Consider the following 57,671-nt stretch of genomic DNA (forward strand, 5'->3'; position numbering starts at 1 on the left):
AGCCGGCTTGACCGCGGAGGGAGTCCAGGTGCTGGCGGGTCTTCTCGCGGAACTGGGCATCGCCGGTGTTCAGCGCCTCGTCGATGATGAGGATATCCGGATCGATCGAGGTCGCGATGGCGAACTGGAGGCGGGCCGACATGCCGGATGAGTACGACTTCAGTGGCAGATGGATCGAGTCCTGCAGGCCCGCGAGAGCGATGATGCTCTCCCGCTTGGGCTCGAGCTGCCTTCGGGTCATCCCCATGGCGAGGCAGCCGAGAGTGATGTTGTCGTCGCCGGAGATCTGGGGCTGGAGCGCTGCGTTGACTCCGAGCATCACCGGCGTGCTCGTAGCGTGCACGTTGCCGCTCGTGGGATTGATCTGCCCGGTGAGGATCTTCATCAGCGTCGATTTGCCGGAGCCGTTGGTGCCGATCACGCCGACGCTCTCGCCTCGGTGCGCCACGAATGTGAGCTCCTTCAGGGCATGTACATCGACCGTAGTGGTCCCGATGAAGTCCCGGACGCGGCGGCGGAGGGTCCGTTTTCCCTCGTCGTCCTTGGCCCGGACCTTGTAGGTCATCGACACGTGGTCGACGACGACTGCGACATCCTTTTCGAGGTTCTCCCCGGTCATGCCACTAGGCCCTTTCCTGGTTGTAGGACTCTTCGGCCTTCCAGAAGGCGATAGAGCCGACGATCAGTAGCACAAGCGTCCAGGTACCGAGCACGGCCCATCGCTCGAAGCTCGGGACGTTGCCGTAGAGGAGGGCGTCGCGTGTGATGTCGAGGACGCAGAAAAGCGGATTCAGCTGCATCGCCTGGTAGATCCCGGGGTTGTTCTCAAACCGGTCCAGCGAGAAGAAGACACAGGAGAGGTAGAGCCAGATCCGGGTGCCGAAGGAAATCAGGTTCACGACGTCGGGGAACCGCGTCACGATTCTGCACAGCAGCAGACTGAGTCCCAAGTTGAAGAGGAACTGGACGATCACCACGGGGAAGATGAGCAACCACAGCCAGGAAATCTCCTCCAGCGGGGGGATCGCCAGGATGAGCACCAGCATGGTGGTGATGACGATGACTTGAGACATCAGCTCGCGGACGTTCACCGCCAGCGGCAAGGTCGCGCGCGGGAAGTTGAAGGCGCGCATCATCGACTGGTTGTTGTTGAGCGCGCGGGCTCCCTGCGTGATCGCACCTGTCGTGAAGCGGAACATGAACGTGCCGATGATCAGGTAGCCCAAGAAGTTCGGGATGTTCTTGGCGGTGTCCAGCAGGATCCCGAAGACGAAGAAGTACGTCGCGCCGTTGAGGATCGGGTTCAGAACGAGCCAAATGCGGCCCAGAGCGTCGTCGCTGTTGCCGGTGGCGATACGGGATCGGGAATCGAAGTGGATGAACGACCGGAACTGCCAGATCTGCCGTATGTACTCGAAGAATCCGGGGCGGGCGCCAATACTGACCAGATCGTGTGGGGAGACGTGAATTCGTTGAGTGCGATTGCTCGCTGGAACCTGTTCCGTCATGGTCTTCGCTGACGCCTTTCGCTCGTGTGCCTGACCTACTCTAAGGCGTAAACGCTGGCGTCGACGTCGAAGACGCGCTGGTGCGGGCCGCACCTAGGCGCGATGGGTCCGGAATGACGGGCGAATTATCGGCTTCGTATCGTGAACGTCACCTCGCGGCGACAGTTTCGGGCACGCCGGGTCGGTGGCCGAGTGCTTGGAAAGTCCAACCGCGGTCGGTCCATTTCTCGCCGTCGAGGACGTTGCGGCCATCGATGATGCGCCGTTCGCGGACATAGGGCTCCAGGTCCTGCGGGCCCATCCGCTTGAATTCGTCCCACTCCGTCAACAGCAGCACCAGATCGGCTTCGGCTGCAGCAGCATGCGCCGAATCAACGTAGTTCAGCCGCGGGAAACGCGCTGCGGCGTTCCGGTTGCCCTGGGGATCGTAGACGCTGACCTCGGCACCCGAGCTGTAGAGGCGGGCGGCGATGTCGAGCGCGGGGGAGTCCCGGACGTCGTCGGACTCCGGTTTGAAGGACACGCCGAGGACGGCGATGCGGGCGCCATCGAGAATCCCCAGGTGTTCTTCGGCGAGGTGCACGACACGGTCGCGGCGGCGCAGGTTGATCTCGTCGACCTCGGTCAGGAAGCGCATGGCAGCGGAAGCACCTACTTCGTTCGCCCGCGCCTGCAGGGCGCGGATGTCTTTCGGGAGGCAGCCTCCGCCGAATCCGACTCCGGCGTTGAGGAATTTCCGCCCGATGCGGGTGTCGTGTCCGAGCGCGTCGGCGAGAGTGCGGATGTCTCCGCCGACGATCTCCGTCACCTCGCTGAACGCGTTGATGAACGAGATCTTGGTGGCGAGGAAGGCGTTTGCTGCTACTTTGACCAGTTCCGCGGTCTCGTAGTCGGTCTCGATGAGCGGTGTGCCCGCCGACAGCGGTTTTGCGTACACCCGGCGCAGCAATCCGTGCGCCCATTCACGCTCGGTATCCTCCGGGCGGTTCGTTCCGGTACCGACGACGAGGCGGTCGGGGGTCAGCGTGTCCTCGACGGCGCGTCCCTCGCGGAGGAACTCCGGATTCCAGGCCAGCGCCACCTTCAGGCCGTCCATGCCGCGTTCGGCGAGGACCGAGTCGACGACGGCGCGCAGACGCCGTGCTGTGCCGACGGGAACCGTGGATTTGCCCACGATCAGGGCGTCCTTGCGGAGGTGGCGTGCGAGCTGCAGGACGGCATCATCGACATAGGTGAGGTCGGCTGCGTGCTCGCCCGGCTTCTGCGGCGTGCCGACGCCGATGAAGTGGACGTCCCCGAATTCCGCCGCCTCCGTGTAGTCGGTGGTGAACCGGAGCCTTCCGGAAGCGAGGTGCTTGCGCAGCAGCTCGGGGAGGTGTGGCTCGTGGAAGGGGAGCACTCCGCGCGAGAGGGAATCGATTTTGTCCTGGTCCACGTCGACGCCGAGGACGTTGAACCCCAGCTCGGCCATGCAGGTGGCGTGGGTCGCACCCAGGTAGCCGGTGCCGATGACGGTGATGTTCAAATCCATGTCTGACATCGTATCGAAGCGTCGGGCGGAGGCCCGTCTCTGCGGGCCAACACGACATGTTGATTGGGTGTCCGAGGTGTGAAGAGCCGGGCACCTGTGCGTGACCAGTTCGCCGTGTCCGCGGCGGTTCAGAAGGCCCACGGGCGGCGTCCGCGGTAGATTGAGGCTGCACCGGAACTGCGCGGGCCGCCGACTCGGCCAGCCCCAGCGCCGACAAGGAAGGGCCCATGCACCTGAAGTCCCTGACCGTCCGAGGGTTCAAGTCCTTCGCGTCGGCGACGTCGTTCGAGTTCGAGCCGGGGGTCACCGCGGTTGTCGGGCCGAACGGCTCCGGCAAGTCGAACGTCGTCGACGCGCTGGCCTGGGTCATGGGCGAGCAGGGGGCCAAGACCCTCCGCGGCGGCAAGATGGAGGACGTGATCTTCGCCGGCACGTCCGGGCGCCCGCCCCTCGGACGCGCCCAGGTCTCGCTCACGATCGACAACTCCGACGGCGCCCTGCCGATCGAATACTCCGAGGTCACCATCTCGCGCACGCTGTTCCGCGCCGGCGGCAGCGAATACGCCATCAACGGCGAGCAGTGCCGCCTGCTCGACATCCAGGAGCTCCTCTCCGACTCCGGCCTCGGCCGCGAGATGCACGTCATCATCGGCCAGGGCCAGCTCGACCGGGTCCTGCACGCGACACCGGAGGACCGGCGCGGGTTCATCGAGGAGGCCTCCGGCATCCTCAAGCACCGCCGCCGCAAGGAGAAGACCCTCCGGAAGCTCGACGCCATGCAGGCCAACCTGCAGCGGCTCCAGGATCTGACGTCGGAGATCCGGCGGCAGCTGACGCCGCTGGGCAAGCAGGCCGCCGTCGCCCGGCGGGCGCAGACCGTCCAATTCGATCTCCGCGATGCCAGATCCCGCCTCCTCGCGGACGACCTCGTCAACCTCCGCGACGGGATGGAGCGTGACCAGGAGGATCAGGAGGCGGTCAAACTACGGCAGCAGGCCGTGACCGCGGACCTCGAGCGCGCCCGGCACGACCTCGCGCGTCTGGAAGTCGACGCCGCACAGGCGACGCCGGCGCAGAACGCCGCCCGGGACATGGTCTACTCGCTCGGTTCGGCGCTGGAGCGATTCCGTTCCCTGGCCGCTCTGGCCGACGAACGCTCCCGGCTCCTCGGCCAGACCGACGCGTCCGGCTCCGACGAGGGGCGCGACCCTGAACGACTGGCCGAGCAGGCCGACCAGCTGACAGAGGAGCTCGAGGAACTCCAGGAGCAGAACGAGGAGTTCGCCGAGAACCTCGAGGGCGCCGTCGCGGACCGCGGATCAGCGGAGGAGGCCGCGGCGGCCGAGGAGCAGCGGCTGACGACCCTGCTGCGGGCCGCGGCAGACCGGCGGGAGGGGCTGGCCCGACTGGCCGGGCAGGTCGCCGCGGCGCGCAGCCGCGTCGAGGCCGCGGAAGGCGAACGGGACCGACTGCGCTCTGCGGCCGGCGAGGCCTCCGAACGGAGGGACCGCGCGCAGGAGGAGTACACGGTCCTCGAACAGCAGGCCGCGCACGCCGACGGGGAACCCGTCGCCGAGCACGCGCGAGCCCACGAAGCAGCGTCGCAGGCCGTCGCGGCGGCCCGCTCGGCCGCCGAGGAACTCCAGACGGCCTCCCGGGACGTGCACGGGATCCGGGCCGGGCTGCAGGCGCGCGTAGATACGTTAACGGCGGCCCTCGAACGCCGGGACGCCAGCGCCGACGCCCTCGAACGCTGGCCCGAGGTCCTGGGCGGGCGGCTCTCGAGCCTCATGCGGATCGAGGCGGGGTACGAGCAGGCCGTCGCCGCGGTGCTCGGTCCGTACGCCGAGGCGCTCACAGTGGACGCGGGGCGGGCCCCGGAGCTTCTCGGGGACGTTCGGCGGGACGATCTGGGCCGCCTCCACCTCGTGCATCTCGCGCCCCACGACGACACCCGGGCGGAGACTCCCGTCCCGGCCGCGGCGGGCGCGGACGCGGTTCGCGCGGCGCTGTCCGTCGTCGAAGCCGACAGCGCCATCGCGCCGGCGCTGGCCGAGCTGCTGGCCGGCACCGTCGTCGTCGAGGACGTCGAGACCGCATATCGGCTGCTGGGCGATCCTTCCGGCGGCGTCCGGCGCGCCGTCACCAGGGACGGGCACGTCGTGACCGGTGCGACGGTCGAGGGCGGCACCGCCAAGGCGCCGTCGCTCATCGAGCAGCAGGCGGATCTGGAGGCCGCGCGCGTGGAGCTGGACGCCACGGCGGACCGGGAAGCGGGCATCGCGGACGAGCTGGCGGCCGCCCGGGAGGCTCTGGAGCGCGCACAGGGCGACGAGGCCGAGGCCCGCCGGGCCCAGCGGACCGCCGAGGCCAGGAACGCTGAGGTCGGCCAGCAGCTGGCCGGCCTCAGCGCGACCCTGCGTCAGGCGGACGCCGAAGTCGTCCGCCTGAACGACCAGGCCGCGGCGGCGCAGGAACAGATCGCCCGAGAGCTCGCCTCCCTCGAAGACCTGGCCGTGCGCTTGGACGCAGCCCAGCAGGAGCCCGACGACGAACGGGAACCGTCCAGCGACGAGCGGGACCGGCTCAACGCGGCGGCCGCCGCGGCGCGGCAGCGCGAGGTCGACTCCCGCCTGGCCCTGCGCAGCGGTGAAGAGCGCGCAGGAAACCTGAACGGGCGCATCCAGTCGCTGCGGCGCGCAGCGGAGACCGAGCGCCGCGCCCGCGCCGAGGCCCGGCGCCGAGCCCGCGTCCGGGCCCGGCAGGCGGGCATCGCCCGCGCCGTCGCCGCCGCAGCCCGCCACGCTGCGGCCGCCGTCGAGGTGTCGCTGGCGGCCGCGCGGGACGAGCTCACCCGGACGGAAGCCGAGCGCACGCGCCTCGAATCGGAGTTGGCCGACGCACGGAAGATCGCCGACTCCCTCAACCACGAACTCGGACAGCTGACGGACCGGGCCCACCGCGAGGAACTGGCGCGGGCCGAGCAGCGGCTGAAGATCGAGGTCCTAGAGGACCGGGCCGTCGACGAGCTGGGGCTGACGCCGGAACACCTGGTGGAGAACTACGGACCGGACCAGCCGGTCCCCGTGCCCGCGGACGACAAGTGGGCGGAGCTGCGCCGCAGCGTCGACGAGAACGGCGAGCCCGTTCCCGAGGGCGTCCCCTACGACCGCGCGGAGCAGACGAAACGGCTCAAGCGCGCGGAGAAGGACCTGCAGTCGCTCGGCAAGGTGAACCCGCTCGCGCTCGAGGAGTTCGCAGCCCTCGAGGAACGCCACAAGTTCCTGGTCAGCCAGCTGGAGGACCTGACCACGTCCCGCCAAGACCTGCTGGACATCATCAAGGGCGTCGACGAACACGTGGAGCAGGTCTTCACGGAGGCCTACGCGGATACGAAGGCCCAGTTCGAGCGCGTCTTCGGCCGGCTCTTCCCGGGCGGCGAGGGGCGCCTGGTCCTGACCGACCCCGACGACATGCTCAACACCGGGATCGAGGTCGAGGCTCGGCCCGCGGGCAAGAAGGTCAAGCGGCTGTCGCTGCTCTCCGGCGGCGAGCGGTCGCTGACGGCGGTCGCGCTCCTGGTCGCGATCTTCAAGGCACGGCCGTCGCCCTTCTACGTGATGGACGAGGTCGAAGCAGCGCTCGACGACACGAATCTGGGCCGCCTCATCATGATCTTCGAGGAGCTGCGGGAGTCGAGCCAGCTGATCATCATCACGCACCAGAAGCGCACGATGGAGGTCGCGGACGCCCTCTACGGCGTGAGCATGCGCGGGGACGGCGTCTCGCAGGTGATCAGCCAGAAGCTCGAGCGGGTCGAGGCCTGATCGCTCAGTCTTCGTAGGTCGGGAACCGAGGCTGGCGGTCGACTTGCCACCGATCGCAGAGTGGTCACGATGCCGAGTGAGAAGACGAAGTTCATCATTGAAACGGGAGCCGGTTCTGTTTCGAAGCTGCAGGGCTTTCCCGGGTTCGTGTCGGGGCGTCTCCTCCGCCGCGGCCGCGGACGGCTCCCGCGAAACCCCTCATCAATAACGCCACGCTTCGGCACGGGCTCCCGGGTCGTCATGAAGCCGGGTGTCGCCGGGGCACGTCTCCGTTCTCCCAGGAACTGAGAGTCTGCTCTGAACTTCGTTCCCGCGGGACGCGCGGGAGGTATACCCCCATCTGGCGATCAACTCGGTGGAGCTGAAACGACCCCTTCGAGAGTTTCGCCAGAAGAGTGGCTGCGCCGCGCCAGCGGTGGTTGTCGAGGCTAGTAGGATGATTTTTATGGCCCTCACTCTTGCCGTTGTTCCCCGCAGTTCGGAAGCCTCTCCAGCGCGCCCGCTCGACGCGATGCTCGGCGCGGTCGCTGACGCGGCCCGGCCGCTGCTGGGACCGCGCTACCGGTCCGAGCCGACTGTCCGCCCGGACCTGAGCCTCAATGGCGGTGCCGTCGCGCAGTGGGCGGCTGACGGGGAGACCGACGTCTTCTACACGCTCAAGGGACGCTGGGCCGCCAGCACCTCGCCTCGGACGGCCACCCCGCTATGGCGGGCGATGGCCTCGGCGAGCGGACAGCTCCGCTACTCAGAGCCCGTGTGGGGCACCTACATGGCCGTGATGGGCGACAAGAGCACCGAGCGTCTATTCGCTTGGAACACGGTCCCAACCGTTGAAGCCGTGCACTACGCCCAGGATGCAGATTACACGTACGTCTCCAACCGGCCGCTGTTGATCGCCCTTGCGATGAACGACGGCGACTTGGGGCGCGTCGAGCTCGACGTCGAGCAGTACCTGCCCGAGTACCTCAACTTTGGCTTCTCGATTGGTGGCGCGACGCCCTACAAAGGCGTCTCGACGCTCAAACCGCGCAGCACTCTCGCAGTTGTGGACGGCGAGATCGGATTTGGTCCTGCGCCCATCGCGGACCGTATCGAACTGGCGGAGAAGGAGAACGAGCGGCACACCGGGGCCGCCGAGCTGGCCGAGGCGTTCCAGGCCGCCACCCGCCGCTGCGTGGACCGCCGATATTCGGACCAGGTTCAGCTTCGGCTCAGCGGCGGGCTGGACAGCCGCATCATTCTCGGACTCCTGAAGGGGCATTCCGCTCTTGAGATCACGGCGGTGACGCAGGGCGGCAAAGACTCGCCGGACGCGGCGGTGGCCACGATCCTCGCCGAACGCGCAGGTGTCCCGCACCGGGTGGTCTACCCGGAACTAACTGACGACGACGGGTTCATCGAGTCGATGCGCCGCTCGATCTTCGAGTCGCAGGGCTTCATGCCATCCGAAGCCCTGACTGCGCCTTACGCGGCTGCCGCGCCGGTCAATGGCCGCGAAATGCTGGCTGCCGGGCAGTGGCCGCTCTTCAAGGGAGTACTCGACAAGTCGGGCAAGAACACGCTGGACGAGGTTCGTGCCAAACTCTTCGGCGTCGATGCGCGAATGCTCAATTCGGAGCTGAACCAGAAGACCCGCAACGCGGTGGCCGGGTGGATGAGCAGTGTCCACGGCCTGAGCAACCTCGAGTACCTGTACGCGTATGCACGTGATATCCGTTCCAGCCGATACCTCCAGCCACACAATATTCAGGTCGACAGGGTCAGCCAGTTGATGTACCCGTTTCTGGACTCACAGGTGGCTGCCGTCGCGGACGTGCTGCCCGCGATCAACCGCATGCGCAATATCGCCGCCTTCCTGGCCGTGGAGAAGATCTGGCCAGAGGCCGTTCGAGTGCCCACGCCGGCCAATGGCCGCTTCCGGTTCGAGATCACCCAGCCGATGGAGGGCGTTTCCGGGCCCTACTACGCCGAACGTATGGCTGTGGCGCCGCCCTTCGAGGGCCCGTTGATCCGTCCCGAGAGCGTAGACCGCCCTGCGTTCCGCGACTATGTCGGCGATCCGTTTCGTTCCGTGGCCCGCTACCTGGTCGACAGCCCGCGCTACGAGATCCTGCGTCCGATGCTCGGCGACGCGATGCAGGACATCGTCCAACGACTCACCGAGATGCCTGTCAACGAGGCTCTGGCTCCATACCCGGACCTGCCGCCCGCCCGCATCGTCCGTCTGCGGCTCTGGCGGCTACTACTCGCGGACCTGTGGCTCGAGCGCAGCTGGATGTCCTTGAGCGACTGATCGTTCCATCAGGAGTGTCCCGTGGTGGTTTGCGACCAGATGAGTGCAAATCGACCCCACCGCCAATGACGCGCGCGGCTCTGCCGGACATCCGCATGCGACGGGAACCGCACCTTACGAAGGCTCCCGATCCGACGCGACCACCGGGTCCTCGTCGGGGCGCGGCACGCGACCCCAGGCGGCGACGCCGACCAGGCCGATCAGGCCGCCGACCGCGAACGCCCAGCCGTAGCCCACGTGGTCGACCAGGAGCCCGGCGACGACCGGGCCGAGGATGGCACCCAGGTCGGTGAACATCTGGAACGTGGCCAGCACGCGGCCACCGCTGCGGCCCTGGCCGACGACGTCGGCGACGGCCGCCTGCTGGGCCGGATTCATGACGCCGATGCCCGCACCTGCCACGACGGAGAGGGCGATGAAGACGGGAACGGACTCGGCGAGGCCGAGGAAGCCCATCGAGACGGAGCCGATCGCGAGGCCGATGATCACCGGCAGGCGCCGTCCGTAGCGGTCCGTCAGGCGGCCGGAGAACGTGAGCGTCACGGCGTTGCCCGCGGCGAAGAGTGCGAGTGAGATGCCCGCGATGGCTGTACCGTGCTGGCCGAAGGCGAAGACCGCGAAGAGGGGCACGATGGCCACGCGGACGCCGAAGTTCGTCCAGCCGTTCGCGAACCCCGAGACGAGCGCCGCCCGGTAGGTCGGCGAGGCGAGCGCAGCGCGCACGCTGAGGCCCGGCGGGCGTGCGGCGCCGGCGTCGTCCTGTCCCGAAGCCAGTGCACGACGGCGGACGCGCGCCAGGGAGAAGTGGACCAGCGCGGCCGCGACGACCAGGGCGCCGCCGTAGATGAAGAACGGCAGCCGGTGGCCGAAGGCCGCCAGTAGGCCGCCGACGACGGGCCCGGCGATGTTGCCCATGAGGAACGCCCCGGCGTACAGCCCGGAGATGCGGCCGCGGATCGTCGGGGGAGCGAGGCGTGCGATGAGCGCCATGGCGGAGACCGTGAACATGGTCGATCCGATGCCGCCGAGCGCGCGGAACAGCAGCAGCAGTTCGTAGTTCGGCGCGAGGCCGACCAGGATCGTCGAGAAGGCGACGATGAGCACGCCCCCCACGTACACGATCGGCTCGCCGAGCTTCTCCGTCAGCCGGCCGGAGACCGGAGCGAAGAGCAGGCGGGTCAACGCGAACACGCTCACGATGAACGCCGCCGCCGCGGCGCCGACGTCGAAGCTCGACGCGTACTGGGGGAGGATCGGCGCGATGATGCCGAAGCCGATGGCGATAACGAACGCCGCCCCGATGAGGACCTTGATTTCCGAGGGGATCTTCTCTTGCGGGGTCGCGGGGCTCTGAATCGTCATGGCTCGTACATTCTAGGCCCGGTGCGGAAAGGCGGAATCCACGCGTCGGCGGCTAGGCTGTAGGGCGTGCCTATTGAACTGCTCCTGACCATTGTCATCGCCGCCGTCGTTCTCCTCGGTGCCGGCATCGGCGTGGCCGTCCTGCTGCGCGGCCGGAAGACCAAACCCGGTACCTACACGTCGACGCGGGACGAGAACGACCCCGCCACCGCTCCCGCCGCCGAGTCGACGGCTACGGAAGCCCCTCCCGGGGCCGACGCGCCGTCCGCCCCGTCCGAGGAGCGGGAACACCCGGACGCCCCCGTCGAGTCCGCCCCTGCGCTCGAGGTCCCGGAGCCCGCGCTCGGACGCCTCGCCCGCCTGCGCGCACGCCTGGTCAAGTCCAACAACGCCCTCGGCAAGGGGCTGCTGGCCCTGCTCAGCCAGGACAAGATCGACGACGACGTCTGGGACGAGATCGAGGAGACGCTCCTGTTGGCCGATCTCGGCACGGACGCGACGACCGAGCTCGTCGACAGCCTCCGCGAACGCGTCAAGATCGAGGGCCACCGCGATGCCGAGGGCGTCCGCGCCATGCTGCGCGAGGAGTTGACCCGCCTCATCGACCCGTCGATGGATCGCACGGTCGCCTCCGACCGCCGGGCCGACCGCCCCGCCGTCGTCATGGTCGTCGGCGTGAACGGCGTGGGCAAGACCACGACCATCGGCAAGATGGCCCGCGTCCTCGTTGCCGAGGACAAGGACGTGCTCCTCGGCGCGGCCGACACCTTCCGTGCCGCCGCGGCCGAGCAGTTGCAGACCTGGGGCGCCCGCGTCGGCGTCCCCACCGTGCGCAGCGACGTCGACGGCGCCGATCCCGCGTCGGTGGCCTACGAGGCGGTCAAGGCCGGGATCGACCAGGAGGTCGACGTCGTCATGGTCGACACCGCCGGCCGCCTGCAGAACAAGGTCGGGCTCATGGACGAGCTGGGGAAGATCAAGCGGGTCATCGAGAAGCAGGCCGAGGTCGACGAGGTCCTCCTCGTGCTCGACGCCACCACAGGCCAGAACGGCCTCAACCAGGCGAAGGTCTTCTCCGAGGTCGTCAACGTCTCCGGCATCGTGCTGACCAAGCTGGACGGCACCGCGAAGGGCGGCATCGTCGTCGCCATCCAGCGCCAGCTCGGCGTTCCGGTGAAGCTGGTCGGCCTGGGCGAGGGCGCCGACGACCTGGCGCCGTTCGTCGTCGAGGACTTCGTCGACGCGCTCCTGGCCGGCTGATACTCGAGCCATGAAGACAGCGGGCAAAAGCCGCTCTATCCGGCTCAAGGAACAAACGCCACGTATTGACGTATGGCATACGCCGCCCGGTAAGTATCGTCGCGGCACCGACGGGTCGCTTGCCCGTGGTCCGTTTCGAGCACGGACGGACGGGCAGGGTTTCCTGATCACCGGCAATACCGGACTCAGGGGGCACGCCGTATACTTCTTGGGCGGCTCATTCGTGGAATCGATGTACGCGGATGAGGACCGGCGTTTCGTGTCTCAGGTCGAGCGGGCGTTGCGCGACGAGGGGCCAAGTCACCGGTGTTTCAATGCCGGCTACTCCGGAGCAACGACGCTGCAGCTGATCAACGTACTGGTCAATAAGATCTTGCCTGTACTGCGTCCGAACGACACCGTCGTATTCTTCGTTCCACAATCGGATTCGGACGTCGTCGACCGTGAAGGCGGCTACTGGTTGAAGACGGCGAGGCACGCGCCGATCATCCCGGTCGCGGACGAGAAGTACATCGCGCCCGTGGTTGGTCCGCAGTTCGAACAGACTACCCAGCTGCTCGAGCTCGTGCAGGCGATTCGCCTGACGTTCCGTATCAATCTAGTTCTAGTCGCCTCACCGATGCGCAACGAAGAACCAGAATCGGCATACTACGCTCGACGGTTTACGGCAGGGACCTCTGAACGAGTCGTCGCACTTCGGCGAGGTCTCATTTCGTCCGTCCGCCGCTACGCCCGGTCGTCTCCAGGGTTGCCCTTCATCGATGCTGCCGCCATGCTTGACGGTCACCCGGAGCTCTTCTACGACGATCTCCATCTGAACCACGAAGGCCAGGATCAGTTCGCCAAGACCTTTGTGAGTGCACTCATTCCACGCTTGGCCGGCGGCTCGCGATGGAATCAGCATCGTTTCCGACGACGGTTGCGCAAGGCCATCCAGCAGTACAAGATCTACGACCCGGTCAGAAGGCGGTGACGACGTCGCCAGAGACGAGGAAACATACCCGTTACATGGCGGCCGCGTGGTTTTTACGCGGCCGCCATTGACGTAACCGCTGCGAAACCGGCGGGCCCGAGCCACGAAACACGGCTCCTGTTGTCTTGAAGGCAAGGCGAGAAATCGCTTGCACCTTTTCAAACCACAGGAGGACGGACATGGAACTGACTGCAGTTCACGTCTGGATGATGGTCTGCTCGGCACTCGTGCTGCTCATGACCCCCGCACTGGCATTCTTCTACGGCGGCATGACCCGCGCCAAGGGTGTCCTGAACATGATGATGATGAGCTTCGTCGCACTCGGCATCACCGCCGTCGTGTGGGTGCTCTGGGGCCACTCGATGGCCGGCGGCGGAGCCGACGTCGGCGGGCTGTTCGGCAACCCGTTCACCCAGTTCGGCATGTCCGCGATCATCGGCACCGAGGACCTGATCGGCGCCGGTTTCGGCGCGACGTTCGCCATCATCACGGTCGCCCTGATCTCCGGTGCGATCGCCGACCGGGCGAAGTTCGGCGCCTGGATCGTCTTCGTCCCCGTCTGGGTCACCCTCGTCTACGCGCCCATCGCCTTCTGGGTCTGGGGCGGCGGGCTGCTCTCGGCCGACGGGGCGATCGGCAGCTGGGCCGGCGAGGCCATCGACTACGCGGGCGGCACGGTCGTCCACATCAACGCCGGCGTGGCGGGCCTCGTGCTCGCCCTGATCCTCGGCCGGCGGAAGGGCTTCGGCCGCGATCCGGGCCAGCGCCCGCACAACATCCCGTTCGTCATGCTCGGCGCCGCGCTGCTGTGGTTCGGCTGGTTCGGCTTCAACGGGGGGGCCGCGACTGCAGCCGAGGAAGCGGGCCTGATCTGGGTCAACACGATGGTCGCCCCGGCGGCCGCCATGGTCGCCTGGATCCTGACCGAACGCATCCGCGACGGCAAGCCGACCTCGCTCGGCGCCGCGTCCGGCGTCGTCGCCGGCCTCGTCGCGATCACGCCGGCCTGCGCCGACGTCTCGCCGCTGGGTGCGACCGCCCTCGGCATCGTCGCCGGCGTCGCCTCCGCCCTCGCGGTCGGCCTCAAGTACAAGTGGGGCTACGACGACTCGCTCGACGTCGTCGGCGTCCACCTCGTCTCCGGCCTCATCGGCACCCTGGCGCTCGGATTCATCGCCCTGGACACCGGCCTGTTCTACGGCGGCGGGCTCGCCCAGCTGTGGGCGCAGATCGTGGCGGCCGTCGTGGCCGTCGTCTACACGGGTATCGTGACCCTGGTCATCGGCCTGGCCATCCACAAGACGATCGGCTTCCGCATCAGCAGCGAGGACGAGCAGGCGGGCATCGACTTCGCCGAGCACGCCGAGACCGGCTACGAGTTCGGCGGCCTGGGCACCAAGTCCTCCGGATTCGTCCCGCACCCCGCCACATCCGGCCACCTGAAGATCACCAAGGAAGAGGCACAGGCATGAAACTCGTGACCGCCATCGTCCGTCCCGACAAGCTGGACGCCATCCGCGGCGCCCTCGAGAGCTACGGCGTGCAGGGGCTGACCGTCTCGGAGGCCAGCGGCTACGGCCGCCAGCGCGGCCACACGGAGGTCTACCGCGGCGCCGAATACACGGTGGACCTGCTGCAGAAGGCCCGCGTCGAGGTCCTCGTCTCCGACGAATGGTCCAGCGACATCGTCGACGTGCTCGTGGCCACCGCCAACACCGGCCGCGCCGGCGACGGCAAGGTCTGGGTCGTCACCGTCGAGGAGGCCGTGCGCGTGCGCACCGGCGAACGCGGCGACGCCGCGCTCTGAGCGCGTACCGCTCCACTGCACGACGTCGGCGGCCCGCCTTCCCCACGGAAGGCGGGCCGCCGACGTCGTGCCCGCCTCCCGGCGGGTTCAGCCGCGGCCGTCACGGTCGCGCCGCGGAAATTGATAGGCTAGGCAGTCGAATCCGGCGGATCCGCCGCCACCTACTGCACGATCGAAGGAAGTTTCGGCCCACGTGTTTAATTCACTCTCCGACCGCCTGACAGCCACCTTCAAGAACCTGCGTGGCAAAGGCCGCCTGACCGAGGCCGACGTCGACGGCACCGTTCGCGAAATCCGTCGTGCCCTGCTCGACGCCGACGTCGCCGTACCGGTCGTCCGCTCCTTCGTGAGCCGGGTGAAGGAACGCGCTCTCGGGCTCGAGGTCAGCCAGGCGTTGAACCCGGGCCAGCAGATCGTGAAGATCGTCAACGAGCAGCTCGTCGAGATCCTCGGCGGGCAGACCCGCCGCATCAACCTGGCGAAGAACCCGCCGACGGTCATCATGCTGGCCGGTCTGCAGGGCGCCGGCAAGACCACCCTGGCCGGCAAGCTCGCCAAGCACCTCAAGTCCGAGGGCCACACGCCGCTGCTCGTCGCGTGCGACCTGCAGCGCCCCAACGCGGTGAAGCAGCTCCAGATCAACGGCGAGCGTGCCGGCGTCCCGGTCTACGCGCCGCACCCGGGCGTCTCCAACGAATTCGAGGAGGCCTCAGGCGATCCGGTGGTCGTCGCCCGCAACGGCGTCTCCGAGGCACGGCAGAAGCAGCACGACGTCGTGATCGTCGATACGGCCGGCCGCCTGGGCGTGGACGAGGAGATGATGCAGCAGGCCGCGGACATCCGCGCCGCCATCAATCCCAACGAGGTGCTCTTCGTCATCGACTCGATGATCGGCCAGGATGCCGTCAACACGGCGCAGGCGTTCAACGAGGGCGTGGACTTCACCGGCGTCGTGCTCTCCAAGCTCGACGGCGACGCGCGCGGCGGTGCCGCGCTCTCCGTGACGCACGTGACCGGCAAGCCCGTCATGTTCGCCTCCACGGGCGAGGGCCTGGACGACTTCGAGATCTTCCACCCGGACCGGATGGCCGGCCGCATCCTGGAGATGGGCGACATCCTCACGCTCATCGAGCAGGCGGAGAAGTCCTGGGACAAGGGCGAAGCCGAGCGCATGGCGCAGAAGTTCGCCGACCAGGAGGACTTCACCCTCGAGGACTTCCTCGCGCAGATGCAGCAGGTCCGCAAGATGGGCTCGATGAAGAAGATGCTCGCGATGATGCCGGGGGCGGCGATCTCGAAGCAGCAGCTGGAGCAGTTCGACGAGAGCCAGATCGACCGAATCGAGGCCATCGTGCGCTCGATGACGCCGCACGAGCGGGTCGCCCCCAAGCTGCTCAACGGTTCGCGCCGGGCGCGCATCGCGCGCGGCTCCGGAGTGCACGTCTCCGAGGTCAACCAGCTGATGGAGCGTTTCAGCCAGGCCCAGAAGATGATGAAGAAGATGGCCGCCGGCGGCGGCATGCCGGGGATGCCCGGCGGCGGTGGCGGGGGCAAGGGCAAGAAGCAGGCCGCCAAGGGCAAGAAGAAGCAGAAGTTCGGCAACCCCGCCAAGGCCGCCCAGGCGGCGAAGGAGCAGTCCCAGAAGAAGCCGGGCACGCCGAGCGGGGCCGCCTTCGGCCAGGCGTCCAAGGATCTCGATCCGTCGGCGCTTCCCAAGGGCTTCGACAAGTTCCTGAAGTAGGCGGGTCGGCCACCACGCCGCCGGCAGGAGCACTTGAGGCGATGGCGCGGCGCGCGGCGTCAGCCCCGTTCGCGTGCGGGCCGCGTCTCTGACATAATGGCGGGGTACTTGATCCGCGTGGCCCCTCTCTCCGCGCGTGCATCTCGTCCTCAGGACCCACTCAGTATGAACTGTCCCCACGGTGCAGAACTGTGCGGTCCGCCTTTAATGAAACAGGAGTGACCACAAAAGTGGCCGTTAAGATTCGTCTGAAGCGCTTCGGCAAGAAGCGCGCCCCGTACTACCGCGTCGTCGTCATGGACTCGCGCTCCAAGCGCGATGGCCGTGCCATCGAGGAGATCGGCAAGTACCACCCGACCGAAGAGCCCTCGTTCATCGAGATCAAGTCTGACCGCGCTCAGCACTGGCTCTCCGTCGGCGCCCAGCCGACCGAGCAGGTCGCCGCGATCCTCAAGATCACCGGTGACTGGCAGAAGCACAAGGGCATCGAGGGCCAGGAAGGCACTCTGAAGACCAAGGTCGCCAAGGATGCCTTCGTGGCTCCGGAGAAGGACTCGGTCATCCTGCCCGAGGCCATCACCCCGAAGGCCGACAAGGCTGCAGCAACCGAGGCTCCGGCCGAGGAAGCTGCCGAGGCTGAGTCCACCGAGGCCGAGTAGCCATGCTGGCAGACGCCCTCGACCACCTGGTCCGCGGAATCGTCGATTCGCCCGATGACGTGGCGGTCTCCCTCAAGGAGAACCGCCGCGGCGAACTGCTCGAGGTCCGGGTCCACCCCGACGACCTCGGCCGGGTGATCGGCCGACAGGGGCGCACGGCGAAGTCGCTGCGCACCGTAGTCGCCGCGTTGGCCGGCGGTCAGCCGACACGGGTCGACGTGGTCGACACCGATCGTCGGCGCTGACTCGAACAGTCAGCACGGGCAGTTGCCGGCTTGTGCACAACGGAAGAGGGCCCTGCGTCTCCGGACGCGGGGCCCTCTTTCGTTCTCGCTAGAATATTCGCGCGGAGCGACGACGAGCCGCGCACGATCCACGATGAGGAGACAGCATGCGCCTGCAGGTGGCACGCATTGGAAAGCCGCACGGCATCCGCGGAGAGGTGACGGTCCAGGTGATGACCGACGCACCCGAGGAGCGCTTCGTGCCCGGGCAGGTGCTCGATGTCGAACCGGAGTCTGCTGGACCGCTGACGGTAGCCCGGGCGCGCTGGAACAAGGAGATACTGCTCCTGGGCTTCGAGGAGGTCAAGGACCGCAACGGCGCCGAGGCGCTGCGCGGATCGCAGCTCTTCGTCGAGACCGATGAGGAGGAGCCTGTCGACGACGATGCCTGGTACGCCCATGAACTGGTCGGCCTGGCGGCTGTTGTCGAGGGTCAGGCCATCGGCACCGTGAGCGGCCTCCGCCGGGGCGACGCGCAGGACCTGCTCGAGATCGAGCTGACGGGCGGCGGGGACGTCCTCGTCCCCTTCGTCGAGGAGATCGTCCCCGAAGTCGACCTGGAGGCGGAGCAGGTCATCCTCACCCCGCCGGCCGGCCTGCTGGAGCTCAACCAGCCCGAGGACCCGGAGGCGGGACGCTAAGGTGCGCATCGACGTCGTCAGCATCTTCCCCGAGTATCTCGCCGCACTCGACCTCTCCCTGATCGGCAAGGCCCGCCGCGACGGTCTGCTGGACGTGAACGTCCACGACCTGCGCGAGTACACGCACGACCGCCACCGCACGGTCGACGACACGCCGTACGGCGGGGGAGCCGGCATGGTCATGAAGGCCGAGCCGTGGTCCGAGGTCCTGAACGGGATCCGCGGAGCGCGCGAGTCCGCGGCCCCGGACGAGCGGCCCGTGCTGATCGTGCCCTCGCCGGCGGGCGCCGTCTTCAACCAGAAGATGGCCCACGACCTCGCCGAGGAGGAGCACCTCGTCTTCGCGTGCGGCCGCTACGAGGGCATCGACGAGCGGGTCGTCGAGTGGGCCGGGGAGCGCTTCGACGTGCGCCCGGTCAGCCTCGGCGACTACGTGCTCAACGGGGGAGAGGTGGCCGTGCTGGCCATGGTCGAGGCCGTCGGCCGACTCATCCCCGGGGTGGTCGGCAACCCGGAGTCCCTGGTCGAGGAATCGCACTCCGACGGGCTCCTCGAGTACCCGGTCTACACCAAGCCCTCCGAGTGGAACGAGCGCCCGATACCGGAGGTGCTGCTCTCCGGCAACCACGCGCGGATCGCCCGCTGGCGCCGCGACGAGCAGTTCCGGCGCACCGCGCAGAGGCGCCCCGACCTCATCGCCGCCCTGGAACCGGCAGCTCTCGACAAGGACGACCGCGAGGTGCTGGCCGAATGCGGATTCGAGGTCCAGGCCGACGGCGTGACGGCGCGCGAACAGCGCTGATCGCCGGGTCCGCCGACCGCTGACACGGGGAGCCTGGCGTCGCCCGGCCGGACCGGCCGGGGCGTCGTCTGCGCCCCGGTGCGAGAGTGTGGAATAATAGACTCTTGTGTCTGCTGGGTCCTCTCCTGCCGCAGGGGGAACGGGCTGACAGCCAGACGACCGGCCACCCGACACGTGACCGGATATATCACTTCGGCGCGAGCATTCCCGAACCGGTCCGGTTCGGCCGCTCGGCCGCTTGAAAGGTGGAAGACCTGCGGCGTCCACCTAGGAGAACACCGATATGAACATCATCGATTCCGTCAATGCAGCTTCCCTGCGCAGCGATGTTCCGGACTTCCGTCCGGGCGACACCGTCAAGGTGCACGTCAACATCATCGAAGGCAAGAACACCCGTGTTCAGATCTTCCAGGGCTACGTTCTGGGCCGTCAGGGCCAGGGCGTCGGTGAGACCTTCACCGTCCGCAAGGTGTCCTTCGGCGTCGGCGTGGAGCGCACCTTCCCGGTGCACTCCCCGGTGATCGAGAAGATCGAGATCGCCGCCCGCGGCGATGTCCGCCGCGCGAAGCTGTACTACATGCGCGATCGCCACGGCAAGGCGGCACGCATCAAGGAGAAGCGCGACTTCAAGGGCGCCAAGTAGGGCACTGCTCGAATTGACGCGAGAATCTCCCGCCTCCGGCTCCAGCCGGGGGCAGTCGAAGCGCCAGTCCCGTTCGCGGGGCTGGCGCTTCGTCATCCCCGTCCTCCTGATCGGTGCCCTGGCCGCCCTCTTCGTGCGGTCCGCGCTGGTCGACTTCTTCTACATCTCCTCCGAGTCCATGACGCCGTCCCTGCAGCCCGGCGACGGACTCCTCGTCGACCGGACGGCCTACGACGGGATGCCCGCCCGGGGCGACGTCGTCGTCTTCGACGGGGCGGGCACACTGGCGCCCTACCGTTCCTCGAATCCGATCGACGACCTCCTGAAGGCGATGCGGGTCACCGGCAACGGCGACTACTTCGTCAAGCGCGTCATCGCCGTCGAAGGCGACACGCTCGCGTGCTGCGACCCCGACGGGCTGCTCCAGCTGAACGGGAACCCGCTGCCGGAGCCGTACCTGCACGACGGCGATGCTCCCAGCAGGGTCGAGTTCGAGGTGACCGTCCCCGAGGGGCGTTTCTGGGTCATGGGGGACCACCGCTCCGATTCGGCGGACTCGCGGGCCCTGCTCGGCGCGCCGGGTGGAGGTATGATTCCGGCAGATCGGGTCGTCGGCAGGGTAGACAGTATTGTGTGGCCTCTGGGCCGGATCGGGATCGAGCCCTGATCCCGTGGTCTGACCGCATTGCGGGTTGCGGACTCGAACGGCAGATGACGGTGGAAGGACACCAGTGACCAAGCACGAACACACCTCGTCCGGCGGGCGAAGCCGGCACGGCTCCGGCAAATGGGCCTGGGTCCGCGAGGTCCTGCTCATCGTCGCGGCGGCGCTGGTCATCTCCTTCGTCGTCAAGACGTTCTTCTTCCGCGCCTTCTACATCCCCTCCGGCTCGATGGAGCCGACGCTGGAGATCAACGACCGGATCTTCGTCAACCTGATGGTTCCGGGACCGTTCGAGCTGGAGCGCGGCGACGTCGTCGTCTTCCGCGACGAGCTCGGTTGGCTGGGCGAGGCAGCGGAGCCGGAGACCAACGTCGCCCAGGATGTTCTGATGTTCGTCGGTCTCGTCCCGGACCCCTCCAGCCAGCACCTGGTCAAACGCGTGGTCGGCCTGCCGGGCGACACCGTCGAATGCTGCGGCCCCGAGGGGCGCGTGGAGGTCAACGGGCAGGCCCTCGATGAGCCCTATGTGGCACCGGGAGCTGCCCCGAGCGACGTGCCCTTCGAGGTGACGATCCCGGAGGACAAGATCTGGGTCATGGGCGACCACCGAAACGCCTCGGCCGATTCGCGCTTCCACAACGAGCGGGGCGCCGGCTTCATCGACCTCGGCGACGTGGAGGGCAAGGCCTCCGTCATCGCGTGGCCCGTGAGCCGCCTCGGAGTCATCGACAGCCACCACGAGGTCTTCGACGACGCCGGTTCCCGGGCGGCCGAGTGACGACCAGGGCGCCGGACCTCGAGACCGAGACGCGGCTCGCCGCGCTGCACGGCCCTTGGGTGGCCGGGTGCGACGAGGTCGGGCGCGGGTCCCTGGCCGGACCGGTGACCGTCGGGCTCGTGGTCGTCGACCCGTCGTCGTCCGAACTGCTTCCCGGCGTCCGAGACAGCAAGCTGTTGCGCTCCGGGGCTCGCGTGGACCTGGTGGATGCGATCAAGGATTGGGCCGCCGCGTGGGGCGTCGGACACGCCACGCCCCAGGAGATCGACACCCTCGGCATCCTGCCGGCCACCGGGTTGGCGGGACGCCGGGCACTGGACGCCGCAGCGCGGAACCGGCGACCCGACGTCGTGCTCGTCGACGGCAACTACGATTGGCTGACTCCCGGCCGCCAGGCCAGCCTGTTCGAGGAGGAACGTGCCGGAGCAGACCGGCCAGGCGGGGGAGCCGACAGGTTGCCGCCCGTGACGACGCAGGTCAAAGCCGATCTGACGTGTTTGAGCGTCGCTGCCGCCTCGATCCTCGCCAAGGTCGATCGCGATCAGCTGATGTGCCGCCGGCACGAGAGCGAACCCCACTTCGGCTGGGAGAGCAACAAGGGGTACGGTACGCAGCACCACCGCGACGCGATTCGCACGCACGGGCCCAGCGACCACCACCGGCGGTCGTGGAAACTGATCTGAAGCAGCGGGCGGCGGCCGGAAGGCGTGGCCGTCCGAAGTGGGGCACAATGGACTTCTACCGGGAGGAAACATGAGCGCTGAAGACCTCGAGAACTACGAGACCGACATGGAGCTCCAGCTCTATCGTGAGTACCGCGACGTCGTGCACCTGTTCAACTACGTGGTCGAGACCGAACGGCGCTTCTACCTCGCCAACCACGTCGATGTGCAGCCCCGCTCCGCCGACGGCGAAGTCTACTTCGACGTGACACTGCAGGACGCGTGGGTCTGGGATGTGTACCGGACGGCCCGTTTCGTCAAGCAGGTCCGGGTGATCACGTTCAAGGACGTGAACGTCGAGGAACTGACCAAAACCGACGATCTCACTGTTCAGAAGGCCGCCGGGCTCGACCGGCACTGAACGGCACTCCCCGTCCACAGGGGAGGAAACGCACCGAAGCATCCACAAGGCCCCGGGAAACGATCCCGGGGCCTTCGTCGTGCCCGCAGGCTGGTGGCGGAGGTACGACATGGGACACAATCAGGAACTGGGTGCACGCGGCGAGGAGCTCGCCGCGAGGTATCTCACGGCCAACGGCTACGAGATCCTCGAGCGGAACTGGCGCTGCCGGGACGGGGAGATCGACATCGTCGCCTCCCGGCGTGGAGTGCACGTCGTCGTCGAGGTCAAGACCCGCACGTCCGACGACTACGGGCACGCCGCCGAAGCCGTGACCGAACGGAAACGACGGCGGCTCTTCGGCCTGGCCTGGCAGTGGTCCAGAAGTGCAGGCATCCCGGTCCGGCGGCTGCAGGTGGACGTGATCGCCATCGAGTGCGCCGGCGACCGTTTCCGGCTGGACCACATCGAGGCGGTCACGGCATGAGCGGCGGCAACCTCGGCCGCGCGACCGGAGTCGCGCTCACAGGACTGACGGGTCACATCGTCGACGTCGAAGCCGACATCGGCGGCGGGCTCCCGGCTTTCGTCCTGCTCGGACTGCCCGATGCCTCGCTCGGCGAGGCCCGCGACAGGATCCGGTCGGCAGCACGGAATACCGGCGTCGGGCTGAGCCCGCGGCGGATCACCGTCAATCTGCAGCCGGCCTCGCTTCCGAAGCGCGGATCGGCGCTCGACCTCGCGATCGTCGCAGCGGCCCTGTCGGCCGACGGGACCATGGACGCGCAGGACGACACGCTTTACATCGGCGAGCTGGGCCTGGACGGCATGATCCGGCCCGTGCCGGGAGTCCTGCCGGCCGTCCTCGCAGGCGTTCAACACGGCTATCGGAAGTTCGCCGTGCCACGGGCAAACCTCGAGGAGGCACGGCTGGTCACCGGTGCGGAGGTGTCGGGCTACCGTCACCTGGCCGACGTGGTCGCCGCTTCCGGGGCGCCGCCGGAGACCGTCCGTCAACTCCGGTGGAGCAGCGGGATCTCCCGCGAAGCCGCGTCGCGCCGGCCGCTGGCGCCACGAGGAACGGAACGGGAGGCTGTGGCCGACTACTCGGATGTGCGGGGCCAGGAGTCCGCGCGCTTCGCGCTCGAGGTCTCGGCCGCGGGCCGGCACCACGTCATGCTCAGGGGGGAGCCGGGCGCGGGCAAGACGATGCTGGCGGAGAGGCTGCCGACGATCCTTCCGCCCCTCGACGACGACGAGGCCCTCGAGGTGACCGCAGTGCATTCCGTCGAGGGCCGCGAGCCCGTGAGCCGGCTGATCCGCCAGCCGCCACTGGTCAGCCCGCATCACACGGCCACCATGGCGGCGCTGGTCGGCGGGGGCAGCGGCATCCCCAGACCTGGAGCGGCGAGCAGGGCGCACCGGGGAGTGCTCTTCCTCGACGAGGCCCCCGAGTTCCGCGGCGGAGTGCTCGACGCGCTGCGGCAACCCCTGGAATCGGGCGAGATGACAGTGCACCGGGCGGCCGGGGCCGCGACGTTCCCGGCCAGATTCCAGCTCGTTCTCGCCGCCAACCTGTGCCCCTGCGGCCGGAGCGCCCCTGGCGGGCGCGACTGCGAGTGCACACCCACAGCGCGCCGACGGTATCTCGGACGCCTGTCGGGACCCTTGCTAGACCGGGTCGATATCCAGGTCGCCGTCCCGCGCGTCGCACCGACCTATCTCGCGAGCGCGCCCGATCCGGAATCCAGCGCCCAGATCCGGAACCGCGTCAGCGAGGCCCGCAGCAGGCAGGACCGGCGGCTGCGGAACGTCGGCTTGCGAACCAACGGGGAGATCCCGAGCCGGCTGCTCCGCGGTGAACTCGCACCACCGGCCGCATCACTCCCGAAACTCGATGAGGCCTTCCGCCGGGGGTGGTTGAGCGCCCGCGGGTACGACCGCGTGATCCGCCTGGGCTGGACGATCGCGGACCTCAACCGGCGAGACACCCCGTCTCTCGAGGACCTCGACGTCGCCTTGCAACTACGCCAGAACCAGGAACGGACCCCATGAACAGCAACCCACCAGACTCGAGGGCCGCCCGGGCGGCCCTGACCCGGCTCATCGAGCCGGGGGACCTGACTGGTTCCGCCCTCGTCGCGGTCCTCGGACCCACTGCCGCCCTCGACTTGATCTGCGGGCCGGAGGATCGCATCCCGGCATCCCTGCAGCAGGCGGTCGCCGAAACCGTCGGGACAGGCGGCACCAAGGCTCTGAAGGTCGAGGCCGGACTCGAGCGATGGCGTCCGCGGGTCCGGGATCTCGCCCCCGCGCGCGACCTGGAAACCATGCGGCGGCTGGGCGGGGGCTTCCTCACCCCCGAGGACGATCACTGGCCGGCGAAGCTCGATGCACTGGGAACGGCGGCGCCGATCGGACTGTGGTGGCGCGGCCGGAGCGAGTCCGCGGACCTGGATGCCGTGCGACGGCGAATCGCCGTCGTCGGCAGTCGCGATGCCACCGAGTACGGGATCCGTGCCACCCACGAGCTTGTCGCACCGCTCGTCGAGAGGGGCGCCCAGATCGTCTCCGGCGGAGCCTACGGAATCGACGCCGCTGCCCACCGGGCCGCGCTGGCGAGCCTGACGGCGTCATCGGGCCGCGGTCAAGCCGACCCGACGATGGCGGTCATGGCGGGAGGACTCGACCGGTTCTACCCCTCGGGCAACGACGATCTGATCCGGCAGGTTGCGGACCACGGAATAGTCCTCGCAGAAGTCGCGCCCGGCACGTCGCCGACCCGCTGGAGATTTCTCCAGCGAAACAGGCTGATCGCCGCCTTGTGCGACGTCACCGTGGTGGTGGAGGCACGGTGGAGATCGGGCGCATTGACCACGGCCCGACGAGCAGCCGAGATGGGCCGGGAGGTGGGGGCCGTCCCCGGCTCGGTCTTCTCGGCGAACTCCGCCGGCTGCCACCGGCTGATCGCCGAGGGTGCGGGACGCGTCGTCACCCGGCCGGAGGACGTCGTCGAGATGGCGGGCGGCATCGAGCGCGGACCCGCGCCGTCGGCTTCCGCCGACGGCCGTGCGCACGACGGCCTCGATATCCAGGACCTTCTCCTCTACGACGCGCTCCCGGTCCGCACGGCGACGACGCCGGACAACCTCTGCCGCGTTGCCGGACTCGGCATCGGGGCCGTCCTCGGCGGCCTGTCCCGACTGCAGTCCCGCGGTCTGGCGGTGCAGTCGCGGGCGGGCTGGACACGCGGTGGTGCGACTTAGGGCCCTCTCGGCGCGCCATCTGCTGTGCGTGACGCCGGTGGTGCACAGTGGCGGGTATGAGCGACGAGGGTTCCGATACCGGCGGGGACGCCGTCCCGTGGTGGGACCGGGACCTGGCGTCCTACCTGCGGCACGTGGAACTGGAACAGGGCCGGAGCGCCCACACGGTCAGGGCCTACAGTGCAGATATCAGGTCCCTCCTCTCGTTGGTCGACGCGCAGGGCCTCCGCCGCCTGGAACAGATCAAGCTGCCGCACCTGCGCGCCTGGCTGGCTGAAATGCACGAGCGCGGTCAAGCGCCCGCAACGATGGCCCGCCGGGCCGCGTCCATCCGCTCGTACTTCGCGTGGGCGCGGCGGACAGCGCTGATCAACGAGGACCCGGCATCACGTCTCCAGGCGCCCAAGCAGGGCAAGACGCTGCCGGCTGTTCTGCAGAAACAACAAGTCGGGCGCCTGCTCGACTCCCCGCCGTCTGACCGCCGCGCGGTTCCCGCCGGGACGGAAAGCGGCGACAGTCTCGCATCGCGGAACGCAGCCATTCTCGAACTTCTCTACGCCACGGGCCTGCGCGTCGGCGAACTCGTCGGTCTGGGCCTGGGCGATCTCGACTTCGAACGGCGCATGGTCCGGGTGCGGGGCAAAGGCGACAAGGAGCGGAACGTCCCCTTCGGGGCTCCCGCGGCACAGGCGTTGGAGCAGTGGCTGGAGCAGGGGCGGCCCGTTCTTCTGGCGGATGCCCGCGAGCATCAGCGGCCGGTGACCGCGGAAGCGGTCTTCCTCGGCAGGCGGGGACGTCGAATCGACCCCCGACAGGTTCGCGACGTCGTGGCCCGCTGCCTGCGGGACCTCGGTGACACGTCCGCCTCGGGTCCGCACGCACTCCGCCACACGGCCGCGACGCACATGCTCGACGGCGGGGCCGACCTGCGTGCCGTGCAGGAGCTGCTCGGGCATTCATCACTCGCCACGACCCAGCTCTACACCCACGTCTCGATCGAAAAACTGCGGGCCAACTATCAACGCGCCCATCCACGCGCCTGAATCCTCCCCGGTCAGGAGCCACGTTCACACTCTTGCGGGGAAATAGTGGCATAAAGGTTCAAGTTGGGGCAGAATGTTCAATGGGTTCGGAAGAAGAGCTTTCACAGTCACCGTCGGTCGTAGGGGAAGACGTACCAACGGAAACTGGAGGATGGCATGTCTGCACCCACGACACGGGGCGTTCTGTACGTACATTCAGCCCCCACTGCGTTGTGCCCGCACATCGAATGGGCCATCGGTTCCGTCGTCGATCAGCGGACGGACCTGAGCTGGACGGCGCAAGCTGCCGCGCCCGGAATGTATCGCGCCCAAATCGAATGGATCGGGCCGCAGGGCACCGGCGCCAAACTCGCGTCGGCGCTGCGGGGCTGGGCGCATCTGCGCTACGAAGTGACTGAGGATCCCAGCCTGGGCGCCGATGGCAGCCGGTGGTCCCACACCCCCGAGCTCGGGATTTTCCACGCGGCCACCGACACGTCGGGAAACATCGTGGTCGGCGAGGACCGCATCCGCTTCGCCTACGAGCAGGGGAGCGGCGACCCCGCAGCCGTCTACCACGAGCTCTCACTGGCGCTCGGTGAAGCCTGGGATGAAGAGCTGGAGCCTTTCCGGCACGCGTCCGAAGGCGCCCCCGTCCGCTGGCTCCACCAGGTGGGCTGACGCTTCGTCCGGCCTGCCATCACGGCGCGCCCGGCGAGTAGTCGATTAGTCGCCACCTCGACCGGGTCGGCCATGGCCAACCCGGTCGACTTTTCAGCCGGACTCCCGTCTGCTGGCTATGCGCGCAGAAGGCCCCCGCGGTCGCGCGCAAGTTCGACCAGCAGGCGCTCCTCCCGCGCCTGCTGTCGCTGCACGTCGTGTCCAACACAGATCCGGTGACGCACCTCGGCCAGTCGAACGGCCGTCCTCGTCAGCTGTCTCAGCTGCGGGGCCGCCCCGCGGGCCCGCGCCCACCTGACCGCCTGGCGGCGTCCGGTCGGCGTCCCGAACAGCTGGGCTTCATCGGAGGTCAACCATCCGGCCTCGCTGTACTCGAGAAGGTGTCCGTGGATACGTCGCCGCTCAGCGCGGCGCAGCCACATCACGCCACCGACTGCGGCCGCGAACAACGGCAACTGGAGCGTGACATAGAAGGACAGGAAGCTGTCGAAGAGGAGCGTCAGTCCCCCGTTCCACAGGAAGTGCCCCAGCACGGCGACGATGTATCCGGGCACCGCGAACCACAAGGCGGAGCGCCTGCGGCCCTTGACGGCGGAAAGCCCCAGGAAGAACCCCAGGCAGCTCGTGAACATGACGTGGGCGAACGGGCTGAACAGGCCGCGCATCACGAACATTCCGGCGAGCTCCGAGGGAGCCGTCGACCACGCCGAGCTGAAGTAGAGGATGTTCTCGGTGAAGGCGAATCCGGCGCCGACCAGCCCGCCGTAGACGATGCCGTCGACTGGCCCGTCGAAATGCCACCGGGCGACGTAGAAGACCAGCAGGACGCCGATCCCCTTGAAGGCCTCCTCCAGGATCGGGGCCTGGACGACGGCGCCGAAGACCTCCGGGTCGCTGAAAACGGACATGGGCATGACCAGGCGGGCGAAGGGCTCCCCGAAGAGCAGTGTCCCGAGAACCGATGCTCCGGCGCCCCAGAAGGCGGCGAAGAGGACGGCCGGTGCCGGTTCGGGGTCCCATCGGTCGATCCAGCGCAGCCCGAGCAGGCAGATGCCCAGGGGGACGAGTGCCAGGAGGCCGACGACGAACATCGTGGACTGCCCGATGTACTGGGCGAGCCAGAAGACTGCGCCGACGAACACCGCAAGAGCGAGCAGCAGCAGCCCCATGACGCGCAGGTGGTGCCGCCGCCGCTCGCGGAACGGCGGGAGTTCCAGATGCGGCGGGGGAGCAACCGAGCGGGGGACGGGAGGGGCACTTGCACTCATACCGCCAGCATAGTTGTGTTGGGGTGTGCCCAACCTTGAATTCCTGAAGATCGATGCGTCGAGCGACGTCCACCCGTACGACCAGATTCGACGTCAGATCGTCGACGCCGTCGGGCAGGGTCGGCTGGTGGCGGGCGAGCGCCTTCTTCCCGTCCGGAAACTTGCCGACACACTCGGTGTCGCTGCGAACACGGTGGCGCGGGCCTACAAGGAGCTGGAAGCCGCGGGCGTCGTCGCAACGAAGGGTCGCGCGGGAACGGTGGTGCAAGCGGCCCGGGGATCGGCCGATGCGCAGGTCAGCAAGGCCGCGGAGGACTACGCGCGGGTCGCCCGGCAGTGGGGCGTGGCAGACCGCGAGGCGATCGAATTCGTACGAGCCGCCCTGGACAAGAACCGAGACTGACGATGCCGACGGAAGCCGCGTCGGGCTCGAAGGCGTCTTCGAATGAGTTTTCGATTAGGATGTGCTCGTGGCTATTGACGCAACGACACTGAACAAAGATCACGACCGGTCCCGACTCGTCGTCAAGGGAGCGCGGGAACACAACCTGCGCAACGTAGACGTCGATCTGCCGCGGGATTCGCTGATCGTCTTCACCGGCCTGTCCGGTTCGGGCAAGTCGTCCCTCGCTTTCGACACGATCTTCGCCGAGGGGCAACGGCGGTACGTCGAATCCCTGTCCGCCTACGCCCGCATGTTCCTGGGCCAGGTCGACAAGCCCGACGTGGACTTCATCGAGGGCCTCTCGCCCGCCGTGTCCATCGACCAGAAGTCGACGTCGAAGAATCCTCGTTCGACCGTCGGGACGATCACGGAGATCTACGACTACATGCGCCTGCTCTGGGCGCGCGTAGGCCAGATGTACTGCCCGGTGTGCAACGAACCCGTCACGAAGCAGACGCCGCAGCAGATCGTGGACCAGCTGCTGGAGCTTCCCGATCGGACCCGCTTCCAGATCCTGGCTCCCGTCGTCCGCTCCCGCAAGGGCGAATTCGTCGACCTCTTCAAGGATCTCGCGGCGAAGGGCTACTCGAGGGCGATCGTCGACGGCGAGGTCGAGCAGTTGTCGAACCCGCCCAAGCTGGGCAAGCAGATCAAGCACACGATCGAGGTCGTCGTCGACCGGCTCGTCATCAAGGAGGGGATTCGCCAGCGCCTGACGGATTCGATCGAGACGGCGCTCGGACTCGCCGAGGGCCGCGTCCTCGCCGACTTCGTCGATCTGGACGAGGACGCCGAGGAGCGCAGGCGGGCGTTCTCCGAGAACCTCGCGTGCCCCAACGAGCACCCGCTCGCCATCGACGAGATCGAGCCGCGCTCGTTCTCCTTCAACAACCCCTATGGTGCATGCACCGCCTGTTCGGGCATCGGCAGCCGGCTCGAAGTCGACGAGCAGCTCGTCATTCCCGACGGCGCACTGTCCATCCGCGAGGGCGCCATCGCCCCGTGGTCACTGGGCAAGGCGACCACCGAGTACTGGAACCGACTGATCGACGGCCTGTCCAACGACCTGGACTTCTCGCTCGACGACGAGTGGGACCAGCTGTCCGCCAAAGCACGGCAGGCGATTCTCCACGGCAAGGACCACAAGGTCGTCGTCCAGTATCGGAACCGGTTCGGGCGCGAGCGCAAGTACAGCACCGGGTTCGAGGGCGTCATCCAGTACATCCACCGCAAGCACACCGAGACGGAGTCCGACCACGCCCGGGACCGGTACGAGCAGTACATGCGCCAGACGCCGTGCCCGGAGTGCAACGGCGCGCGCCTGAACCCCGCGTCGCTCTCGGTGCGCGTGAACGAGAAGTCCATCGCAGACGTCTGCCGTCTGCCGATGCGCGATGCCGAGGCCTTCTTCAACGACCTGCCCCTGAACAAGCGCGACCAGCAGATCGCGGAGCAGGTGCTGAAGGAGATCGTCGGCAGGCTGCAGTTCCTGCTCGACGTCGGCCTCGAATACCTGAACCTCGAACGCCCGGCGGCCACGCTCTCGGGCGGTGAGGCCCAGCGCATCCGTCTGGCGACCCAGATCGGCTCGGGCCTCGTCGGCGTGCTCTACGTCCTGGACGAGCCGTCGATCGGACTGCACCAGCGCGACAACCGTCGCCTGATCGAGACCCTGGTCCGCCTGCGCGATCTCGGCAACACCCTGATCGTCGTCGAGCACGATGAAGACACCATCGCCGAGGCCGACTGGATCGTCGACATCGGTCCCGGCGCCGGCGAGCACGGCGGCAACGTCGTCCACTCGGGTCCCCTGGCGGGACTGCTCGAGAACCGCGAGTCCATGACCGGGGACTACCTCTCGCGCCGGCGCGAGCTCGCGATCCCGACCGAGCGGCGGGCCATAGACCCGGAGCGGCAGGTCACAGTGGTCGGAGCCCGGGAGAACAACCTGTGCGACCTGACGGTGGACTTCCCCCTGGGAGTCCTGACTGCGGTCACCGGCGTCTCGGGTTCCGGCAAGTCGACTCTTGTCAACGACATCCTCTACAAGGTGCTCGCGAACAAGCTCAACGGCGCCAAGCAGGTCGCCGGGAGGCACACGCGCGTCAAGGGCGTGGACCTGCTGGACAAGGTGATCCACGTCGACCAGAGCCCGATCGGCCGTACCCCGCGCTCGAACCCCGCAACGTACACGGGCGTCTTCGACCGGATCCGCAAGCTCTTCGCCGAGACGAACGAGGCCAAGGTGCGCGGTTACCAGGCCGGACGCTTCTCGTTCAACGTCAAGGGCGGCCGGTGCGAGTCCTGCTCCGGCGACGGGACACTCAAGATCGAGATGAACTTCCTCCCGGACGTCTACGTCCCGTGCGAGGTCTGCAACGGGGACCGGTACAACCGCGAAACGCTCGAAGTCCACTACAAGGGCAAGAACATCGCCGAGGTCCTCGCCATGCCCATCGAGGAGGCCGCGACGTTCTTCGAGGCGTTCGCGCCCATCGCGCGGCACCTCGACACCCTGGTCGAGGTCGGCCTCGGCTACGTGCGGCTCGGTCAGCCCGCGACGACGCTCTCGGGCGGCGAGGCCCAGCGGGTCAAACTCTCCGCGGAACTGCAGAAGCGGAGCAAGGGCCGGGCCATCTACGTCCTGGACGAACCGACGACCGGACTGCACTTCGAGGACATCCGCAAGCTCCTCGGGGTCCTCCAGGGCCTGGTGAGCAAGGGGAACACCGTCATCACCATCGAGCACAACCTCGACGTCATCAAGAGCGCCGACTGGATCATCGACCTCGGCCCGGAGGGCGGATCGGGCGGCGGTCAGGTCATCGCCGAAGGCACACCGGAACAGGTGGCCGGCATCGCCGCCAGCCACACGGGCGGATTCCTCGCCGAGATCCTGCCGGCGGCCGCCAAGGCCTGAACGCGGAGCCGCTCGCCGGCACCGCCGGACGCCGCAACCCGGGTGTCCATGCCGTGTCAGGCATGGACACCCGGGTTGCGGGGCTCTCATGGCAGAATGTCCCGGTGATGATTCGTCCGACGACCCGAAGACGCGCCGTTCTGTTCGACCTGGACGGCACGCTTGTCGACCCCCGGACAGCCATCTCGGGCGGGATCGGTGCTGCACTGGCAGCCCACGGTCTCCCCGTGCCCGCAGACGAGCAACTCGACGCGATGATCGGCCCGCCGCTGGCGGCGAGTCTGCAATCGGTCCCGGGCATGACCGATGAGCTTCTTCCGCTGGTCGTCGAGCACTACCGGGTCGGCTATCGTGCGCACGGCATGTCCTCGAGCGTGGTCTACCCCGGTATCGCCGATCTGCTGCGGGAACTCGGCGAAGCCGGTGTGCTCTGCGCCGTTGCGACTTCGAAGCCCGAACCGCTCGCGCGCGAGCTTCTCGACATCCAGGGCCTGACCAGTCGATTCGACGCCATCTGCGGTTCCAACCCGGACGAGAGCGCGCCGCACGAGGGCAAGGCCGCCATCGTCGCCGCAGCCCTCGAGTCGCTGAGCGAGGCGGACGCCGGGAGCCGGGGGCTGGATGCCGTCATGGTCGGCGACCGTTTCTACGACGTCGACGGGGCCCGCGCGAACGGCATCCCGTGCATCGGCGTCTCGTGGGGCTATGCCGGAACCGGCGAACTGGAGGAGGCCGGCGCCGCCGCAGTCGTCGACGATGCCGCCGGTCTCGCCCGCGCGTTGGCTGCGCTCTCCAGCGACGACGAGATGAAAGAGGCACACTGATGGGCGTCTTCAACGGAGTCCGCTCGACAGTGGCGCACAGCGTGCGCGGGCTGTGCCGGCCCACGGTGACCGGTGTCGAGAACATCCCGGACGGCGGCCCGTTCATCGTCGCCTCGAACCACCTCTCCTTCCTGGACAGCGTGATCATCCAGGCCCTGATGCCCCGCCCGGTGGCCTTCTTCGCGAAAGCGGAGTACTTCACGACGCCGGGGTTGAAGGGCCGTGTCATGAAGGCGTTCTTCGAATCGGTCGGCTCCATCCCCGTCGAGCGCGGCGAGCAGGCGGCCTCGGTGGCGGCCCTCGACCAGCTGGTCGAGATCCTCGAGTCCGGTGGTGGCATCGGCATCTATCCCGAGGGCACGCGGTCCCGCGATGGCCGCCTGTACCGTGGGCGCACGGGCGTCGGCTGGCTGGCGCTGAGCACGGGTGCCCCGGTGCTCCCCGTCGGCCTCATCGGCACGGAGAAACTCCAACCGGCCGACACGAACAAGTTCAGGCCGCAGCATTTCACGTTGAAGGTCGGGGAACCCCTGATGTTCGACCACGTGGGACCGAAGCACCCGCTGCCCGCCCGCCGGGAGGCCACCGACCGCGTGGTCGAGGCCATCGCCGAGTTGACCGGTCAGGAACGCAGCGATCACTACAACCAAGCTCCCACCGTCAAGTAGACCGAGGCTGCAGAGCTGAGATGGCCGACCCACAGAGCTACCGCCCCCGCACCCAGGACATCCCCACCCGTCCCGGCGTCTACCGTTTCCGCGATCCGAACGGACGCGTGATCTACGTCGGCAAGGCCAAGAACCTGCGCTCCCGGCTGAGCTCGTACTTCGTCAGTCCCGGGCAGCTGAACCCGAAGACGCACGCCATGGTCCACACGGCCGCCAGCGTCGAATGGACCGTCGTCGGCAGCGAGCTCGAGGCCCTGCAGCTCGAGTACACGTGGATCAAGGAGTTCACGCCGCGCTTCAACATCGTCTTCCGCGACGACAAGTCCTACCCCTACCTCGCGATCACGATGGGGGAGAAGTTCCCCCGCGCCCAGGTCATGCGCGGAGACCGGCGCAAGGACGTGAAGTACTTCGGGCCGTTCTACCCGGCCAAGGCCATCCGGGAGACGCTCGATACGCTGCTCCGCGTCTTCCCCGTGAGGACGTGCAGCTCGGGTGTCCTGCGCCGGGCTGAGCAGACGGGGCGTCCGTGCCTGCTGGGCTATATCGACAAGTGCTCGGCACCCTGCGTGGGCCGCATCAGCGAGGAAGACCACCGGGCCCTGGCCGACGAACTCTGCCAGTTCATGGGCGGCGAGGGGACGAAGTTCATCCGCCAGCTCGAGCGGCAGATGGCCGATGCGGCGGCCGGCATGGAGTACGAGAAGGCCGCCCGTCTGCGCGACGACGTCCAGGCGCTCAGGCGCGTCTTCGAGCGCAACGCCGTCGTCCTGGCCGAGGAGACGGAGGCCGACGTCTTCGCCGTCGCCGAGGACGAGCTGGAAGCCGCGGTGCAGGTGTTCCACGTCCGCAACGGCCGTATCCGCGGCCAGCGCGGCTGGGTCGTGGAGAAGGTGGAGGATTCGACGCCGGCCGAGTTCGTCGCCCACCTGCTCCAGCAGGTCTACGGCAACGACGACGGCGGCGACCGGTTGCCGCGCGAGGTCCTCGTGCCCGTCGAGCCCGACGACGCCCCGAAGCTGGGGGAGTGGCTGGGCTCGCTGCGCGGCTCCAATGTGAGCCTGCGCGTGCCCAAACGCGGCGAGAAGGCCACGCTCCTGGAGACGGTTCGAGAGAACGCCGAGCAGGCGCTGCGCCTGCACAAGTCCAGGCGCGCCGGCGACATCACCACGCGCTCGGCGGCCCTTCAGGAGCTGCAGGAGTCCCTGGGGGTCCCGGTGCCGTTGATGCGGATCGAGTGCTTCGACATCTCGCACGTGTCGGGCACGAACGTGGTCGCCTCGATGGTGGTCGTCGAGGACGGACTGCCCAAGAAGTCTGACTACCGCAAATTCTCGATCACGGGCCAGGCGGCACGGGACGACACCTCGGCCATGTACGACGTGATCACCCGCCGCTTCAAGCGCTACCTCCAGGAGCAGGAGAACTCCGGCCCCCTCATCTCGGGGGAGGTCGCGCCGGAGGACGCGACCGAGACCCGGAGGTTCGCGTACCCGCCCGCTCTCGTCGTGGTCGACGGCGGCCCGCCCCAGGTGGCGGCCGCGAGCCGGGCGCTCGGCGACCTGGGGATCGACGACGTGTACGTCGTGGGCCTCGCCAAGCGCTTGGAGGAGGTCTGGCTTCCCGACGACGAGTTCCCCGTGATCCTGCCGCGGGCCTCCGAGTCCCTGTACCTGCTGCAGCGGGTTCGCGACGAGGCGCACCGGTTCGCAATCTCCTTCCACCGCAAGAAACGCTCAACATCGATGATGGAGAGCATTCTCGACGACGTTCCAGGGCTGGGGCCGGCGAAACGCAGCGCGCTGCTGAAGAAGTTCGGCTCCCTCAAGCGCATGCGCGCGGCCGGCCGCGAGGAACTGCTCGAGGTTCCGGGGGTCGGGCCGGCGCTGGCGGACCACCTGCTGGCGGCGCTGAAATCGGCCGAGGCCGAGTGAGGCGGCACGAGTCTGACGAGGCGGCTCCCACCGGCTTAGACTGATCGGTATGGAAAGCCAGTTGGAGACCGTAAAACCGGCAGAGTCGGAGCTGCTGATCATCACCGGGATGTCCGGTGCGGGCCGCACGACGGTTGCGCACGCGCTCGAGGACCACGGCTGGTACGTGGTCGAGAACCTCCCGCCGCAGTTGCTCCGGCGCCTGACGGAGCTCGAGACGCCCGCGACGGCGATCTTCGACAAGCTGGCGGTCGTGATGGACGTGCGCAGCAGCACTTTCAACCCGCAACTCAGCGAGGCCCTGGCGGACCTGACCGCGGCCGGGGTCCACTACCGCGTGCTGTTCGTCGACGCGGACGACGCCGCGCTGGTCCGCCGCTTCGAGCAGGGCAGGCGTCCCCACCCGCTCCAGGGGGAGGGGACCATACTCGACGGCCTCCGCGCCGAGCGGGAACTGCTCAGCGAGCTGCGCAACCGGGCCGAGGTCGTTCTCGACACCACCGACCGGAACGTGCACAAGCTGTCGACGGAGATCACCCAGCTCTTCAGCGAGGACGGCCCGATCGTCCTGCGCCTGAACGTGATGAGCTTCGGATTCAAGTACGGCCTGCCGGCGGACGCCAACTACGTCGCCGACGTCCGCTTCATCCCCAACCCGCACTGGGTCTCCGAACTGCGCCCGAAGACAGGGAAGGACAAGGAGGTCCAGGACTTCGTGTTCTCAGCGGAGGGCACCCAGGACTTCATCGGTTCGTACCTGGAGGCCCTCAAACCCGTCCTCGAGGGGTACCGCCGCGAGAACAAGCACTACGCCACCATTGCGATCGGCTGCACCGGAGGCAAGCACCGATCCGTCGCGGTCTCCGAAGAGCTCGCGCACCGGCTGGACCAGCTGCCCAGCGTGACGGTCAACGTCAGCCATCGTGATCTCGGGCGGGAGTAGCCGATGTCCTTCGTGACGGGTCAGATCCCGCTCGTACCGCCCCGTGCGGCCGACAGCCCCGGCGAACGGATCAAGGTGGCCGCCCTCGGGGGAGGGCACGGGCTCTCCGCCTCGTTGGCCGCGCTGCGCCGGCTGACCCCGGACATCACCGCCATCGTCACGGTTGCGGACGACGGCGGCTCCTCCGGCCGCCTGCGCGCCGAGTACGACGTGCTGCCCCCGGGCGATCTGCGGATGGCGCTGGCGGCGCTCTGCGACGATTCCGACTGGGGGCGCACCTGGCGCGATGTGATGCAGCACCGCTTCCAGGGGACCGGGCCGGTTCCGAGCTCGCTGGAGAACCACGCTCTCGGGAATCTGCTGATCGTGACCCTCTGGGAACTGCTGGGGAACCCGGTCGACGGCCTCAAATGGGCGGGAGCCCTGCTGGGCGCCCGGGGTACTGTCCTGCCCATGAGCACGACGCCGCTGACGATTCGGGGGTCCGTCCTGGACGAGGTCGAGGGAGACGGCCTGACGGTGCGCCAGGTGGACGGCCAGGCGAATCTCGCACACGCCTCCCGCATCGGCGCCATCCAGTCGGTCTCGATCGAGCCCTCCGATGCTCCCGCATGCCGCGAAGCGGTCGAGGCCATCGAGCTGTCCGACTGGGTCATCCTCGGACCCGGATCGTGGTACACCTCGGTGCTTCCCCACGTTCTGCTGCCGGAGCTGCGCCGGGCCCTCGAGGCGACGCCGGCGAATCGCCTGCTGACCATGAATTTGCGCACACAGACGCGGGAGACGCCCGGCATGTCGGCGGCCGATCACCTCAAGGTGTTCCACCGCTACGCCCCTGATCTGCGCATAGACGCGGTGCTGGTCGACCCGTCGGTCGTCGAGGACATGGACGAGTTCCGTGCTGCAGCCTCGCGGCTCGGGGCGACCTGCTTCTTCGATAAGGTGGGTGCCGCGACAGGTCGCGCGGTGCATTCACCGCTGCGCCTTGCAAATGCTTACCACGACGTCTTCACGTCGTTCTGTAGTCGAGACACCGGCAGTGAGGAATCCTGAACATGGCATTGACCGCATCGGTCAAGGACGAGCTGGCACGGCTCGATATCAAGAAGTCCTCGGAACGCAAGGCCGAGGTGTCTTCCACGTTGCGCTTTGCCGGGGGCCTGCACATCATCTCCGGGCGCATCGTCATCGAAGCCGAGCTGGATCTTGCTGCTTCGGCTCGGCGCCTCCGCCAGAACATCGCCGAGGTCTACGGCCACCAGGCGGAGATCATCGTGGTCTCCGGCGGCGGCCTGCGGCGGGGCAACCGCTATGTGGTGCGCGTCGTCCGGGAGGGCGAGGCCCTCGCGCGCCAGACCGGCTTGCTCGACGGCCGCGGCCGTCCGGTGCGGGGCCTGCCGTCCGTCATCGTGAACGGATCCGCGGCGGATGCCGAAGCCGTCTGGCGCGGGGCCTTCCTCGCGCACGGTTCGCTGACGGAGCCGGGCCGCTCCTCGGCACTGGAGATCACCTGCCCCGGCCCCGAGGCGGCACTTGCCCTCGTGGGCGCCGCCCGCCGGCTGGGGATCGTCGCCAAGGCGCGCGAGGTCCGCGGCGTCGACCGCGTCGTCATCCGGGACGGCGACGCCATCGCGGCGCTGCTCACCCGCACGGGAGCGCACGAGACGCTGCTGACCTGGGAGGAGCGGCGGATGCGCAAGGAGGTCCGGGCGACCGCCAACCGCCTGGCCAACTTCGACGATGCGAACCTCCGCCGTTCGGCCCAGGCGGCCGTCGCAGCGGGGGCGCGCGTCGAGCGCGCGCTGGAGATCCTCGACGACGACGTACCCGAGCATCTGCGGTATGCGGGGTCCCTGCGCGTTGCCCACAAGCAGGCCAGCCTCGACGAGCTGGGGCGTCTGGCCGATCCGCCGATGACGAAGGACGCGATCGCCGGCCGGATTCGGCGGCTTCTGGCCATGGCGGACAAACGCGCCGTGGAACTCGGGATACCGGGTACCGAAGACAGCGTCACAGCCGATATGTTGGAGAACTGAGGGCGGAAGCTCGTCGTGCACGCGGGGAGTCCATCCTCCAGGCATCGCATCACGCAGGAATCGACCACCTCCCGGGTGCTTCGGGCACCCGGGGAAATGGAGGAGACCATGTCTCAGTACGTACTGCCCGAGCTGAACTACGATTACGCGGCGCTGGAGCCGAGCATCTCCGCTCGGATCATGGAGCTGCACCACTCGAAGCACCACGCGACGTACGTCGCCGGTGCCAACACTGCACTGGAGCAGCTGGCCGAGGCGCGTGAGAAGGGCGAGTTCGGTGCGATTCCGAAGCTCTCCAAGGATCTGGCGTTCCACCTGGGTGGCCACACGAACCACTCGATCTTCTGGCAGAACCTCTCGCCCGAGGGCGGGGACAAGCCGGAGGGCGAGCTGGCGGCCGCGATCGACGACGCGTTCGGCTCGTTCGACGCGTTCCGGGGCCACTTCACCGCGGCTGCGATGAGCCTGCAGGGTTCGGGCTGGGCGCTGCTGTCGTTCGAGGGCCTGGGCGGGAACCTGGTGATCGAGCAGCTCTACGATCAGCAGGGCAATGTGCCGGTGGCGTCGACGCCGCTGCTGATGCTGGACATGTGGGAGCACGCGTTCTACCTGGATTACGTGAACGTGAAGGCCGACTACGTGAAGGCGTTCTGGAACATCGTGAACTGGTCCGATGTGTCCAAGCGGTTCGAGGCGGCCCGTGCCGGCGCCAAGGGCCTGATCACCCCGGCCTAGGGGTCGGTGGTTGTTCTCCTGCCGGCGGGTTCGTGCCGGTGGCGGGGGAGTTGTGGAGGGCGGTCGCGTCCCGGGGAACGTCCCGGGACGCGGCCGCCCTTTCCGTCCGGGCGCTCCGTCTTCGCGCCCGGCATGGCCCCCGCTGCAACGTGGACGCGGCCGGCACCCGAGGGGACACATTGCGCCATTCCCGGGCCCTGTGATGCGTTCGGGGCCGGAGAGGGATAGGCTTGTCCTTCGTGAGCCGTCAACAGCGACGCCTCCCAAGAGGTTCTGATCGACAATGTCGACCCTCTTGTTGCCTGGATCACACAGATGCTGCTTCGTGCAGTAGGATGTGGTCCAAGGTTAAACGGTCACAGCACTTCTCAGTGGGTGACTGGACCGCCTAGCCAGCGCGAGCTGGCGGCACAACGGAGTGTCCAATCTGTCCGCTGGTTACTCCGTTCATCCTTCACGACACGGATTTCGAAGTGACCGCACATTCCGGCAAGGAGAAATCACGTGACAACCCGTGTAGGTATCAACGGCTTCGGACGCATCGGACGCAACTTCCTGCGTGCTGCACACGCTGCAGAGGCGAACTTCGAAATCGTTGCAGTCAACGACCTCGGCTCGATCGACGCCCTGGCAAACCTCCTGAAATTCGACTCCACCCTCGGCCGGTTCCCGGGTGAGGTGACGGTCGAGGACAACCAGATCGTCATCGCCGGCAAGCCCGTCAAGGTGCTCTCCGAGCGCGATCCGGCCAACCTCGGCTGGGGCGATCTCGGCGTGGACATCGTGATCGAGTCCACGGGCTTCTTCACCAAGGGCGAAGCAGCCAAGAAGCACATCGAAGCCGGCGCCAAGAAGGTCATCATCTCCGCCCCGGCCGCCGACGAGGACATCACGATCGTGATGGGCGTGAACGACGACAAGTACGATCCGGCGTCGCACAACATCATCTCCAACGCGTCGTGCACCACCAACTGCCTCGGCCCGATCGCCAAGGTCCTGAACGACGAGTTCGGCATCGAGCAGGGCCTGATGACCACGGTTCACGCGTACACCGCTGATCAGAACCTGCAGGACGGCCCGCACAGCGATCCGCGCCGCGCCCGCGCCGCTGCGCTGAACATGGTCCCGACCTCCACCGGTGCAGCGAAGGCCATCGGCCTGGTCCTGCCGGAGCTCAAGGGCAAGCTCGACGGCTTCGCCGTCCGCGTCCCCACGCCGACCGGTTCCCTGACCGACCTGACCGTGACCGTCTCCCGCGAGACCACCGTCGAGGAGATCAACGCCGCCTTCAAGAAGGCGGCCGAGGAGGGCCCGTTGAAGGGCCTGCTCAAGTACTCCGAGGATCCCCTCGTGTCGACGGACATCACGACCGATCCGCACTCCGCGATCTTCGATGCTCCGCTGACGAAGGTCATCGGCAACACGGTCAAGGTTCTCGGCTGGTACGACAACGAGTGGGGCTACTCGAACCGCCTGGTCGACTTGACGGTATTCGTCGCGGCGAAGCTCGATCAGCAGAGCTGATCGGATAGCCTTCTCATATGACTTCTCACACTCTCAACGAACTTCTCGCTGATGGTGTCCGTGGGCGGCACGTTCTGGTTCGCAGCGACCTGAACGTGCCGCTTGACGGTTCTACCGTGACCGACGACGGCCGCATCCGGGCCTCACTGCCCGTTCTCTCCCAGCTGACCGAGGCCGGCGCCCGCGTCATCGTGATGGCCCACCTCGGCCGCCCCAAGGGAGCCGTCGATCCCGAGTTCTCCATCGCGCCGGCAGGAGACCGCCTGCGCGAGCTGGCCGACTTCCCGGTCGCGATCGCGGCGGACACGGTGGGCGGCGACGCGCAGAACCGCGCCGCAGCCCTGGCCGACGGCGAACTGCTCCTCATCGAGAACGTCCGCTTCGACGCGCGGGAGACCAGCAAGGACGACGGCGAACGTTCCGCCTTCGCCCGCGAGCTGGTCGCGCTGACGGGGGCCAACGGTGCCTACGTGAACGATGCCTTCGGCGCCGTGCACCGCAAGCACGCGTCGGTCTTCGACGTGGCCGGCCTGCTGCCGGCCTACCAGGGCGATCTGGTGCACACGGAGGTGGAGGTCCTCAAGACCCTCACCGAGTCTCCCAAGCGGCCCTACGTCGTCGTTCTCGGCGGCTCCAAGGTCTCCGACAAACTCGCCGTCATCGAGAACCTGATGGGGCGAGCCGATCACCTGCTGATCGGCGGCGGAATGGTCTTCACGTTCCTGAAGGCGCTCGGGCACAACGTCGGTTCCAGCCTTCTGGAAGAGGACAAGCTCGACGTCGTCAAGGGGTACCTGCAGCGGGCCAAGGAGCTCGGCTGCGAGATCGTCCTGCCGACCGACATCGTGATGGCCAGCAAGTTCGGTGCCGACGCCGAGCACGAGGTGGTGGCGGCGGAGTCCATGGAGAGCGGCGCCTTCGGCGCCAGCGGCCTCGGACTCGACATCGGACCGGCTTCCGGCGAGGCCTTCGCCAGCTTCATCCGCAGCGCCAACACCGTCTTCTGGAACGGCCCCATGGGCGTGTTCGAGATCGAGGCCTTCGCGGGCGGCACGCGTGCCGTTGCGCAGGCACTGGCCGATTCCGAGGCGTTCAGCGTCGTCGGCGGCGGCGACTCTGCAGCGGCCGTCCGCGGGCTCGGATTCGACGAGGCCGACTTCGGACACATCTCCACCGGTGGTGGCGCCAGCCTCGAGTACCTCGAGGGCAAGGAACTGCCGGGCCTGACGGCCCTGGAAGGCAACTGACATGACAACGAGCAAGAACGGCGAGTTCGTTCGCCGCCCACTGATCGCGGGCAACTGGAAGATGAACATGGACCACGTCCAGGGCATCACCCTCCTCCAGAAACTCGCGTGGACCCTGGATGACGCGAATCACGACCACAGCCGGGTCGAGGTAGCGGTCTTCCCGCCGTTCACCGACCTCCGCGGCGTGCAGACGCTGGTGGCCGGCGACGACCTCGACGTCGTCTACGGGGCTCAGGACCTCTCGCAGTACGATTCCGGCGCCTACACGGGCGACATCTCGGGTCAGTTCCTGAACAAGCTCGGCTGCCGCTACGTCCTCGTCGGACACTCCGAGCGCCGCAGCGTCCACCAGGAATCCGACGAGACCCTGCGTGCCAAGGTCGAGGCCGCCTACCGTCACGATCTCGTCCCGGTGCTCTGCGTCGGCGAGGGCCTCGACGTCCGCCAGGCGGGACGCCACGTCGAGCACACGCTGGACCAGCTGCGAGCCGACCTCGAAGGGCTGGACGCCGCAAAGGTGTCCACGCTCGTCGTCGCCTACGAACCGGTGTGGGCGATCGGCACGGGAGAGGTTGCCGGCCCCGGGGACGCGCAGGAGATGTGCGCCGCGATCCGTGCCGAACTCGTCAAGCTCTACGACGAGGGGACGGCCGAGAAGGTCCGCCTGCTCTACGGCGGGTCGGTGAAGGGCCAGAACGCGGCCGCCATCCTGCGCGAACGCGACGTGGACGGCGTGCTCGTCGGAGGAGCAAGCCTCGACGTGGGTGAGTTTGCTAGCATTGTCAGGTTCGAGAACCACCTGGTGACCGACTAGTCGTTTGCAAGCGACGCATACTGAAAGGCCGACGTGGACGTACTGAAGATCATCCTGCAGGTGCTGCTGGGCATTACAAGCCTGCTGCTCATCATGCTCGTGCTGCTGCACAAGGGGCGTGGCGGCGGCATGTCCGACATGTTCGGCGGCGGCATGACCAGCAACCTGAGCGCCTCCGGCGTGGCTGAGCGAAATCTGAACCGCATCACGGTCGCCATGGGCATCTCCTGGGGCGTCATCATCATCACTCTCGGTCTGATCATGCGTTTCAACGTCGAGGCCTGACGGCCCGACGCAGGCAGCAATACACAAGGGGCGGCCCCCACCGGAAGGTGGGGGCCGCCCCTTGTGCGTTCAGCGGAACCGTGCTCGGAGCCGCTACCGCTCGGAGGAGGTCACGCTGCGGAGGTTCGTCCGCGACAAGCCCACGGAGATGACTTCGCCGAAGACCTCGTCGGGGTCCAGACGGCGCAGCTCCTCGGCGAGGCAGTCCGAGAGCGGGCGACGTGCCATGGAGATCCGCTGGACCGGCTGGTCCTGCTGGTAGAGCTCGGCCACGTGCCCGTGCGGACGTGTCAGGACGACATCCCCGTCGGGGCGCGTCAGGCGGACGCTCCTCACCCCGGTCCCGGGCGTGGTGGAGGCGATGGTGACGGGCACGTTCAGGGCCAGTGTGAGCCACGCGGCGAGGAGGTCCGTACTGGATGAATCGCTGGCACCCTTGACCGTCACTGCGGAGATGGTGGCGGGATCCACCTGGTCGAGAACCGAGGCGAGCTGGGCCCTCCACAGGGTGATGCGCGTCCAGGCCAGATCCGTGTCACCGGCCGCGTACTGGCTCGCAATACGCTCCAGGGCCGCACGTGGCGCGGCCTCCGCCTGCGAGTCGGTGATGCGTCGATGCGCGATCCTGCCGATCGGCGTCCTGCTCGCATTCTCCGGCACTCCGTGCGGCCACCAGGCCACGATCGGCGCATCGGGGAGGAGCAGTCCGGCCACGAGGGCCTCGTTGGTGGCCGCGAGCTCGCCCTGGCCTTTCAACACGATGACCTCGGAGGCACCCGCGTCGCCGCCGACGCGGATCTGGGCGTCGAGACGCGTGTCCTGCGCCGAGGAGCCCTCGACGAAGACGATGATCCGGCAGGGGTGCTCCCGGCTCGCCAGGTTGGCCGCTTCAATCGCCGGCTCTTCGAAGCCCTCGGTCGTCAGCACGACGAGTGTGAGCACCCGGCTGAGTGCGACGACGCCGCCCGCCTCGCGCAGCTTCTGCAGCTCCTTGGCCACCTTCGAGGTGGTGGTCTGTTCAAGATCGACGATCATGGGCGACGCCACGTCCTTCCGTCACGGGCCATCAGTTCATCTGCGCCGGCCGGCCCCCAGCTGCCCGGTTCGTAGGGCTCGGGTTGTGCGTCGAGCCCGGCCCAGTGGTCCTCGAACGGGTCGAGGATCTTCCAGGAGAGCTCGACCTCCTCATGACGGGGGAACAGCGGTGGCTCGCCCAGCAGGACATCGAGGATGAGTCGCTCGTAGGCCTCGGGACTGGACTCCGTGAACGAATGACCGTACCCGAAGTCCATCGTCACGTCGCGGACCTCCATCTGCGTGCCGGGGACCTTGGAGCCGAAGCGGATCGTGGCCCCCTCGTCGGGCTGGACGCGGATCACGACCGCGTTCTGACCGATGCTCGCCTCGTTGTTGTCCCGGAAGAGCATGTTCGGCGCCCGCTTGAAGACCACGGCGATCTCGGTGACGCGGCGTCCGAGCCGCTTGCCGGCACGGAGATAGAAGGGGACACCGGCCCAGCGGCGGGTCTTGATGTCCAGGCGGATCGCCGCGTAGGTCTCCGTCTTCGAGTCTGGGTTGAAGCCCTCCTCGTCGAGGAACCCGACAACGTCCTCGCCACCCTGCCAGCCACTCGTGTACTGACCACGCGCCGACGCTGTGGAGAGGTCCTCCGGCAGGTCGACGGCCGCGAGCACCTTCTCCTTCTCCGCACGCAGGTGGTCGGCATCGAAGCTGATGGGCTCCTCCATCGCTGTGAGGGCCAGCAGCTGCAGGAGGTGGTTCTGGATCACGTCACGGGCCGCTCCGACGCCGTCGTAGTAGCTCGCGCGACCGCCGATGCCGATGTCCTCGGCCATCGTGATCTGGACGTGGTCCACGTGGTTGGCGTTCCACAACGGCTCGAAGAGCTGGTTGGCGAAGCGCAGGGCCAGGAGGTTCTGGACCGTTTCCTTGCCCAGGTAGTGGTCGATGCGGAAGACCGAGTCCGGCGGGAAGACCTTCTCCACGATCGCGTTCAACTCGCGAGCCGAAGCGAGGTTGTGGCCGAAGGGCTTCTCGATGACGACGCGGCGCCATGCCTCGGTGTCCTGCTCGACCGATTCCTTCGTCGCCAGGCCGTGGCGGGAGAGCTGTTCGCAGACCTGCTCGAACGAGTTCGGGGGAATGGAGAGGTAGAACGCGTGGTTCCCGCGGGTGCCGCGCGACCGCTCGAGTTCCTGCAGGGTCTCGCCGAGCTGGATGAACGCGTCGTCGTCGCCGAAACCGCCCGTGACGAAGCGGAAGCCGGAGGACAGCTGCTGCCACACGGTCTCGTCGAACTCGGTACGCGCATTGGACTCGACCCAGGAGCGGACCTCCTGGACGAACTGCTCGTTGGTCCAGTCGCGCCGACCGAACCCGACGACGGCGAAGCTCGGCGGAAGCAGACCACGGTTCGCAAGGTCGTACACGGCCGGGAGGAGTTTCTTGCGCGCCAGGTCGCCCGTCACGCCGAAGAAGACGAGCGCCGACGGGCCGGCGATGCGGTTCAGTCGGCGATCGCGTCGGTCACGCAGTGGGTTTTGCGTGCTGTATGCCATGAAGTGCTTTCCTGACGGAGGCGGGCCCCGCAGTGGCGCCCGCCTCCGTCATATGTGAAAGGGAGGATGTACCCGGACTAGCGCGCGGCGAGAGCCGCCAGAGCGGCCTCGAGCTGCTCGAGTCCCGCCGCACGGTCCGCCAGATGCAGGCGGAGGACGGGGCGGCCGAGCTCGGCGAGGACGGCGGAGTCTCCCGCAGCCTGTGCTGAGATCAGCTGGGCGAAGGTGAAGGGCCGTTCAGGGATCTCCACATCCGTATCGTTCGCGCCGGTGATCTGCAGGTAGACACCCACCCGCGGACCGCCCTTGTGGAACTGCCCGGTGGAGTGGAGGAACCGCGGCCCCCATCCGAACGTCACGGGCCGCGCCGCTGCCGTGGAAAGCCGGGCGCGCATGCCCGAAAGGTCCGCGGAACCGAGACGGTCGAGGTACGCCTGGATGCTGAGGTAGCCTTCGGGGCCGAGCTCGGCGAGCAACCGCTGAAGTCCATCGGACAGCGTGGTTGCACCGTCGAGGAGCCCCTCCGTGCCGCGCAACTCGACGGCGCCGTCGACGAGTTCCGCCGGCACCGGTTCCGGCTGCTCGTCCAGCAGGCCGCGGGCGGCCACCTTGGCGGCCTCCACGTCCGGCTGGTCGAAGGGGTTGATGCCCAGGAGACGGCCGGCGACGACCGTCGCGACCTCCCACAGGAGCATCTGGCTGCCCAGCGAGCCGGACACGCGTGCCTCGTGCCCGCTCTCCGACGCCGGCGAGTCGTCTTCGCCGCTCGTCAGCCGGACGACGAGGACGTCATCCGCGCCGTCGAGCTCGGGGGAGCCCGGTTCCACGACCACGGGTAGAACACCCGTGCCGAGTTTCCCGGTGGATTCCGCGATGAGCTGTTCGATCCAGTCGGCGAATCCGGCGATCCCGGAGCCCTCGTCCACGAACACGATCTTGTCGCGCAAGGGAGCAGTGCCGCCGAGCGCGGCGCCGAGCGCGAGACCGATGTTGTCCACGTCGTCGTCCCGGAGGAACTCGGCCGCCTCCTCGGCGTCGGCGAGGAGCGTCTCGATATCGACTCCGGCCAGCCCCGACGGCACGAGTCCGAACGCGGTCAGGGCGGAGTAGCGCCCGCCGACGTTCGGATCGGCGTTGAAGACCGCGCGGTAGCCCGCCTGGCGGGACGCTTCATCCATGGGCGAGCCCGGATCCGTGACGACCACGATTCGCTGGGCCGCGTCGAGGCCGGCGTCTCCGAATGCCTTCTCGAAGACTCGGCGCTGCGAATCGGTCTCGACCGTGGAACCCGACTTGGAGGAGACGACCAGCACCGAGGACTCGAGACGGTCGGCCAGAGCTCCGGCGACCATGTCGGGGTCCGTGCTGTCGAGCACGACCAGCTCGACGCCCGCCGTGGCCGTTATGACCTCGGGCGCGAGCGACGAGCCGCCCATCCCCGCCAGGACGACCCGGTCCACACCCTCTGCCCGCAGCTCGTCGCGGAGCGCGATGATCGGCTCGATCAGTGCTCGCGAGTCCTCGAACAGGTCGACCCAGCCGAGGCGGATCGACGCCTCGGACTCGGCCTCGGCGCCCCACAGGGTCGCATCCTTCGAGAACAGCCGCGACGCGACGCGGTCGGCGACGAGCTGTTCCACATGCGCATCAGCCGCAGCGCGGGCCGCGCCCGTCGCCCGGAACTCCAAGGCACTCATGCCCTAGGCTCCCTTGGCCGACTCGAGCGCCTGACGAACATCCTCCAGCAGCTCGTCCCAGGCGACAGCGAACTTCTCGACGCCCTCGGTCTCCAGCTGGGCGACGACGTCGTTGTAGCTGATGCCCTGAGCGGCGAGCGCGTCCAGCACGTCGTTCGACGCGGTGTAGGTGCTGGTGACGGTGTCGCCGGTGACCTCTGCGTGATCAGCCGTGGCGTTGAGCGTCTTCTCCGGCATGGTGTTCACGACGCCCTCTGCCGCCAGTTCCGTCACGTACAGGGTGTCCGGGAGGTTGGGGTCCTTGACGCCGGTCGACGCCCACAGCGGGCGCTGGCGGTTGGCCCCGGCTGCTTCGAGCGTCGACCACCGCTCCGAGCCGAACTGCTCCTCGTAGACCTGGTACGCCAAGCGTGCATTCGCGAGCCCGGCCTTGCCCTTGAGCGCCGTGGCCTCCTCGGTGCCGACGGCTTCCAGACGCTTGTCGATCTCGGAATCGACGCGCGAGACGAAGAACGAGGCCACGGAGTGGATCTTGGACAGGTCGTGCCCGTTCTCGCGCGCCTTCTCGAGGCCCTCCATGAAGGCGTTGATGACGGCGCGGTAGCGGTCGAGCGAGAAGATGAGGGTCACGTTCACGCTGATGCCCTCGGCGATCGTCGCGGTGATCGCCTCGAGACCCTCGAACGTCGCCGGGATCTTGATCATGACGTTCTCGCGGCCGACCTTGGCGTGGAGCTTCTTGGCTTCCTCCGCGGTCGCGGCGGTCTCGGCCGCCAGGCGCGGATCGACCTCGAGTGAAACTCGTCCGTCGTAGCCGTTGGTCGACGCGTAGACGTCGGCGAACACGTCGCAGGCGGCGGCGACGTCGGCCGTGGTGATCTCGAAGATCGCCTCCTCGACGTCGGCTCCGGCTGCTGCCAACTCCTTGATCTGTGCGTCGTAGGCGTCGTCACCGCCAGCGACCGCCGCAGCGAAGATGGACGGGTTCGTCGTGACACCGACAACGTTCTTCTCGTTGATCAGCTCCTGCAGGGAACCGCTGTTGAGTCGTTCACGGGACAGGTCGTCGAGCCAGATGGAGACGCCTGCATCGGAGAGTGCGGAAGTATTCGGATTGCTCATGATGAATTCCTTTTCTTGTTCGCTGATGCGAATCGGGACGATTACTTCGTTGCAGCGATGGAACCCTTGGCGGCTTCGACGACCGCCTCGGGAGTCAGACCGAACTCGCGGTAGAGCGTCTGGTAGTCGGCGGAAGCGCCGAAGTGGTCCAGACCGATCGTGCGCCCGGCATCGCCGACGAGTTCACGCCAGCCGAGCGTCGAACCTGCTTCGATCGAAACGCGGGCTTTCACGGCCGACGGCAGCACCGACTCGCGGTAGGCGTCGTCCTGCTTGTTGAACCATTCGACCGAGGGGATCGACACGACGCGGGCTGCGACACCGTCGGCCGCCAGCGTCTCACGTGCGTCGACGGCGATTTCGACTTCCGAGCCCGTGGCCAGCAGGAGCACGTCGGGGGTGGTTGCCTTCCCGTCGGCGTCGAGGGCGTCGGCCAGGACGTAGGCGCCCTTGGCCACACCCGAGACGTCGCCGAATCCGGCGGCGGTACGGTCGAACACCGGCAGGTTCTGACGGGTCAGCACGATGCCGGCCGGGTTCTCGTTGTTCTCGAGGATCGTCTTCCAGGCCCAGGCGACCTCGTTGGCGTCTCCTGGGCGCACGACGTCGAGGTTCGGGATGGCGCGCAGACTCGCGAGCTGCTCGACGGGCTGGTGCGTCGGGCCGTCCTCACCGAGGCCGATGGAGTCGTGGGTCCAGACGAAGATGGCCGGCACGCCCATGAGCGCCGCCAGGCGGATCGCCGGGCGCTGGTAGTCGGAGAAGATGAGGAACGTGCCCGAGAAGGCGCGCGTCTTCGAGCTCAGGACGATGCCGTTCACGATCGACGCGGCCGCGTGCTCGCGGATGCCGAAGTGGAGGACTCGGCCGTACGGGTCTCCCGACCACTTGTCCGTCGAGCGGCTGGCGGGAATGAACGACTTGGCGCTCGTGATCGTCGTGTTGTTGGACCCGGCGAGGTCGGCCGAGCCGCCCCAGAGCTCCGGAAGCCGGTCGGCGATCGCATTGATCACCTTGCCGGAGGCCGCGCGGGTTGCGATCGACTCGCCGGCTTCGAAGACCGGAAGGTCGGCTTCCCACCCCGCGGGCAGCTCCTGCTTCTGGAGGCGTTCGAGCAGCTGCTCGCCCTCGGGGTTCGTTGCAGCCCAGGCCTTGAACTGCTGGTCCCAGGCCTCGTGCGCCGTCCGGCCGCGCTCGACGACCTGACGGGCGTGGTCGAGAACCTCGTCTTCGATGGCGAACGACTGCTCCGGCTCGAAGTCCAGGATCTTCTTCAGGGCGGCCAGCTCCTCGCCGCCGAGTTTGGAACCGTGGATGCCGCCGGTGTTCTGCTTGGTCGGCGCCGGGAACCCGATGACGGTCCGGAGGGAGATGATCGACGGGCGGCCGGTCTCCGCCTTGGCGGCAGTCAGGGCCGCATCGAGACCGGCGACATCCTCCACGTATTCGCCCGACTCGGTCCAGTCGACGCGCTGAGTGTGCCACCCGTAGGCCTCGTAGCGCTTCAGCACGTCCTCGGTGAACGCCACATCGGTGTCGTCCTCGATGGAGATCTTGTTGTCGTCGTAGATGACGACGAGGTTGCCGAGCTCCTGGTGGCCCGCCAGCGAGGATGCCTCGGACGTGACGCCTTCCTGGAGATCGCCATCGGAGGCGATGACCCAGACCGTGTGGTCGAACGGGCTCTCACCCGCGGGCGCCTCGGGATCGAGGAGGCCGCGGAGACGGCGCTGGCCGTAGGCGAAGCCGACGGCCGAGGCCAGGCCCTGCCCGAGCGGGCCGGTGGTGATCTCGACGCCGTCCGTGTGGCCGTACTCCGGGTGGCCCGGGGTCTTGGCGCCCCAGGTACGCAGTGCTTCGAGGTCCTCTATCTCGAGGCCGTAGCCGGAGAGGAAGAGCTGCAGGTAGAGGGTCAGCGACGTGTGGCCGGGGGAGAGCACGAAGCGGTCGCGTCCCACCCAGTCGGGATCCTTGGGATCGTGGCGCATGTGCTTCTGGAACAGCAGGTACGCGGCTGGAGCCAGGCTCATCGCGGTTCCCGGGTGGCCGCTGCCGACCTTCTCTACGGCATCCGCTGCCAGTACGCGGATCGTGTCAACTGCACGCTCGTCCGTCTGCGTCCAGGACAACTCGACGACTTCCGTCTGTGGCGCCACGATGTAGTTCCTCTCTTGAGAGCTTCAGATGTCTCGCCGGAGGAACACGGCGACTCGGCATCGCCCACCCTAGACAGGGCCTTCGTTGGCTCCGGCGCGTGCAACCACCTTAGCCCGTCCACGTCACACCTGCCGCCATGTGACCGACCGTGTAGCACCCTCGTCAGCTCAGAGCGAAGCCTCCGCTCGAGCACTGGAATCCTGCCGGGTTTTCTGTGGTCTGATTTCTACAAGCCGTAAAAGGGTATGATGGTCGTGTCTGTCCGTTACCCCGCATAGAACTGAGTGGCATGTCCGTGAAGTCCGTTGTCAGCGACGATAGGCTCGTTGAACGAGCGCATCGTCAATCGAACGAGACGTTCGGTGAGTTCACGAAGCGCAAGTCGGGCGCCTACCTGGCCCTGACGAAACCGCGCGTGATCGAGCTGCTGCTCGTCACCACGCTGCCCACGATGATCTTCGCCGAGCGCGGGTTCCCGGGCGTGGGCCTGATCCTGGTTACTCTCGTCGGCGGCGCCATGGCCGCCGGCGCCTCCGGCGCTTTCAATTGTTACATCGACCGCGAAGCAGACAAGCTCATGCGGCGCACCCAGGGCCGCCCCCTCGTGACAGGGGATGTGACTCCGCGCGAGGCCCTCGTCTTCGCCTGGATGCTCGCCGTCGCATCGATCGCCATCCTCTGGGCCGGAGCCAACCTGCTCACGGCCGCCCTGGGCGTGGCCGCCATCCTCCTCTACGTCGTCTTCTACACGCTGATCCTCAAGCGCCGCACGTCGCAGAACATCGTCTGGGGAGGCATCGCGGGGTGCATGCCCGTGCCGATCGCCTGGGCCGCCGTGACCAACACCCTCGACTGGCCCGTTCTGGTGCTGTTCCTCATCATCTTCCTCTGGACCCCGCCACACTACTGGCCGTTGTCGATGAAGTACTCGGAGGACTACCTGGCCGCGCGGATCCCGATGCTGGGCGCCATCGCGGGCGCCCGCACCGTCTCGGTGCAGGTCGTGCTCTACGCGTGGGCGACAGTGGTCTGCTCGCTGCTGCTCGCCCCTATGGGCTACGCGGGCATCGTGTACACGGTTCTCGCCGCAGTGGCAGGTGCCTGGTTCATCTACGAATCGCACGTGCTCTACCGCGAGGCGCAGCGTGAGCACGAGCCGGCCGACATGAACAAGAAGGCCATGAAGGTCTTCCACATCTCCATCACCTATCTGACGATCGTCTTCGTCGCCCTCGCCGTGGATCCGTTCGTCGGGCAGCCGATCTTCGGCTAGTCCACCTGTTTCGGGTGCGGCCGGACGCAGGGCCTCCGGTCTCTGAGTTCGGCGCCGTCGCAATGCGCCTCCCTTCCGGGGCCCTGCTGGTCCGCCGGCATGATTCGATCTGTCCGCCACTCACGCGTTAAGCTGGCTGTCGGCTGGCTGTGGTCAACGTATGCCGCAAGTCATGAAGCCCCACAACGAAATTTGAGGAGACCGATCGTGTCGGAACAGATCACCTTGACGGTTGACGGCGAAACGCAAGAGGTGAGTGCCGGTACCACGGGCGCGGAGTTCTTCCGCGATCAGAAGAACGTCGTCGTCATGCGGGTCGACGGCACGTTGCAGGACCTCAGCAGGATGCTGCCGGCCGGTTCGGCGATCGAGTCCGTCACCGTCGACTCCGAGGACGGCCTGAATGTCCTGCGGCACTCCACCGCGCACGTCATGGCGCAAGCCGTGCAGGAACTGCGCCCCGAGGCGAAGCTGGGCATCGGCCCCTACATCAAGGACGGCTTCTACTTCGATTTCGACGTCGACGAGCCGTTCACGCCGGACGACTTGAAAACGCTCGAGAAGATGATGCTCAAGATCGTCAACAAGAACCAGCAGTTCGCCCGCCGGGTGGTCTCCGAGTCGGAGGCCCGCGAGGCCATGGCCGAGGAGCCCTACAAGCTCAAGCTGCTGGACAAGGCCAGCGAGGCCGACGAGGCGGGCGAGGGCGTCAACGTCGAGGTCGGTGGCGGCGACATCACCATCTACGACAACGTCGACCGGAAAACAGGCGACACCGTCTGGTGCGACCTGTGCCGCGGGCCCCACCTGCCCAACACCAAGCTGATCTCCAACGCGTTCGCCCTGACCCGTTCTGCCGCGGCCTACTGGTTGGGCAGCGAGAACAACAAGCAGCTGCAGCGAATCTACGGAACCGCGTGGCCGAGCAAGGCGGAACTCAAGGCCTACCAGGAGAGGATCGCCGAGGCGGAGCGCCGCGACCACCGGAAGCTGGGAGCCGAACTCGACCTCTTCTCGTTCCCGGACGAGCTGGGCTCAGGCCTGCCGGTCTTCCACCCCAAGGGCGGGGTCATCCGCAAGGCGATGGAGGACTATTCGCGCCAACGCCACACGGAGGCCGGCTACGAGTTCGTCTACACGCCGCACATCACGAAGGGTCACCTCTACGAGGTCTCCGGCCACCTGGACTGGTACCGGGACGGAATGTTCCCGGCCATGCACATCGACGAGACCCGCAACGAGGCCGGCGAGATCGTCAAGCCCGGTCAGGACTACTACCTCAAGCCGATGAACTGCCCGATGCACAACCTGATCTTCGGGTCCAGGGGCCGTTCGTACCGCGAGCTCCCGCTGAGGCTGTTCGAATTCGGCCAGGTGTACCGCTACGAGAAGTCCGGCGTGGTCCACGGCCTGACACGCGTGCGCGGCATGACCCAGGACGACGCCCACATCTACTGCACCCGTGAACAGATGAAGGACGAGCTCACCACGACGCTGAACTTCGTCCTGGGGCTCCTGAAGGACTACGGCCTGGACGACTTCTACTTGGAGCTGTCCACGAAGAATCCCGACAAGTACGTCGGATCGGACGAAGTCTGGGACGAGGCGACGCGCACCCTCGCTGAAGTCGCGGAGGCCTCCGGACTCGAGCTCGTTCCCGACCCGGGTGGAGCAGCCTTCTACGGGCCCAAGATCTCCGTTCAGGCGAAGGACGCCATCGGCCGCACCTGGCAGATGTCGACCATCCAGCTCGACTTCAACCTTCCGGAGCGCTTCGAGCTCGAATACCAGGCAGCCGACGGCTCCCGTCAGCGCCCGGTGATGATCCACCGCGCGCTCTTCGGGTCGATCGAGCGCTTCCTGGGCGTGCTGACCGAGCACTACGCCGGCGCGTTCCCGGCCTGGCTTGCTCCCGTGCAGGTGCGCGCCATTCCTGTGGCGGATGCTTTCGACGACTACGTCTGGGACGTCGTCGAGAAGCTCCGTGCTCGCGGGATCCGGGCCGAAGCCGACCTCTCCTCGGACCGCTTCCCGAAGAAGATCCGCAATGCGTCCAAGGACAAGGTTCCCTTCACACTCATCGCCGGTGGAGAGGACGCCGAGGCCGGGGCCGTGTCCTTCCGTTTCCGCGACGGGAGCCAGGACAACGGCATCGCGATCGAGGAAGCCATCGACCGAATCGTAGAGGCTGTCGAAAACAGGGAGGCTTGATCCTTGAGTGACCGTTCTGCTGGGCCCGGCGGCCCGGAGGCCTCCGGGCCGCCGGGCTATTCCGGCGATGCGGAGGTGACCGACGACTTCGAGCTGGCAGGCGTACCGGACAGCTTCCAACGCCTGTGGACGCCGTACCGGATGGCGTACATCAAGGGCGGTCAGGGCCAGGTCAAGGACGAGGAGACCTGCCCGTTCTGCCGGGGACCGCAGCGGAGCGACGAGGATTCACTCATCGTCCACAGGGGCGAGACGGCGTTCGTGGTCCTGAATCTGTTTCCCTACAACCCCGGCCATCTCCTGGTGTGCCCGTACAGGCACGTGCCGGACTACACGGACATCACGGTCGAGGAGACCGCCGAGATCGCATCGCTCAGCCAGCGTGCGATGAAGGCGCTCACCGCGACGGCCAACCCGACCGGATTCAACCTCGGCATGAATCAGGGGGTGTCCGGCGGAGCCGGCATCGCCGCACACCTGCACCAGCATGTGGTCCCGCGGTGGGGCGGCGACGGGAACTTCTTCCCGATCATCGCCCAGACCAAGGCCGTCCCGGCCACGCTTTCGGACGTGCGGCAGCAGCTGGCCGAAGCCTGGGACTCGGTGTAGCGCCGCCCATGCTGAATACGTACGCCCGCGGGCTGTTCACCCGGATGTTCACGCCTCTCGCCCGATGGCTGCTGTCCCGTTCCGTAACTCCGGACATGGTGACGGTCGTGGGTACGATCGGGGTGATGGCGAGCGCCCTCATCCTGTATCCGCTGGGACACCTCTTCATCGGGACCCTCGTCATCGCGGCCTTCGTCTTCGCCGACCTGCTGGACGGCACCATGGCCAGGCTGCCGCAATGGGCCTCGCGCAGCGCTGGAAGGCCCGACGCCGGCCGGTGGGGGAGTTTCCTCGATTCCTCGCTCGACAGGCTGGCCGATGGCGCGATCTTCAGCGGCGTCGCCGTCTGGTTCTTCACAGCCGGCGACCACACGGGCATCGGCATCGCCTCGTTGGTCTGCATGTTCCTCGGCAGCGTTGTCTCGTACGTCCGGGCCAAGGCGGAATCCCTCGGTTTCGATGCTGAAGTCGGCATCGCGGAACGCGCCGAACGGCTCGTCCTCACGTTGACTTTCGTCGGACTGACCGGCCTCGGACTTCCCGACGTCGTATTGCTGAGCGTGCTCATTCTGCTGGCCGCGGCCAGCGCCGTGACCGTGGCCCAGCGCATGATGCGCGTGCATTCGCAGCTGGGTTGAATCAATACGGCCGGCTCCTGCGCAAAGTGCGACGCGGCCTGCCAGTATCTTGTATGGTTCTCGTGTCACGGATCGTTATGTGACCACCTCATTCCCCGGGCAGGCTACGTATGCTTGGGGGAACCCATCACTCACCCCTTGTGAAAGGACGTCGTTCGTGTCCAACAACGAAGCCACGCAGGCGCCGGTAACCGGCAGCAATCGCGTGAAGCGCGGCATGGCCGAAATGCTGAAGGGCGGCGTCATCATGGACGTCGTCACGGCCGAACAGGCTCGCATCGCCGAAGACGCCGGTGCAGTCGCAGTCATGGCCCTGGAGCGGGTTCCGGCCGATATCCGGGCACAGGGCGGCGTCTCGCGCATGTCGGATCCGGACATGATCCAGTCGATCATCGAGACCGTCTCCATCCCGGTCATGGCCAAGGCGCGCATCGGTCACTTCGTGGAGGCCCAGGTCATCGAGTCGTTGGGCGTCGACTACATCGACGAGTCCGAGGTACTCACCCCGGCCGACTACGCGAACCACATCGACAAGTGGGACTTCAAGGCCCCGTTCGTCTGCGGTGCGACCAACCTCGGCGAGGCACTTCGTCGCATCAACGAGGGCGCCGCGATGATTCGCTCGAAGGGCGAAGCGGGCACCGGAGACGTCTCCAACGCGACCACGCACATGCGGCAGATCCGTGCAGACATCCGCCGGTTGAGCTCGCTGCCGAAGGACGAGCTCTACGTGGCCGCGAAGGAGCTCCAGGCACCTTACGAGCTGGTCCGCGAGGTCGCCGAGACCGGCAAGCTGCCCGTTGTCCTCTTCACCGCCGGTGGCATCGCCACGCCGGCGGATGCTGCCATGATGATGCAGCTCGGCGCCGACGGCGTCTTCGTCGGATCGGGCATCTTCAAGTCCGGGAATCCGGCGCAGCGCGCCAATGCGATCGTCAAGGCCACGACCTTCTACGACGACGCCAAGACCATCGCCGATGCCTCCCGTGGGCTCGGCGAGGCAATGGTCGGATTGAACGTGGACGAGATCCCGGAGCCGCACCGGCTCTCCGAGCGCGGCTGGTAACAGCGCTCCGCACCCGTCGGGCTGGCCCGTGGCAACCGCCACCGGCCAGCCCGACGTCGTCGGGGTCCCGGCCGGCGCCTAGGCCGACAGGCGCAGCCTGCGGCCGCGTCCGAGATGCTCGAGCCCGCAGGCCGTCAGGAACTCCGCGGAGGCCGGCGCTGCCGCAGCCAGCACCGGCGGGCTGGGCCGTTCCTCATCGGATCCGTCGTCGACGGGCAGCAACGGGGCCGTCATCGCACCGAGCAGTCCGGCCACGAGTTGCGTCCCGACACCTTGGCGTCGTGCAGAGCCCGCGACGGCCAATCCGTGCAGCGACACCGCCCCGTCGGCTGTGAACTGGGCGAATCCACGTCCGGATACCGAACCATCAGCCGCCCGGGCGACGACGTGTTCGATGCGTCGGTGGGCGGCCGGATGGCGCCGCCCGGTCTGGTGCCCCGGCGGGCGACGCCACGCCCGGGCCACCTCCAGCTCCCGCGCGTCGACACCATGGGCCTCGGGAACATCGGCGCTCACCCGGACCCGTCCTTCCCACTCCGCAGGGCGGCTGCGCAGGTTCGCATAGCTGGGACGCCCGACGAACCAGAGGATCTGGGCCACATCGCGAAATCCCGCCACGCGCAGCTCGTCATCTGCAGCCGCGGCGTTCAGCCACGCATCGATCCGTCGGGCTCCGAGCCGCGCGCCCTCCGCGAGGCCCGGCCTGATGCCGGCGGCCCCTGCGGCCTCCGGGAACAGCAGGACGAGTCTCGACCGAGTCGGCTGCCATGCCCAATCGCATCCGTGTGTCGTGAACACCTTGCCGCCGGTGGCCAATGCCAGGGCCCGGTCCCAATCTGCCTGTGCTGCCTGAGCTGTCTGGATCCCACTCACGGTATTGTCCCTTCGTCGTACACGAAGTGCTGAAGTCTAATCGGACAGTCCGCGGCGTGCGAGCAGAGGTTCGATCTGCGGGTCGCGGCCCCGGAAGGCGCGGAAGGAGTCGAGGGGATCACGGGTATTTCCACGCGACAACAGCTCGGCCCTGAACCGTTGTCCGTTCTCGGGCAGGAGTCCACCGTTCTCGCGGAACCACTCCACAGTGTCCGCGTCGAGGATCTGGCTCCAGATATACGAGTAGTACCCCGCCGAGTAGCCCCCGTCGAAGATGTGCTTGAAGTATCCGGTCCGGTAGCGCGGCGGTACGAGGTCGGGATCCAACCCGGCGTCGCGCAGGGCGCGATCCTCGAACTCGAGGACATCCTCCACCTCATCGCCCGGGGCCAGCAGGTGCCACGCAAGGTCGAGCACGGCGGCGGCCAGATACTCGGTTGTAGCGAAACCTTCGCCCCAGAGGGAAGCCGCTTCGATCCGCGGGAGAGTCTCGGGCGGAAGCGGTTCGCCGGTCTCGAAATGCCGAGCGTAGCTCTCCACGATCTCCGGCCACAGCGCCCACATCTCGTTGACCTGCGACGGGTACTCGACGAAGTCGCGCGGCACCTTCGTGCCGGCCAGCCGGGGGTAGATCGCCTCGGAGAAGAGGCCGTGGAGAGCATGCCCGAACTCGTGGAACAGCGTATTCACCTCGTCCAAGGAGAGCAGCGCCGGACCGTCTCCGGGGGACGAGAAGTTGAAGGTGTTGGTGACGACCGGCAGCTCACCGTGCGCCCGCGCTCCGTCACGGATCGAATTCATCCATGCGCCGCCGGCCTTCGTCGGCCGCGCGAAGAAGTCCCCGAGGTAGAGCCCCAGGGCGGTTCCGTCGGAGTTGCGCACTTCCCAGACCCGGATCTCTTGATGGTAGACCGGGAGGTCGAACCGCTCATGGCATGTCACTCCGTAGAGTCGCCGCGCCGCCTCGAAGACGCCGTGTTCGAGGACGGAGTCCAG

51 protein-coding genes (2 of these 51 cut by a window edge) are annotated in these 57,671 nt (G+C 67.6%); 39 read left to right on the forward strand and 12 right to left on the reverse strand.

Annotated elements, in window-relative coordinates:
* From IE069_RS13445 to IE069_RS13455, 3 genes are all read right to left on the reverse strand, one after another.
* A protein-coding gene (locus IE069_RS13445; RefSeq protein WP_189351082.1) for an ABC transporter ATP-binding protein crosses the window boundary here: on the reverse strand, positions 1-619 show its 5' portion. The gene continues 227 nt to the left of window position 1, outside the view; the window shows 619 of its 846 coding nt (coding positions 1-619); it begins with the start codon at positions 617-619; the stop codon falls past the left edge of the window.
* A gap of 4 nt (positions 620-623) precedes the next feature.
* Entirely contained in the window at positions 624-1,508 is an 885-nt protein-coding gene (locus IE069_RS13450) for an ABC transporter permease (protein ID WP_189351083.1), read from the reverse strand.
* A 148-nt stretch (positions 1,509-1,656) separates the two neighbouring features.
* Positions 1,657-3,039, reverse strand: coding sequence for a UDP-glucose dehydrogenase family protein (locus IE069_RS13455; protein ID WP_189351084.1), 1,383 nt, complete (start codon positions 3,037-3,039; stop codon positions 1,657-1,659).
* A 227-nt stretch (positions 3,040-3,266) separates the two neighbouring features.
* On the opposite strand from IE069_RS13455, the gene smc reads away from it, so the two are divergent.
* Both smc and IE069_RS13465 read left to right on the forward strand, forming a co-directional pair.
* Positions 3,267-6,866 carry a chromosome segregation protein SMC gene (gene smc / locus IE069_RS13460; RefSeq protein ID WP_189351085.1) on the forward strand — a complete coding sequence of 1,200 codons (3,600 nt, stop codon included), beginning with the start codon at positions 3,267-3,269 and terminating at the stop codon, positions 6,864-6,866.
* A gap of 436 nt (positions 6,867-7,302) precedes the next feature.
* Positions 7,303-9,159: an asparagine synthase-related protein gene (locus IE069_RS13465; protein WP_189351086.1), complete on the forward strand. Its 1,857-nt coding sequence runs from the start codon at positions 7,303-7,305 to the stop codon at positions 9,157-9,159.
* A 114-nt stretch (positions 9,160-9,273) separates the two neighbouring features.
* Here the strand turns inward: IE069_RS13465 and IE069_RS13470 are convergent, their stop codons facing one another.
* Entirely contained in the window at positions 9,274-10,521 is a 1,248-nt protein-coding gene (locus IE069_RS13470) for an MFS transporter (protein WP_189351087.1), read from the reverse strand.
* A 66-nt stretch (positions 10,522-10,587) separates the two neighbouring features.
* Between IE069_RS13470 and ftsY the strand changes: the two genes are divergently transcribed.
* From ftsY to IE069_RS13565, 19 genes are all read left to right on the forward strand, one after another.
* A complete protein-coding gene (ftsY, locus tag IE069_RS13475; protein ID WP_373287824.1) occupies positions 10,588-11,781 on the forward strand; it encodes a signal recognition particle-docking protein FtsY in 1,194 nt (397 codons plus the stop codon).
* A gap of 10 nt (positions 11,782-11,791) precedes the next feature.
* Positions 11,792-12,754 (forward strand): SGNH/GDSL hydrolase family protein, encoded by a 963-nt coding sequence (locus tag IE069_RS13480; RefSeq protein WP_189351088.1) that lies wholly within the window; start codon positions 11,792-11,794, stop codon positions 12,752-12,754.
* Between the two features lie 179 nt (positions 12,755-12,933).
* Positions 12,934-14,226, forward strand: a complete 1,293-nt coding sequence (locus IE069_RS13485; RefSeq protein WP_189351089.1) for an ammonium transporter — start codon at positions 12,934-12,936, stop codon at positions 14,224-14,226.
* Positions 14,223-14,561, forward strand: coding sequence for a P-II family nitrogen regulator (locus IE069_RS13490; RefSeq protein ID WP_189351090.1), 339 nt, complete (start codon positions 14,223-14,225; stop codon positions 14,559-14,561). Before IE069_RS13485 ends, IE069_RS13490 begins: the two co-directional genes overlap by 4 nt.
* 193 nt (positions 14,562-14,754) lie before the next feature.
* Positions 14,755-16,302, forward strand: a complete 1,548-nt coding sequence (gene ffh / locus IE069_RS13495; RefSeq protein ID WP_189351091.1) for a signal recognition particle protein — start codon at positions 14,755-14,757, stop codon at positions 16,300-16,302.
* A 230-nt stretch (positions 16,303-16,532) separates the two neighbouring features.
* Positions 16,533-16,961 carry a 30S ribosomal protein S16 gene (rpsP, locus tag IE069_RS13500; RefSeq protein WP_189351092.1) on the forward strand — a complete coding sequence of 143 codons (429 nt, stop codon included), beginning with the start codon at positions 16,533-16,535 and terminating at the stop codon, positions 16,959-16,961.
* Between the two features lie 2 nt (positions 16,962-16,963).
* Entirely contained in the window at positions 16,964-17,206 is a 243-nt protein-coding gene (locus IE069_RS13505; RefSeq protein WP_189351093.1) for an RNA-binding protein, read from the forward strand.
* Positions 17,207-17,352: 146 nt separating this feature from the next.
* Positions 17,353-17,886: a ribosome maturation factor RimM gene (gene rimM / locus IE069_RS13510; RefSeq protein ID WP_189351094.1), complete on the forward strand. Its 534-nt coding sequence runs from the start codon at positions 17,353-17,355 to the stop codon at positions 17,884-17,886.
* 1 nt (position 17,887) lies between these two features.
* Complete coding sequence (gene trmD, locus IE069_RS13515) at positions 17,888-18,688, forward strand: tRNA (guanosine(37)-N1)-methyltransferase TrmD (RefSeq protein ID WP_189351095.1); 801 nt, start codon at positions 17,888-17,890, stop codon at positions 18,686-18,688.
* Between the two features lie 283 nt (positions 18,689-18,971).
* Entirely contained in the window at positions 18,972-19,331 is a 360-nt protein-coding gene (gene rplS / locus IE069_RS13520) for a 50S ribosomal protein L19 (protein WP_189351096.1), read from the forward strand.
* Between the two features lie 13 nt (positions 19,332-19,344).
* Entirely contained in the window at positions 19,345-19,998 is a 654-nt protein-coding gene (gene lepB / locus IE069_RS13525; protein WP_229791161.1) for a signal peptidase I, read from the forward strand.
* A gap of 64 nt (positions 19,999-20,062) precedes the next feature.
* Positions 20,063-20,773, forward strand: coding sequence for a signal peptidase I (gene lepB / locus IE069_RS13530; RefSeq protein WP_189351098.1), 711 nt, complete (start codon positions 20,063-20,065; stop codon positions 20,771-20,773).
* Complete coding sequence (gene rnhB / locus IE069_RS13535) at positions 20,770-21,456, forward strand: ribonuclease HII (protein WP_229791162.1); 687 nt, start codon at positions 20,770-20,772, stop codon at positions 21,454-21,456. Before lepB (IE069_RS13530) ends, rnhB begins: the two co-directional genes overlap by 4 nt.
* 70 nt (positions 21,457-21,526) lie before the next feature.
* Complete coding sequence (locus IE069_RS13540) at positions 21,527-21,856, forward strand: DUF2469 domain-containing protein (protein ID WP_189351099.1); 330 nt, start codon at positions 21,527-21,529, stop codon at positions 21,854-21,856.
* Between the two features lie 109 nt (positions 21,857-21,965).
* Positions 21,966-22,322 (forward strand): YraN family protein, encoded by a 357-nt coding sequence (locus IE069_RS13545; protein ID WP_189351100.1) that lies wholly within the window; start codon positions 21,966-21,968, stop codon positions 22,320-22,322.
* A complete protein-coding gene (locus IE069_RS13550; protein ID WP_189351101.1) occupies positions 22,319-23,890 on the forward strand; it encodes a YifB family Mg chelatase-like AAA ATPase in 1,572 nt (523 codons plus the stop codon). Before IE069_RS13545 ends, IE069_RS13550 begins: the two co-directional genes overlap by 4 nt.
* Entirely contained in the window at positions 23,887-25,101 is a 1,215-nt protein-coding gene (dprA, locus tag IE069_RS13555) for a DNA-processing protein DprA (RefSeq protein ID WP_189351102.1), read from the forward strand. Before IE069_RS13550 ends, dprA begins: the two co-directional genes overlap by 4 nt.
* 56 nt (positions 25,102-25,157) lie before the next feature.
* A complete protein-coding gene (locus tag IE069_RS13560) occupies positions 25,158-26,144 on the forward strand; it encodes a tyrosine recombinase XerC (RefSeq protein ID WP_189351103.1) in 987 nt (328 codons plus the stop codon).
* Positions 26,145-26,300: 156 nt separating this feature from the next.
* Positions 26,301-26,804: a DUF3145 domain-containing protein gene (locus IE069_RS13565; RefSeq protein ID WP_189351104.1), complete on the forward strand. Its 504-nt coding sequence runs from the start codon at positions 26,301-26,303 to the stop codon at positions 26,802-26,804.
* Between the two features lie 116 nt (positions 26,805-26,920).
* Here the strand turns inward: IE069_RS13565 and IE069_RS13570 are convergent, their stop codons facing one another.
* Positions 26,921-28,072, reverse strand: coding sequence for a PrsW family intramembrane metalloprotease (locus IE069_RS13570; RefSeq protein WP_189351105.1), 1,152 nt, complete (start codon positions 28,070-28,072; stop codon positions 26,921-26,923).
* A 25-nt stretch (positions 28,073-28,097) separates the two neighbouring features.
* Between IE069_RS13570 and IE069_RS13575 the strand changes: the two genes are divergently transcribed.
* The 13 genes from IE069_RS13575 (at position 28,098) to secG (ending at position 42,450) form a co-directional block, all read left to right on the forward strand.
* Positions 28,098-28,475: a GntR family transcriptional regulator gene (locus tag IE069_RS13575; RefSeq protein WP_189351106.1), complete on the forward strand. Its 378-nt coding sequence runs from the start codon at positions 28,098-28,100 to the stop codon at positions 28,473-28,475.
* 67 nt (positions 28,476-28,542) lie between these two features.
* On the forward strand, positions 28,543-31,437 hold the full coding sequence (gene uvrA / locus IE069_RS13580; protein ID WP_373287825.1) for an excinuclease ABC subunit UvrA: 2,895 nt from the start codon (positions 28,543-28,545) through the stop codon (positions 31,435-31,437).
* 107 nt (positions 31,438-31,544) lie between these two features.
* Positions 31,545-32,261 (forward strand): HAD hydrolase-like protein, encoded by a 717-nt coding sequence (locus IE069_RS13585; protein ID WP_229791168.1) that lies wholly within the window; start codon positions 31,545-31,547, stop codon positions 32,259-32,261.
* Positions 32,261-32,929, forward strand: a complete 669-nt coding sequence (locus tag IE069_RS13590) for a lysophospholipid acyltransferase family protein (protein WP_189351109.1) — start codon at positions 32,261-32,263, stop codon at positions 32,927-32,929. Before IE069_RS13585 ends, IE069_RS13590 begins: the two co-directional genes overlap by 1 nt.
* Before the next feature lie 20 nt (positions 32,930-32,949).
* A complete protein-coding gene (uvrC, locus tag IE069_RS13595) occupies positions 32,950-34,863 on the forward strand; it encodes an excinuclease ABC subunit UvrC (RefSeq protein ID WP_189351110.1) in 1,914 nt (637 codons plus the stop codon).
* Positions 34,864-34,912: 49 nt separating this feature from the next.
* Positions 34,913-35,806: an RNase adapter RapZ gene (gene rapZ, locus IE069_RS13600; protein ID WP_189351111.1), complete on the forward strand. Its 894-nt coding sequence runs from the start codon at positions 34,913-34,915 to the stop codon at positions 35,804-35,806.
* Positions 35,807-35,809: 3 nt separating this feature from the next.
* Positions 35,810-36,859: a gluconeogenesis factor YvcK family protein gene (locus IE069_RS13605; RefSeq protein WP_189351112.1), complete on the forward strand. Its 1,050-nt coding sequence runs from the start codon at positions 35,810-35,812 to the stop codon at positions 36,857-36,859.
* Between the two features lie 2 nt (positions 36,860-36,861).
* Positions 36,862-37,842, forward strand: a complete 981-nt coding sequence (whiA, locus tag IE069_RS13610) for a DNA-binding protein WhiA (RefSeq protein WP_189351113.1) — start codon at positions 36,862-36,864, stop codon at positions 37,840-37,842.
* 108 nt (positions 37,843-37,950) lie between these two features.
* Positions 37,951-38,577 carry a superoxide dismutase gene (locus IE069_RS13615; protein WP_189351114.1) on the forward strand — a complete coding sequence of 209 codons (627 nt, stop codon included), beginning with the start codon at positions 37,951-37,953 and terminating at the stop codon, positions 38,575-38,577.
* 504 nt (positions 38,578-39,081) lie between these two features.
* Positions 39,082-40,101, forward strand: a complete 1,020-nt coding sequence (gap, locus tag IE069_RS13620; RefSeq protein ID WP_189351115.1) for a type I glyceraldehyde-3-phosphate dehydrogenase — start codon at positions 39,082-39,084, stop codon at positions 40,099-40,101.
* A gap of 17 nt (positions 40,102-40,118) precedes the next feature.
* A complete protein-coding gene (locus tag IE069_RS13625; RefSeq protein ID WP_189351116.1) occupies positions 40,119-41,348 on the forward strand; it encodes a phosphoglycerate kinase in 1,230 nt (409 codons plus the stop codon).
* Position 41,349: 1 nt separating this feature from the next.
* A complete protein-coding gene (tpiA, locus tag IE069_RS13630; RefSeq protein WP_189351117.1) occupies positions 41,350-42,165 on the forward strand; it encodes a triose-phosphate isomerase in 816 nt (271 codons plus the stop codon).
* A 33-nt stretch (positions 42,166-42,198) separates the two neighbouring features.
* Positions 42,199-42,450, forward strand: a complete 252-nt coding sequence (gene secG, locus IE069_RS13635; RefSeq protein WP_189351118.1) for a preprotein translocase subunit SecG — start codon at positions 42,199-42,201, stop codon at positions 42,448-42,450.
* Positions 42,451-42,543: 93 nt separating this feature from the next.
* Here secG and IE069_RS13640 read toward each other — a convergent pair whose 3' ends face one another.
* The 5 genes from IE069_RS13640 to tkt form a co-directional block, all read right to left on the reverse strand.
* On the reverse strand, positions 42,544-43,485 hold the full coding sequence (locus IE069_RS13640; protein WP_189351119.1) for a glucose-6-phosphate dehydrogenase assembly protein OpcA: 942 nt from the start codon (positions 43,483-43,485) through the stop codon (positions 42,544-42,546).
* Positions 43,482-45,029 carry a glucose-6-phosphate dehydrogenase gene (gene zwf, locus IE069_RS13645; protein WP_189351120.1) on the reverse strand — a complete coding sequence of 516 codons (1,548 nt, stop codon included), beginning with the start codon at positions 45,027-45,029 and terminating at the stop codon, positions 43,482-43,484. Before zwf ends, IE069_RS13640 begins: the two co-directional genes overlap by 4 nt.
* A 77-nt stretch (positions 45,030-45,106) precedes the next feature.
* Complete coding sequence (locus IE069_RS13650) at positions 45,107-46,726, reverse strand: phosphoglucose isomerase-related protein (protein WP_189351121.1); 1,620 nt, start codon at positions 46,724-46,726, stop codon at positions 45,107-45,109.
* 3 nt (positions 46,727-46,729) lie between these two features.
* Positions 46,730-47,848: a transaldolase gene (gene tal, locus IE069_RS13655; RefSeq protein ID WP_189351122.1), complete on the reverse strand. Its 1,119-nt coding sequence runs from the start codon at positions 47,846-47,848 to the stop codon at positions 46,730-46,732.
* Between the two features lie 41 nt (positions 47,849-47,889).
* The gene (gene tkt / locus IE069_RS13660) at positions 47,890-50,004 is read right to left on the reverse strand and encodes a transketolase (RefSeq protein WP_189351123.1); all 2,115 of its coding nucleotides are present in this window, start codon (positions 50,002-50,004) and stop codon (positions 47,890-47,892) included.
* 290 nt (positions 50,005-50,294) lie between these two features.
* On the opposite strand from tkt, the gene IE069_RS13665 reads away from it, so the two are divergent.
* From IE069_RS13665 to pdxS, 5 genes are all read left to right on the forward strand, one after another.
* On the forward strand, positions 50,295-51,278 hold the full coding sequence (locus tag IE069_RS13665; RefSeq protein ID WP_189351124.1) for a heme o synthase: 984 nt from the start codon (positions 50,295-50,297) through the stop codon (positions 51,276-51,278).
* A gap of 207 nt (positions 51,279-51,485) precedes the next feature.
* Positions 51,486-53,489, forward strand: coding sequence for a threonine--tRNA ligase (gene thrS, locus IE069_RS13670; protein ID WP_189351125.1), 2,004 nt, complete (start codon positions 51,486-51,488; stop codon positions 53,487-53,489).
* A 3-nt stretch (positions 53,490-53,492) separates the two neighbouring features.
* Positions 53,493-54,098, forward strand: a complete 606-nt coding sequence (locus IE069_RS13675; RefSeq protein ID WP_189351126.1) for an HIT family protein — start codon at positions 53,493-53,495, stop codon at positions 54,096-54,098.
* An 8-nt stretch (positions 54,099-54,106) separates the two neighbouring features.
* Positions 54,107-54,736 carry a phosphatidylinositol phosphate synthase gene (pgsA, locus tag IE069_RS13680; RefSeq protein WP_189351127.1) on the forward strand — a complete coding sequence of 210 codons (630 nt, stop codon included), beginning with the start codon at positions 54,107-54,109 and terminating at the stop codon, positions 54,734-54,736.
* A 157-nt stretch (positions 54,737-54,893) separates the two neighbouring features.
* A complete protein-coding gene (gene pdxS, locus IE069_RS13685) occupies positions 54,894-55,802 on the forward strand; it encodes a pyridoxal 5'-phosphate synthase lyase subunit PdxS (RefSeq protein ID WP_189351128.1) in 909 nt (302 codons plus the stop codon).
* A 78-nt stretch (positions 55,803-55,880) separates the two neighbouring features.
* On the opposite strand, the gene IE069_RS13690 is transcribed toward pdxS, so the two are convergent.
* Positions 55,881-56,675, reverse strand: a complete 795-nt coding sequence (locus tag IE069_RS13690) for an N-acetyltransferase (RefSeq protein WP_189351129.1) — start codon at positions 56,673-56,675, stop codon at positions 55,881-55,883.
* Between the two features lie 36 nt (positions 56,676-56,711).
* Positions 56,712-57,671: the final stretch of a M3 family metallopeptidase gene (locus IE069_RS13695; RefSeq protein ID WP_189351130.1), read on the reverse strand. 1,047 nt of this gene lie beyond the right edge of the window; only the last 960 of its 2,007 coding nucleotides appear in the window; its start codon lies off the right edge, out of view; it ends in the stop codon at positions 56,712-56,714.

It is taken from the genome of Zhihengliuella salsuginis (genome assembly GCF_014651715.1).
Taxonomy (GTDB): Bacteria; Actinomycetota; Actinomycetes; order Actinomycetales; family Micrococcaceae; genus Zhihengliuella; species Zhihengliuella salsuginis.

Bases quoted from the DNA above. Each gene is read 5' to 3' on its own strand.
- IE069_RS13665 (WP_189351124.1), top strand. From the start codon at position 50,295: ATGTCCGTGAAGTCCGTTGTCAGCGACGATAGGCTCGTTGAACGAGCG.
- rimM (WP_189351094.1), top strand. From the start codon at position 17,353: ATGCGCCTGCAGGTGGCACGCATTGGAAAGCCGCACGGCATCCGCGGA.
- IE069_RS13585 (WP_229791168.1), top strand. From the start codon at position 31,545: ATGATTCGTCCGACGACCCGAAGACGCGCCGTTCTGTTCGACCTGGAC.
- IE069_RS13640 (WP_189351119.1), bottom strand. From the start codon at position 43,485: ATGATCGTCGATCTTGAACAGACCACCACCTCGAAGGTGGCCAAGGAG.
- whiA (WP_189351113.1), top strand. From the start codon at position 36,862: ATGGCATTGACCGCATCGGTCAAGGACGAGCTGGCACGGCTCGATATC.
- IE069_RS13490 (WP_189351090.1), top strand. From the start codon at position 14,223: ATGAAACTCGTGACCGCCATCGTCCGTCCCGACAAGCTGGACGCCATC.
- IE069_RS13565 (WP_189351104.1), top strand. From the start codon at position 26,301: ATGTCTGCACCCACGACACGGGGCGTTCTGTACGTACATTCAGCCCCC.
- IE069_RS13605 (WP_189351112.1), top strand. From the start codon at position 35,810: ATGTCCTTCGTGACGGGTCAGATCCCGCTCGTACCGCCCCGTGCGGCC.
- tal (WP_189351122.1), bottom strand. From the start codon at position 47,848: ATGAGCAATCCGAATACTTCCGCACTCTCCGATGCAGGCGTCTCCATC.
- IE069_RS13450 (WP_189351083.1), bottom strand. From the start codon at position 1,508: ATGACGGAACAGGTTCCAGCGAGCAATCGCACTCAACGAATTCACGTC.
- IE069_RS13540 (WP_189351099.1), top strand. From the start codon at position 21,527: ATGAGCGCTGAAGACCTCGAGAACTACGAGACCGACATGGAGCTCCAG.
- IE069_RS13590 (WP_189351109.1), top strand. From the start codon at position 32,261: ATGGGCGTCTTCAACGGAGTCCGCTCGACAGTGGCGCACAGCGTGCGC.
- IE069_RS13485 (WP_189351089.1), top strand. From the start codon at position 12,934: ATGGAACTGACTGCAGTTCACGTCTGGATGATGGTCTGCTCGGCACTC.
- IE069_RS13455 (WP_189351084.1), bottom strand. From the start codon at position 3,039: ATGGATTTGAACATCACCGTCATCGGCACCGGCTACCTGGGTGCGACC.
- IE069_RS13465 (WP_189351086.1), top strand. From the start codon at position 7,303: ATGATTTTTATGGCCCTCACTCTTGCCGTTGTTCCCCGCAGTTCGGAA.
- IE069_RS13625 (WP_189351116.1), top strand. From the start codon at position 40,119: ATGACTTCTCACACTCTCAACGAACTTCTCGCTGATGGTGTCCGTGGG.
- IE069_RS13570 (WP_189351105.1), bottom strand. From the start codon at position 28,072: ATGAGTGCAAGTGCCCCTCCCGTCCCCCGCTCGGTTGCTCCCCCGCCG.
- rplS (WP_189351096.1), top strand. From the start codon at position 18,972: ATGAACATCATCGATTCCGTCAATGCAGCTTCCCTGCGCAGCGATGTT.
- uvrC (WP_189351110.1), top strand. From the start codon at position 32,950: ATGGCCGACCCACAGAGCTACCGCCCCCGCACCCAGGACATCCCCACC.
- IE069_RS13615 (WP_189351114.1), top strand. From the start codon at position 37,951: ATGTCTCAGTACGTACTGCCCGAGCTGAACTACGATTACGCGGCGCTG.
- IE069_RS13550 (WP_189351101.1), top strand. From the start codon at position 22,319: ATGAGCGGCGGCAACCTCGGCCGCGCGACCGGAGTCGCGCTCACAGGA.
- IE069_RS13470 (WP_189351087.1), bottom strand. From the start codon at position 10,521: ATGACGATTCAGAGCCCCGCGACCCCGCAAGAGAAGATCCCCTCGGAA.
- tpiA (WP_189351117.1), top strand. From the start codon at position 41,350: ATGACAACGAGCAAGAACGGCGAGTTCGTTCGCCGCCCACTGATCGCG.
- IE069_RS13650 (WP_189351121.1), bottom strand. From the start codon at position 46,726: ATGAGTGCCTTGGAGTTCCGGGCGACGGGCGCGGCCCGCGCTGCGGCT.
- rapZ (WP_189351111.1), top strand. From the start codon at position 34,913: ATGGAAAGCCAGTTGGAGACCGTAAAACCGGCAGAGTCGGAGCTGCTG.
- IE069_RS13505 (WP_189351093.1), top strand. From the start codon at position 16,964: ATGCTGGCAGACGCCCTCGACCACCTGGTCCGCGGAATCGTCGATTCG.
- pgsA (WP_189351127.1), top strand. From the start codon at position 54,107: ATGCTGAATACGTACGCCCGCGGGCTGTTCACCCGGATGTTCACGCCT.
- smc (WP_189351085.1), top strand. From the start codon at position 3,267: ATGCACCTGAAGTCCCTGACCGTCCGAGGGTTCAAGTCCTTCGCGTCG.
- IE069_RS13560 (WP_189351103.1), top strand. From the start codon at position 25,158: ATGAGCGACGAGGGTTCCGATACCGGCGGGGACGCCGTCCCGTGGTGG.
- dprA (WP_189351102.1), top strand. From the start codon at position 23,887: ATGAACAGCAACCCACCAGACTCGAGGGCCGCCCGGGCGGCCCTGACC.
- IE069_RS13545 (WP_189351100.1), top strand. From the start codon at position 21,966: ATGGGACACAATCAGGAACTGGGTGCACGCGGCGAGGAGCTCGCCGCG.
- IE069_RS13480 (WP_189351088.1), top strand. From the start codon at position 11,792: ATGAAGACAGCGGGCAAAAGCCGCTCTATCCGGCTCAAGGAACAAACG.
- zwf (WP_189351120.1), bottom strand. From the start codon at position 45,029: ATGGCATACAGCACGCAAAACCCACTGCGTGACCGACGCGATCGCCGA.